Genomic DNA, 50,014 nt, shown 5'->3' with positions numbered 1-50,014 from the left:
AGTTGATGCCGGGCGGGCCGCTCGGTGCCTAGGGCCGGACGGATTACCCCACAACGGCCGCGGACACCCGTGGAGCGCGAGCCGCCCACCGGCTCGACCGGTGCGCGGCTCACCACCGCGAGTGAACCCCGCCCACCCGACTGGCGGGGGCCGGGCCCTGGCCGCCAGCCCGTCGTCAGGGTGTTCCGCTCGGTCGGACCACCATCGCGGAACCACCGCCCCTGCGCACCTTCTCGGCCGCGGCGAGCCACCGTCCGTCGGGCAGCCGCTCGATGCCGGTCGCCGCCCCGATCTCCGGGTTCTGGCGGAAGGCGTGGCCGATCTTCTCCAGGTCCGCACGGAGCGAGCTGTTCCAGAGCGCTGGCTCCAACTCGGTCGTGGTCTGGTTGCGCTGGCTGGCCCGCGGAGCGGCGATCGCCTCCACCAGTGGCAGTCCGCGATCCAGACGACCCGTCAGGGTCTGGAGCACCGTGGTGATGATGGTGGCGCCGCCGGGAGAGCCCAGTGCGAGCACCGGGCGGCCCTCATCGAGAACGATCGTCGGCGAGATGGACGACCGCGGACGCTTGCTCGGACCCGGGAGGTTCGGGTCATGGACGGCCGGGTCAGCCGGCGCGAAGGAGAAGTCCGTGAGCTCGTTGTTGAGGAGGAAGCCACGGCCCGGCACGGTGATGCCGCTGCCTCCGGTGGACTCGATCGTCAGGGTGTAGGCAACGACGTTGCCCCACTTGTCGGCGGTGGTCAGATGGGTGGTGTTCTCCCCTTCGAAGGTCGTCGGAGCGGCTTTCCCCGTGGTGGCGCAGTCCACGGGCCGCCGTGGGTCGCCGGGGGCGAGCGGGCTGGTGAGTACCGCGTCCGCCTTGATCAGGCAACCGCGCGAGTCGGCGAACCGCTGGGAGAGCAGCTCCTTGACCGGAACGTCCTCGAAGGCCGGGTCGCCGACCCAGCGGCCCCGGTCGGCGAAGGCGATCCTGCTGGCCTCGATGAAGCGGTGCAGATACTGCGCCTGGGGGGCCTTGGCGAGATCGGTGCGCTCCAGGATGTTCAGTGCCTCACCGACGCTGGTGCCGCCCGAGGAGGAGGGAGCCATGCCGTAGACGTCAAGGCCTCGGTAGGAAACCCTGGTGGGGGCGCGGTCAATGGTCTCGTACGCCCGGAGGTCCCAGGTGGTCAGATCACCGGGGCGAACCTTGCGGGTGGCACCGTCGGCGACGGGGGGTTTGCGGACGGTCCGCACGATGTCCTTGGCGATGTCGCCGCGGTACAGCGTGCTGACTCCCTTCCGTCCGATCTGCTGGTACGTACGGGCGAGATCCGGGTTCTTGAAGACGGTGCCCACCACCGGCGGCTTGCCGCCGGGCAGGAACAGCTCCGCGGAGTCGGGGAAGTCGGCGAACCGCTCCTGGTTGGCCTCGGTCTGCGATCGGAAGGTGGCGTCCACGGTGAACCCGTGCCACGCCAGCCGTTCGGCGGGCTTCAACAGTTCGCCCAGTGACCTGCTGCCCCAGCGGTCGAGGGCGGTGTCCCAGGTGGCCGGGGTGCCCGGGGTGCCGACGCCCAGACCGCTGGTCTGGCCCTCGGCGAAGGGAATCGGCTTGCCGTTCTCCTGGAAGAGTCCGGGACCAGCGGAACGGGGCGCGGTTTCCCGGCCGTCGATGGTGTGGACCGTACGGGACCTGGCGTCGTAGTGGACGAGGAAACCTCCACCGCCGATGCCCGCGGAGTAGGGCTCGGTGACACCGAGGGCGGCGGCGGTGGCGACGGCCGCGTCCACGGCGTTGCCTCCCCGCCTCAGCACCTCGATGCCGGCGGCGGACGCGTCCGGGTCAACGCTGGCCACCGCGCCGCCGTGGCCCACGGCTACCGGTGTTTTCGGCGGCGGCGCGACTAACGGCGTGGTTGCCGAGGGCGCGGCGGCACCCAGCGAAACCATGCTTGCGGCGACGGCCAGGACGGTCATGCTCCGTGCGGCGGAACGACCCATGCGGATACCTCCAGTCAACATGCGTCCGCGCACTGTAACTTCACCGGCCCCCGGTCGTCAGGATCGCCTGGCGGGAGTGCGTCGAACGGTGGTGCGATGGCCCGCTAGGCTGCGCGCCCATGAACGACGACGTACGCAATATCGTGCTCGGCGTGGCGGCCGCCGGTATCAGCGCCGCGGTCGGCTGGCTCGCCCGTACCTACATCTGGCGGCGCAGGCTGCACCGCAAGCAGACCTTCCTGGGGCTGCCGAGCAACTCGGAGTCGCTGCTGGTCGTCAACCGGGAGGCGGGGCGGGACGGCTCGGTGCACCGCTTTGATGTGTTCGCCCTGCTGGAGTTGGCGGCGCTCATCAAGGACTGCGGGGCCCAGGCCCAGATCATCTGGCACGACGTGGCCCGCCAGGGATTCGGTGAACGCACCGAGTACTGCGTGGGCGGGCCCTACTCAAATCGCCGCATGGCCGCACATCTGCACCATTTGCTACCTGGTGTCCGCATCAATGTCGACCCTGCTCCGGGGCCGGATCAAGGCGCGTTCCAGATCGGCTCGGAGCGCTACCGGCTGGAGGCAGGGGTGAGCGAGTATGTGCTGCTCGCTCGACTGACCGCGCATCAGGATGCCCGTCCGGTCTTTCTCTTCTGCGGCCAGCGGGCGATAACCAACCAGGCGGCGACCCGCTATCTCGCGCGCAACCACGAGAAGCTGGCCCGCAAGCACGGCCTGAACTCCTTCTGTCTCCTGCTGAAGGTGGTCAGTTCCCAGGCGTACGGCCCCGATGTCGTGGAGGTGGTCGCGGATGTCACCCAGGCGGCGCAGACCCCGCTCACCGCTACGGGCACCTCCCATCGGGCACCCGCGGGCTGAACGGTCCCCAGCGCGCGGCGGGAGGGCCACTGGCGGGGTTCGGGGCTCCCAGAACCAAGGAGAGCGGCACCCCGTCGTCTGTCTCGACGACGCGGGCCCGCTCGGCCTCGGCAAGCTGGTCAGCCATGCGACCACGGTCCACGGCCAGACCCCTGGCGGCCCTTCGCCGTCGACCTGGAGTGGTTCTCCACCGTCTTAGGCGCTTGACCGGTCCCGTCTCACCGTGGTCGTGGACCCTTCGACCCGCTCTACATCGGACACAACCCTCCCGGCGGGCAGCTGACCTTCTCCTCGTCCACGGCCGACCCGTTCTCGGTGGGTGCCGCTGCGCCAGAAGTGATCACCGGCTGCCGCCGGAGCCCCGCCCGGAGGCTCCGAGTCATGCCCCATGTACTGCTGCCCTGCCTCCTAGGGCGCGGGGGTACCCCCGGGCAGCAGCGTCCCTGGTTTGGCCGGGGCGATGTCCACGGCCTCCGTCTTCGGGTTGCGGCGCTGCCTCCTGGCCACCCAATTGGCGAACCAGGAGAGCAACATGCACATCCCAATGTAGATCGGCGAGATCACCATCACCACGGGGATGAACGGCAAATCGTAGTCGAGGTTCGATGCGATGAGCTTGCCCGCGTGGAGGAATTCCTCATAGGTGATCAAATAGCCGAGGGAGGTGTCCTTCAGGGCGACCACCAGCTGACTGATGATCGTCGGCAGCATGGCGCGTACCGCCTGGGGCACCAGCACATGCGCCATGACCTGGGTTTTCCGCATGCCGAGCGCATACGAGGCCTCTCGCTGACCGCGGTCCACGGAGTTGACGCCCGCACGGAACACCTCGGCGAGCACCGAGCCGTTGTAGAGGGTGAGTCCCGCCACCAGCGCGGGCAGCGGTTGCACTTTCAGCGCGACGAAGATGAAGAAGATCATCACCAGCACCGGCATGGCCCGGAAGAACTCCACCAGCAGGGTGGAGACCCATCGCACGGGTGCGTGGTCGGAAAGCCGGCCGCAGGCCAGGATGGTGCCGAGGATCAGCGAGAACACCGCGGCGAAGGCGAACGCCTTGAGGGTGTTGCCCAGGCCGCGGAGCAGTAGTTCCTGAATTCCCTTGTACTCGAAGGGCGCCCATTTGGCGGCGGTGAACTGTCCGGTGTCAAAGAGCAGATACAGAATCCAGCCGAGCAGGGCCACGATGGCGATGGTCGAGACAATCCCGTAGAGGCGGTGCCGCTGGCGGGTCTTGGGCCCGGGGATATCGTAGAGGGCGGTGGAATCGGTCATCGGGCGACTCCATAGCGCTTCTCCAGCACGTTGAACAGCGCACTGATGGTCAGGGTGATAATGAGATAGCCGACGGCGATCCAGATAAAGGTCCAGACGATGTTGTAGCCCAGTTCACTGAGCGTCTTGTAGGTACCGAGAAGTTCGGTGACGCTGAAAGCGCCCGCGATCGCCGAGTTCTTGGCGAGCGCGATGAGCGTCGAACCGATCGGTGGGATAACACTGCGAAACGCCTGTGGCAGCACCACGTTGTTCAGGGTTTCGCTGAAGCTCATGCCCAGGCTGCGGGCGGCCTCGCCCTGCCCCCTGGACACGGTGTTGATGCCCGAGCGCAGGACCTCGCAGATGAAGGCAGAGGTGTAGCAGCCCAGTGCGAGCACCGCGAAGACCTCGAAGGGCAGCACCAGACCGAATCTCGGCAACCCCAGGAGTACGGCGAAGAACAGCAGCGTGAGCGGCGTATTGCGGAGCACGGTCACCCATACCGTGCCGATGACCCGGAACGAACCGACGGGCGCGACCCGGAAGGACGCCATCAGGAAGCCGAGTACCAGGGCGAGCAGCGAGGAGTAGACCGTTAGCTCGACGGTGCCGAGGAATCCCTCGCCGTACGTGGAGAAGTTGTCGGTCAGTACGTTCACTTCGGTCCTCAGCTCGCCGGGTAGCGGTCGATCGGGGGCGGCTTGGGTGCGGGCACTCCGGAGAGGCCGAGCGTGGCGTCGTAGGCCTTCTTCCAGTTGCCGTTCTTCTCATTGGCGAGCAGGGCGTCGTCGATGGCGAAACGCAGGGCGTTGTCACTGCGCGGTACACCGATGCCGTACGGCTCCTCGGAGAAGGGTTTGCCGACGACTTTCAACTCGTCCGGCGCCTTGGCCGCGTATCCGGTGAGGATGGCGTTGTCGGTGGTGACGGCATCGACCTGGTAGGTGAGGAGATTGTCGACGCAGATCGAGTAGGTGTCGTAGGCGACAAGGTCGGCCTTGGGGTAGTCGGCCTGGATGCGCTGGTAGGGGGTCGATCCGGAGGCCGAGCAGACACGTTTGCCGGCGAGGTCTTCCGGACCCTTGATGTCTTCCTCGTCCGTGCGCACCAGGAGGTCCTGGCCGGCCATGAAGTACGGGCCAGCGAAGCCGACGAGCTTCTTCCGGTTGTCGTTGATCGTGTAGGTGCCGACGTAGTAGTCGATCTGGCCGTTCTGGAGGGCGGTTTCACGGTTGGCGGAGGCGATCGTGCGGAAGGCGATCTTCGCGGGATCGAGGCCCAGTGAGGCGGAGACCATTCTCGCGATCTCGATGTCGAAGCCGGAGTACAGGCCGCTCGCCGGGTCCTTCTCACCGAGATAGGGCTGGTCCTCCTTGGCGCCGACAACGAAGTGGCCGCGCCGCTCGGCCTTGCGCCAGGTCGGTGAGTCCTCCAACTGGAAGCCCGCGTTGACCTGGTACTTGGGCAGTTGCTCGGGCTGGGGGCCCTTGACGGGCGGACTGCCCTCCTTGCCGCAGGCCGTGGCGGCGACGGCGGTGAGCACCAGCACCGTCACGGCGCGTCTGATACGCATCTGTCCAGCCCCCGTCAGTGCTTGAGGATCTTGGAGAGAAAGTCCTTGGCGCGCTCGCTCTCCGGGTGGGTGAAGAAGTCCTCCGGGGTGCGATCCTCGATACACCGGCCGTCCGCCATGAAGATGACGCGGTTGGCGGCGGAGCGGGCGAAGCCCATCTCATGGGTGACGACGACCATGGTCATGCCGTCCCGGGCGAGTTGTTGCATCACCTCAAGGACTTCATTGATCATCTCCGGGTCAAGTGCCGAGGTCGGCTCGTCGAAGAGCATGACCTTGGGCTCCATGGCCAGCGCTCGGGCGATGGCCACGCGCTGCTGCTGACCGCCGGAGAGTTGGGCGGGGTACTTGTCGGCCTGGTCGGCGAGCCCCACCCGGTCGAGCAGGTCCCGGGAACGCCGGTTGGCGTCGTCCTTCTTCCGGCCGCGGACCTTGATGGGAGCGAGGGAGACATTGGCCAGCACGGTCTTGTGGGCGAAGAGGTTGAAGGACTGGAAGACCATGCCGACATCGGCGCGGAGCCTGGCGAGCCCCTTGCCCTCTTCCGGCAGGGGCTCACCATCGATGGTGATCGTGCCCGATTCGATGGTCTCCAGTCGGTTCATCGTCCGGCAGAGGGTCGATTTCCCCGAGCCGGAGGGCCCGATGACCACCACAACCTCCCCGCGCCCGACGGCGAGGTTGATGTCCTGAAGAACGTGCAACTGTCCGAAATGCTTATTGACGTCCCGCAGTTCGATCAACGGATCGACGACGGCCATACGCTGCCCTACCCACTCATCGCTGTGTCGAGGTCAGCGCAAACTATCCACCCCGATAAGGGACTTCACTGACGACACGCATAAATAGGGCATAAGCCGTATTTATTGAGTTAAGGACTCCGGCTACCGAGGAGGGTCCGACAGTCAACGAAAGGGGGTGCTCAGGCCTCGGCCGCCTCCGCGTAGACCTGCGCCAACTCCGGCGCACCGTTGACCGCCCAGTCCAAGCCTGCCTCAACCACGCCGATCTCACGGCCAGAGACGAGTCGCACCACCGGGTGACCGCCCGGCCAAATGTGCCAAACGGCTCCGGGGACCGTACGAACGATCACCGTACCGAGATAGAGCCCCGCGTCATTGCCCACCCACGGCAACTCCTCGGGGTCATCGCGCCAACGCGGCGGCAGCTGATCCAGAGCCGCCAGCGACGCCGGTGTGTCATCCAGTTCGAGCCCGAGCCGCTCCGCTCGCACCCGCAGGAGCTCGCACTCCGAGAGCAGTTCGGCAATGGCCGCCGCTCGCTCCGGGTCGCTCTCCGTGGCGGCGAGCTGCTCCCGCTGCTGATCAGCGCCATGGCGCTTGAGCCAATTGTCCAAGAAAGGGATGTTCATACCACTCACCCTCGCATTCCCGCCGTCGAACGCACCACAGGGCACGCGACAGCGGTCATCGATGTCGTCGGTCGACGTCAGGTACTACGGCTGGTCGATGATCAGACGGTGAGGTCCACCACGACCGGGGCATGATCCGAAGCCCCCTTGCCCTTGCGCTCCTCACGATCGACATAACTGTCCTTGACGGCTTCCTTGAACGGTCCATTGCCGTAAACAAGATCGATACGCATGCCGCGGTTCTTGGGGAAGCCCAACTGACGGTAGTCCCAGTAGGTGAACGGATGGTCGTACTTCAGCGGCCGGGGAACCACATCCGACAGACCCGTCTCCCGCAGAGCCGTCAGCGCCGCCCGCTCCGGCTCGGTGACATGGGTACTCCCCTCGAAGACCGCGCGGTCCCAGACATCGTCATCCGTGGGCGCGATGTTGAAGTCGCCGAGGACGGCGAAGGGCCGATCTCCCGCCGCGTCGTCGGCCACCGCGGTTCGCAGCGCGGCCAGCCAGTTGAGCTTGTAGGTGTAGTGGTCGTGGGAGACCTCACGGCCATTGGGTACATAGACCGACCAGACCCGAACGGGGCCGCAGGCCGCGGAGATCGCCCGGGGCTCCTTCGCTCCCCCGTACTCGGGCCCGCCGGGAAGGCCCTTGACCACATCGGTCAGACCGACCCTGGAGAGCAGCGCCACACCGTTCCACCGGCCGTCGGCGTGGATGGCGGACTCATAGCCGATCTCCCTCAGCTCGGCGGCCGGGAACTGCTCCTCGGTGCACTTGGTCTCCTGGATGCAGAGCACATCGGTACCGCTGCTCTCCAGCCAGGCGAGCAACCGCGGCAGCCGGGCGGTGATCGAGTTGACGTTCCATGTGGCGATGCGCATGGGGGGAAGCCTAATGCCGGGGTGTGACACTGCGGGCCCGGCCGGACCGTGAGCCGGCCGGGCGTTCGTCGAGCGAGTGGACGAGGGAGGTGCGCGTCACAGCGCGGCACTCTCCCCCGGGCCCAACCGGGTGTGCTCGGCGCCGCCGAGATTGCCGATGTGGGTGTCGTAGAGCGGTCGGGCCAGATCGGCGAGCAAGGCGTCGTGGACATCGATGGCGCGACGGGGCTTCACCGCGCGTACGTAGTCGATGACCTCGGCGATCTTGTTCCAAGGCGCGTGCACCGGCAGCATCAGGGTGTCGACGGGGGCGTCGGGCACGGTGAGGGCGTCACCGGGGTGGAAGACCGAGCCGTCCACGAGGTAGCCGACGTTGGTGACCCGTGGAAGATCCGGATGGATCACGGCGTGAAGCTCGCCGTGGACCTGTACGTCGAAACCGGCGGCGGTGAAGGTATCACCGTGACCGACGGTGTGGATCCGGCCGGGAAACGCCGCCGACACCTTGTCAGCGACGCTCCGCAGCGTCCACACCTCGGCCCCCGCTTCCAGCGCGGCCCGCAACCGCCCCTCCTCGAAGTGGTCGACGTGCTCATGGGTGATCAAGATGACGTCCGCCCCCACGGCCGCGTCCTGCTCACTGAAGGCACCGGGGTCGATCACCAGGACCGCGCCGTCCTTCTCCAACCGGATACACGCATGCTTCTTCTTGGTCAGCTCCATGCCCACATCCTGCTACGGACCCGGGGCTGTCTCCTGCTGAATGACCTCACGCGCAACGGCGAATGCCGAGTTCGCCGCCGGAACTCCGCAGTACACAGCGGTGTGGATCAAGATTTCCTTGATCTCTTGGGGGGTGAGGCCATTGCGCAGTGCGGCCCGGGTATGAGTCGCCAGTTCATCGCGATGGCCGCCCGCGACCAACGCGGTCAGGGTGATCACACTTCGAGTCCTCCGGTCGATGCCCTCTCGACTCCAGACCTCGCCCCAGGCATAGCGGGTGACCAGTTCCTGGAAGTCGTCGGCGAAGCCGTCGGCCCGAGCGGTGATGCCATCGACATGCGCGTCACCAAGGACCTCCCGACGCACCTTTATCCCCGGCTCATAGGGGTCGACGCGGCCCGGGTGGGTCGGTTCCACCACGGGGGCGAACTCGGCGACCGGGGTCGCGGGAGCTGACGCCTGGGGCATCAGGGGAGGTACCGGGATCGCGGACAGGGTGTCCTGGGCGACACCTGCGAAGTGGCGTACCAGCAGATCGGTGACGGCAGCGGGCTGTTCGACGGGCGCGAGATGGGAGGCTCCGGGCACCAGCGCGAGTCGGGAGTCCGGTATCCCCGCGACCAGGGTCCGCGCTTCCGCGGGTCCGGTGACCTGGTCGTCGGAGCCGACCAGGACCAGGGTGGGCACCCCGATGCGGCCCAGCTCGGCGCGGGCGTCAAACGCGGCCAGCGCCTCACAGGCGGCGATGTAGCAGCCCGGGTCGGTGGTGCGCACCATCTGGACGGCCCACTCGACGATGGCGGGCTGGGCCGCGGCGAAGCCCTGGGTGAACCAGCTCTCGGGGGCGCTGCGAGCCATCGGCTCCAGACCGTTGGTGCGGACCACCACGCCACGGCGGCGGAACTCGTCGGCGGTGCCGAACCGGGGTGAGGCCGCGACCAGGGCGAGCGAGGCGAGACGGTGCGGGTGGGCGAGCGCCAACTCGATGCCGATCGCCCCTCCTATCGAACAGCCCGCGTAGCCGAAGCGCTGGATGCCCAGTCCATCGAGGGTGGCCAGCAGCCGCGCGGCGAGCTCGCCGACGGAGGCGGCGGGTTGAGCGGGCGCACCGCCATGGCCGGGAAGGTCGTAGCGAAGGACCCGCCACTCGCGGGAGAGGTCTTCGATCTGCCGATCCCACATATGCCATGTGGTACCGAGGCTAGGACCGAGCACCAACCAAGGTGCATCTTCATGGCCATCTACCTGGTACTTCAGCGTTTCACTCTTGCTCTCACTCACGTCTCACACGCTCCCACATCTCACAATTTCTCACGTACCTCGCCCTCCGCTGCGACGAGACCACCCCAAGTCTGAGCGGCCCCCCGCAGGTCTTCAACGTCCGGCTTCACGTACCAACGCTTGGTGGTCTTGACGTTGGTGTGTCCGGCCCACCTAGCCAGGATGTGATCAAGCACCCCGTTGTTGGCGAGGTAGGTAAAGCACGATGCACGGGCGTCATAGAGACGCACCCTACGCAGTACCGCAATCTTCATGAGCAGATACGCCCGCGTCCTGAGTTGCTTGGTCGTGAGGACTTCCCCGACTTCATTTACGGCCATATAGCCGGAATCCACATAGTCCGCACCCAGCGCCAGTCTCTCGGCCGCCTGAATCGCCTTGAACCGTCGGAGAGTGGTGGTCACCATGGTGGGCAACGGGAGTGCTCTTTCGCTCGCCATTGACTTGGTGTCCTTCTCTACCACGGTCAGATTCCCCATCATGGTTCGGGTGTTGGCGATCAGGAGGGTTTCGTTCTCCAGATTGATATCCTCCCAACGCATTCCGCAGACTTCCGCCGGACGGAGACCCATGAGCGAGAGCAGCAGCGGAGCAAAGAGCCGGTCCGACTGCATTACCTCAACGAACTTCTGGACTTCCGTAACATCCCACGGCGGGACTATTTCCTTGACTTTCCGCTCCGCTTTGCGCGCCTTACGCGGGATGTACAGGTTCGCTGCCACGTTCATAGTGACAAGCCTTTTCGTGACGGCCCGATTCAAAGCCTCTTTGAGTCGAGCAAGCGTCATGTCCACGGATGTCACACCGAGCGGAGTTCCGGCACGCTTGCCACGAATGCGCCCGCTCTTGAGAGACCACAGCATCCACGCTTCTACATCTTCTTCGGTTAAGTCCTGCAACCGAATGTGACCGAGCCGCGGACGGCACCTATCGAGGCTTACCCGATAGTTGTAGATGGTGGTCGGCTCCAGATCCTGATTCTTCTTCTCAAGCCACATGTCGAGCCATTGCCCGACTGTCAGCTTGTTGGGTGCAACGAAGCTTCCCGCATTCCGCTCATTCTCGATACGGGAGATCTCCGCCTTTACTTCCTTTGACGTGTCCTTAGTGATGGTGAGTTGCTTACGATTCCCGTTCTCACCACACCCGATGTCGACTACCGCGCGATACCGGACTTTGCCGGACGCTAGGACGATCTTCTTAGGTTCGGGCATTAACCCCACCTCCCTTAGGTTCCGGGTGCTACAAAGCAGAGAGTACGGGGCGTCTCGCAGCCTCTCCAGAGCTTTACGGCTTCAAAGTCCCCTGATCTGCAGACTCATGGGCACAACCAGGTTGGACCAGACCGGACAACCAGGAGTGCTGGCAACGGATCTCACTGCTCAGCCCGCTCGCCGCCCCTGGATCTCAGAACTGGACGGCACCGAAAAATCCCGCCCTTCGCTAGGGCCCGACCCCCTTTTCATGGTTCTTCAGCCACGCCTCGACCGCGTCCAGCGGGAATAGCGGATGGGCGTCGGTTCCGCCCACGCGGGCGGAGAAGTCGGGGAATTGGCGGCGCCAATTACTGAGAGCGGCCCGGCCCACACCCGCCAGAAGCGTGATACCGGCGGGTGAGACGGTGCTCTGGTCCGCGGCCGTGCCTGAGGCAGGTGGTGGAGGCTGACCGGTCATGTACTACTCCGAGGTTGTGGCCTGTCGGGTTGATCGGCCGCCGGGGCCGTCGCGTACCTACTCACGGAGGCGGACTCCGACACGGGTCAGTGCCGCTCCGCGCCGGAGGGCAATCACCAGCCCAGTCGACGAGTCGTCTCAAAGACCGGCACCTGGCATCCAAATCTCCATACGACGCCGCACCGTTGACACTGCTGCCGGTCCGCCAATTCTATCGACCTCGGCATGGGCCTGGTGCCGATCCGCCGGACGATGAACGCCGAGCGGCGGATCGTTGCCGGAAGCAACGCCGCCGGGCGACAGCTCCCTCGTCGCTGGCGTCGACCGCGTTGGGGGCGCCTGCGGATAAGCGCTCACCGGTCACCGACTTCAGACCCAGGAGCCGTGCGGCTCCGGGGGTGTGAAGACAGGGCGGAGCGCCGGTCACCTGGATCCGCACTGGCCCCTGAACCCGGCCAACATGAGCCCGCAGCCGCCGAGAGCGGGACTGGATGTGGTGACAGCACACCCTCGGAACCGGCAGCATAAGAGACCGGACCGGGGCCAACTCCCGGGCGGCTCACAGAGGAAGAAGGGCAGCATGGGCAGCGGAAACGGAAGCGGACCCCAGCCTGCGGACCCGGAAGAACTGCCACAAACTCCAGGTCAGGAGCCGTCGCCGAACGGGCACAAGCCGGAGGACCCGGGCCCGCTCCCCCAGGAGTAACCCCGTGGGATACACGGACCACGTCGCACACCTGAAGCAATCCGGCATTTTGCCCGCACGCTGGGCCGAGGCGTTCATGGAACTGCCGCGCGCCGCGTTCCTTCCGGACACGCTCTGGACCCGGGACCGCGGACGCCCATGGGAGCAGGCCGAACGCGCGGCCGACCCGGAGCGCTGGCAGCAGCTAGCCGACAGCCCGGACTACTTGGTGACCCAACTCGACGACGGCCACCCGGGCGGGGCGGGGGAAATGACCTCCTCGCAGTCGGCACCGCGGGCGGTGGCGGAGATGCTGGCCGTGCTCGACCTGGAGCCGGGTATGAGGGTGTGCGAGGCCGGCACGGGCACCGGCTGGACGGCGGCCCTCATGGAGCGTCTGGCCGGGCCTGGTTCGGTGACCACCATCGAGATCGACCCACAGGTCGCTCTGACCGCGCAGACCCGTCTGCACGCCGTCGGCGCCCACCCGTACCTGGTCACCGGCGACGCCCGCGACGGGTGCCCGGACCGGGCGCCGTTCGACCGGTTCATCTCCACCGTCGCCGTCCGCCGCATCCCACCCGCGTGGATCGCCCAGACGCGCCCGGGCGGAGTCATCGTCACCCCGTTTCACACCCCGCTCGCCGGATACGGACTGCTCCGGCTCACCGTCGCCGACGACGAGCGTAGCGCGTCTGGTGCGTTCGTCGGCCGGGTCGCGTTCATGTGGCTGCGCGCCGAACGGCCCGGCCCCTGGCCCGACCCCGTGGAGGTTCCCCGGGCCGGGTCCTCGGCGATCGACCCGGCGCTCGTCGCCCAGGACATCGGCGCCCGCTTCGCGGTCGGACTGCGCCTGCCCGATGTGGCCCACCGCTGGAGCTTCGACGCCGGCGAGCGCCACGAAACGCTCCGCGTCAGGGTCTGGGACGACCACGGATCGAGGGCGGTCGCGTTCTGCAACGGCCCACGGACGGTGTACGAGGCGGGGCCCCGGGACCTGTGGCAGGAAATCGAGGACGCCCACACCTGGTGGACGGAGATGGGCCAACCCGACTGTGAGGACTTCCGGCTCGCCGCCGATACCGACGGCGCCCACCGCGCCTGGACCACAGGGGACCCGGACGGCTCCTGGAGTCTGACCACCCCGGTCACGCGCCCGGATCCGGTAGCGGCGTGACCGGCGGCACCGCCGTCGTAGGGCGGACCAACGGCGAACTCGACAACAACGGCTCCATCGCGGAATCCCTGGCTTCCTTGACGATTCGTTCACCGGCACACGCGGCTGGCTGGTCCAAGGCCCGGAACGGTAGAGGCCGTGAACCACTTGTGGCCGCCAACTTCCCGGCCACTGACCTCAAGCACCCTGCCCAAGGCGACTGCCACGGGTGCCCAACGCGAGGGCCATCGTCGGCACCCCAGGCATGCACGACCCCTTTCCTTCGGCTGCCGAGGTTGCGGCCTCGTGCAACGTGCGAAGGGAACACAAGGCCGCCAGCAGCCGACCTGCGGGCAACGGCTGTCACGCCGACCGTAGAGCGAGTGAGATGCCACAGCGCGTTGGTACGACCGAATGGCGTAACTGGACCTATCCACGGGCCAGCTCTATAGGACTTCCATACACGCGAGCAGGGGCCCACCTCACCGGTGAGGCCAGCAACGGCACCCCGCCGTCGGCGTCAATGGGGGAGACAGCTGCGCGCCGTCACGTCAGCGTCAAGGGCTGTGGAACTCGGCCTGGTAGTTCCGCCGACGTTGGTCACCAACGATGTCGCGCGGGCGCGCGCCTTCGCGGCCAAGCACGGGCAGGTGGTCTACAAGCCCTTCCGGGGCCTGCCTGTCTCGGACGACGGGCAGGCCGGCGCGATCTTCGCCCAGCGGATCGACCCGGAATCGCTGGACGAGTCCGTCGCCCTGATGGCGCACCTGTTCCAGGCCGAGGTGCCGAAGACGGCGGACGCTCGGATCACGGTGGTGGGGCGGCGCGTCTTCGCCCAGCGGATCCGCACCCCCGACGGGGTCCTGGACTGGCGGCGCGGCGACTGGGGCGAGCTGGACCACCAGCCACTCACCGTTCCCGCGGCGCTCGCCGAGAACCTGGTCACGTACCTGGAAGCCTTCGGGCTCGTCTTCGGCTGCTTCGACTTCGCTCTGCGGGAGGACCTTCGCCAGGACGCGCCGGAGCGGTTCACGTTCATCGAGTGCAACGCCAATGGGCAGTGGGGGTGGCTGCCGGACTCGACCGACATCGCTGTGGCCTTCGCCCGCCTCCTGATGGAAGGACCCTGATCATGACCAGCGCAGGCGAAACCGAGTACGAGCAGCGCGCGGAGCGGCTTCGGAGCGAGCTGACCGCTGCTGTGGTGCGCGATGAGCGGGCCGACGGGTGGCGGACGGCTGTGGAGGCGGTCCGCCGGGACCGGTTCACCCCCGGGTTCTACCTACCCACCGAGAAGCCCTCACCACGGGGGCTCACCTGGTGGGAGCCGGTCACCGCGGAGCTGGACCCCGAGCGGTGGCTCACCGCGACCTACACCAACCAGACCCTCGTCACCCAGTTCGACGGCGATGAGCCGGACTGGGACAAGCCCGAGCCCCGCGATGGTGGTAACCCCACCTCGTCGTCCACGCTGCCGTCCCTGGTTGTGCGGATGTGGGAGGACGCGGACCTGGCCGAGGGCCATGACATCCTGGAGATCGGTACGGGCACCGGCTACTCCACCGCGCTGGCATGCGAACGATATGGGTCCGACCGGATCACCAGCCTGGAAGTCGACAATCATCGACTCGAACAGGCGGCCACCACCTTGTACGGCCTTGGCTACGCACCCGATCTCGCGGTCGCGGACGGCTTGTACGGCTACTGGCCGTCGGCCCCGTTCGACCGGATCGTCGCCGCCTGCTCCGTCCGTACCGTCCCCCGGGTGTGGATCGCGCAGACCCGGCCCGGGGGGGGGAAGATCCTTACGACCCTCGGCGGCTGGCAGTTCGGCTTCGGCCGCGCCCTGCTCACCGTCCACGACGACGGTACCGCCAGCGGGCCGCTCCTGCCGGGCAGTGTGTCCTTCATGCTCGCCCGCCCTCACCAGGCCCCCGGCTTCGGGAACCCCACCCACTGGCTCTCGCTCCTGGCCGACACACATCCGACCACCACCGGTCACACCATCGACTGGCGCAACGGCAACGGAGAAGGCGTTCTTCACACGCTTCCTGGTCCAGTCGACCCTGCCGACCAGCCAGATCACCACGGTCGACGGTACGCCCTGCCTGATCGACATCGCCACCGGCTCGGTGGCCGCGCTCACCCCTGAAGGCGATCAGCTGGGCGTGCGGCAGGCCGGTCCGGTCGGCCTCTGGGACCGCGCCGCCGAAGTCCTCGACGCACACGCGGCGGCGGGCTGCCCCGGACCGGAGGCGTTCCGCCTCACCATCGACGCGGCCGGGCAGCACCTGCAGCATCCGGCGATGCCCACCCTCTCGCTCGAGTGATCACGACTGGCCAGCATATGGCGTGGTACTCAGGGTCACAATGGAGCGCTCTGCGGTGTGGCAGGCGGTGAACCAGCGCTCGCCGGGCTCGGTGAGGGCCTTGGGGGACTTCACCGAATGACGGGACTTCCGTCAGCCCGCGCAGGTTCCGAATAGAGATGTCGCTGTCCGAACCTCTCGTTGTCGACATGTCACCTGCGCGGCAAACCCGCAGGTCAACTGTCCGGTACATCTTTCGGCACCTCCAGTCGGGCCCTCTTGGCCGAGTATCCCGACAAGTTCGCTGGACGATTCCACCGACAAGCCTCCCGCCTGCAGCCAGATGGGAACCGGTGTTGATTCAGCCACCTCGGGAGGCGGAAACACGCCAATGCGATGATCGGGAGCATGTTCGCCAAGCTCCGCCGCAAGGGCCGCTCCGCCGCCGCTCCCACCCCGTCCGCAGCGCCCTGCATGCGGCCGGGGTCGACCTGAACACCCTCGGCCCCGAGCCCGGGTGGTTCGCCGCGGCCCGGGCCGGACGGACGGTGCCCCTCATCGACGCGGACTGGGCCGAGCTGGTCGCCCACCTGGGCAGCGCCACGACCGCCAGCGTCACCTCCGATGAGGCGTGCGGCCGGGCGGTCGCCCGGATCGAGGCGGTCACCGTTCTCCGCGAGGGCATGACCGTGCAGACCTGCGGAAAACTCCCCTCCGCGGACGCCCTGCGTGCGGTCCGGCAGGCCGTCCGCGAGGCCCAGCTCACCCACGCCAAGCAACAGCCCGGCCGACTTCCCGAAGCCCACTGACCCCGCGCGCACCCGGGCGGGCCCGACTGCTCGGGCCGGGGTAAGGCGCTACAAGGGTGCGGGACACGGCTGGTGGGGGTGGGGACCGGACGGAGTGTGCGCCGACTTCCGGGCCCCTGGAGGTGTACAGCCGTAGGTGGACGGTCTGTGCGCGCCCTGGCCAACGAGCACGAGCCCACGAGGACACGGACCGCCGGAGCACTGCGCCAAAGGGATAGGGTACGACCCGCCGCATCCCGGGGCGGCAAGGCACAGCTGTCCAGCGAGGAGAACGCCACCAGGGGCACGACGGAGGTTGGTGCCGCCGTGCGGTCCGGGCCCATGCTCGTCCTCGCGAAGTGGGACGCGATCGCACAGGGCAAGAAGCCCGCCACCGCGGGCACCGACCACCGGTTCGAGGTCACGGACCCGAGCAGGAGACTGCCATTCCTGGGTGATGCCCGTGGCGACGCCCACGGTGGACGGGACAGAGCCATCGTCAACTGCCGCAGGACCGCCCCGTGCGGAAGCGACCCCTGCCCGGGGCCGGCGCCGGACCGCGTGTCCCCCTTCCCTGCAGCCAGGCAGGAACTCTTGCTCAGGCGCCCCCCGCACCGTGGGCGCCGTCGCTGATGGTGCGGGCGTGCCTGTGGCCGGTTTTGCGCGGAGGGACGGCCCCGACTGCGGAGACCCGGGGTCAGGCCGGGCGCGCCGGTCACTTCGGGGCGCCGTTCTCCGGCGTGGGCACCAGTGCCGGTTCCGGAGGGAGGGGAAAGTGCCGGTGGGGAGCAGCTGGCCATAGGCGGGTCCGCAGGACGATCTCCAGGTGGAGGACGGTGCGGGCGTCCGGCGCGCCGGTGCCGTTCAGGATGCGCATGACGGTGGGGTGTGTGCACCGGGCTTTGTCGGCGGCGGCGCGCGCGCTGAGGCTGTGGTCGGCGAGCGCTTGTTCGAGGCGTTGGGCGAGGTGCTGGCCGAGGTGCGCGGTGGGGGGCGCGTCCGGGGTGAGTCGGCCGGTGGGCCATTCACCTTCGGCGAGGAAGGTGATGGGGGGTGGGTCTGATCTGTTTTTGCGCACGCTGGGGCCGTCCCGTAGTCAAGATCCGCAGTTGACCGGTAGCCCATTGTCCGAGACGGCACGGGCTCGGACGAGCACCACCCCGCGAGTGGTACGTTTATTTACCAGCCGGTGGGGTGTCAGAGGGTTGCTTGGGGGCGGGCGTGGCGACGATGTTCGCCGGGGTGGACTGGGCCGATCGATGGCTGGACTGCGGGATCGTCCGCCGGGACGGCCGTCGGCTCGGGCATGTGCGGATCGTCTACGCGGAGACCGAGGACCCGGTCGCGGACTACCTCGCTTTCCTGCGAAAGCACAACCGCACCAGGTGGAGAACGATCCCCACCGGGATCGAGGACCCGAATCTGCTCTTCGTCGAGGCGCTGGCCGACCGGGGCATGCCGGTCGTCCACATCGACGCCACGCTGGCCGCCCGGGCGCGCAAGGCGAGCACTCTGGACAGCATCAAGTCCGACCGGGCCGACGCCTATCTGCTGGCTGACATGCTCCGTTCCGGGAACGACTCACTCCCCCGGATCGTGCTCCCCTCCCCTCACATCCGGGCTCTGAAGGTGCTGGCCCACGCCTACGGCCACGCCGTGGCCTCCCGCGCAAGCCTCCTGCACCAGCTACGGTCCGTCCTCAAGGGCTACTTCCCCGCCGCGATCAGCGCGTGGCCGAAGCTCGGCTTACGCCACCCCCAGGCCCGTGCGGTCCTCGCGGCCGCCCCGTCCCCGCGCCGGGCCGCCGCGCTGGACCGCGCCGGATACGCCCGCGCCCTGGAGGCCGGGAACCGGTGGCGGACCGTCGACGACGAAGCACACCGCCTCCGGCTGCACTTCCGGCGGCCGGCGCTGCGGACGCACCCGGAGGTGGAAGATGCCCGCGCGGCCGAGATGCTGTCGGCGCTGGGCGCGCTTACCGCGGCGTGTGAGCGGGCCGACGACCTGAAGGCCCAGCTCGGCCGGCAGTACCGGAACCACCCGTGGTCGAGGATCGTCAGCTCTTTCCCCGGGATCGGGGACGTCATCGGCGGCCAGGTCCTCGCCGAGGTCGGCGACCGGCTCGACCGCTTCACCGACGCGCGGGCGCTGTGTGCCTACGCCGGAGTGGTACCGGTGACCTGGGCGTCCGGCACCTCGACGCGGGTGTCGATGCGGCGCTCGGCGAACAAGCCGCTCCGATCCGCCTTGTTCCAGGCGGCGTTCTGCATGACCGCCCATTCCCCCGGCGCGAAGGCGTACTACGCGGCCCGCCGCGCCCGCAGCGCGGACCACCCGACCACCATCCGCAATATGGGGATCCGGATCACCCGCTCGCTCTACCACTGCCTGCAGACCGGGGTCCTCTACGACGAGGCAGCGGCCTGGCCGCAGCAGTATCCGGGGAGCGGGGTGGCCGTACCGGTCGATCTCACCGCGTCCTGAGGACGAGCCGGGGCCGCTGGTGCCGCCCGGACGACGGTCCGGGCGGTTCTTCCGCTCCCGGCGCCAGGAGCGGCCCGCGGGCGGGCGGCCGGGACATGCCCGTAAACATCCCGGGCCTTCGAGCCCCTACGCGGGAACGGCAGCCCCATATGCCGCCCGCCCGCCACCACACCGACCACATCGATGGGAACACCCGTATGGCCGCTGTTCAGCACACCCCGACCGCAGTCCTGCACAGCAACCTGTCGCCCGGGAGCCCCCAGTGGCACGCGGTGCGGCGGTCCGGGATCGCCGCGAGCGAGATCGCCGCAATCCTCGGCCTGTCGCCGTACGAGACGTGCGAAGCGCTCCTCGCCCGCAGACGCGGCGCCCCGGCTGCACCGCTCCCGCCCCGTAACGCCGGGCTCGCCGCTCTGGGACTGCGTCTGGAGCCCGAGGTCGCGGACCTGTTCGCCGGGCTGCACCCCGAGTTCACCGTGGCGGCCACCGGTATGTGGCAGAACATCCGGCGGCACTGGCAGCTCGCCTCCCCCGACCGTCTCCTGCTCTCCCCCGCCCGCCGGATCTTGGCCCTGCTGGAGATCGAGACCGACCCCACCGGCGAGGGGTGGGGCCCGGACGGCACCGCCCAGATCCCGCCCCACTGCCGGGCTCAGGTCCAGTGGCAGATGGACACGCTCTCGGTCCCGCTCGCGTACGTCGCCTTGCGGATCGGCGACGAGGAAGGGCGCCGGGAGTACCGCGAGTACCGAATCGGCCATGTGCCGCTGGAGGCCGCCGCCGCACGCGCGGAGGCCGAAGCGTTCCTCGCTCTCGTCCGGGCCGGTGGCGGCCCGGACGGCCGTCCGGGAGCGTGAACAAGCCGTGGTCGGCGGCGATGGAGACGGCGACAGCGTCACCGTGACCCTGTACGAGGGCCCGTACGACGGGCTGGAGATCGATGTCGAGCGGGACGACCCCGACCCGTGGATCGCGATCATCACCGACGGCGCCCCCGCGGGGCGCGCTCTCTACGCCCCGGGCGACGACGGCATCTGGCGCCACCGCGGGCACATCCCCTGGGGCCACCTCTGACACCCCATTAGGAAGCCACTGCTCCGGCTAGATGTGGCGGTGATCACGTGGGCACCAACCCCCCTCGGTGGTACGTTTATTTACCAGTAGGGCGGGGTTCGGAGCCCGCAGCTCCCGGCCCCCGCCCTACCACCAGCACAGGTCGGAGTACGCCCCCGCGTTCGCGGGATAGACCCCGCAGTGGCGGGGATGGTCCAGTTGAAGGGACGGATTCCGCACAGTCCGTCTCATATTCCCCGCCGTAGCGGGGGTGACCGCATCGCGGCGGGCAGGCACCTGCTCTCCGCGACAAGAAAGCCCGTGCCCGCAGGGACCGCGCCTGTGCCGGTCAGGGCCGGAGACCACCGGGGTGGTCTCCGGCCCTGACCCTTTTCCAGCCACCGGCGACCCTCGCCGCCCAGGCTCTCGTCCGCGGCAAACCTGATGGGACCTGCCGAATTGGATCGCGGGGGCTCTCGTTGCCGCACGGATCGGCTTGAAGTAGATGAGGACGAGGTGCACCCACCACGTCGGCTCGACTCCGTCCGGGATGGTGACCTGGTGCTCGTTGGCGGTGACCAGGGAGCGGAATTCGGCCGGGCGGGCGTGGACAACCGCTTCAAGGAGATGCCGCATCCGTTCGTGCGCCACGGCGCCCGACGGGAGGGTAATGCCCAGTACGGGTGCCAGCTTGGTGACCATGCCGGAATCGACCGGGATGATGCCGCAGTGGTACCCGCGGGCGGTGAGCAGTGCACACTGGGCGACCTTGTAGGGCGCCCCCCGCACCCGCGTGGCGAAGTCAAGGACCAGGGCGTCGAGATCCGCCGACTCCGCCGTGGGATCGACGCCTTCCTTCTCCCAGCTCTGGAGCAGCTCGGCGAGGGAGCGCGCGCAGTCGATCCGTGCCTGTGGAAGGCCGATGGGGCGCACCAGCGAGGCCAACTCGGCATCCGTGCTCGCGGCGAGGCCGTCAAAGCCTCGGGCGTCCGCTGCCGCGATCACCTGGGAGTAGGTTGCCACCATGCGGTAGGAGACCCTGCTGGACCAGCCGACGGCGAGCATCCGTCGAACGCGTGAAGCCGACGGCGTTACAGGTCCGGCGTGCCCACCGCTTGGTCGCCCGAGCCGCGAGCCTGCCCATGCCGTACTCGGCGATCTCACATCGGCTCGGCGTGCCGTGGGGAACCTGATCGGCCCGTTCGCGCGGACGGAGGCGCTGGCGTCCGTGGCCGCCTATCTCGCCAGGGTTCCCGTCGACATGATTGGCACGATCGTCCCACCCGGCGCTGACTCCTTCGGGCGAGTGGTCCATGCACTGGCTCTCATGCAGACTCCCCGCAACGCGCCGGATCTTGATCAATCCGGATGCTTCCTGAGCGCAGCGCTCGCCGGCGACGGCTGGTACTTCGCTCTCCCGACCCTCGCCCACATCGCCCCTGACGCGGTGAGGGCTGCTGGGGACGTAGTCGCCCGCCAACGGTGAGGTGGCCGTCACACTTCCCGCGCGAGGTTCCGTAGCCCTGCTGAATCGCCACGGTCCTCGCCAGCAGGAGCTGCTATCCCATCACTGGCTGGCGTTTCGCTAGCGTCGCTGACCTAGCGTTCCGCCTCCACTGACCACGCAGCGGAAGCCCGTACCAGGAGCACTTTCTGCGGTGACAGCTTCTCGGCGTCTCTCCCCGAGAGGGCCGAAGGCTCTCATCAGACCCTTGGGGCCTCACGTCCCCGGCTTCACCGGGACAACACGCGCCTGGGTCGCTCCCGCCTTCCCGGCGAGTTGCTCCATGCGGTGCTCAGCGCTCGGCAAGTCGTAGCTCACCACTGATGACCTCTCCTGTCCGTCTTGGACCCAGCAGACTCGGAAACTCTCCACGCGCTCTACTCCCTCGCACAGGTATGGCTCGGATCTACCCCAGTGGGAGCCCGCATCCGCGCGTGGCCGTTGGACCCCGCATGCTTCTTGACACCCTTCTGCCATCCGGCCGAATGATCACGCCCGAGGAAAGCAGCGGAGCCAAGCAGCCTTTGGGGCGGAGCGACGGCCTGGCCACTCCCGGACTTGTAGGTACGAAAACCTACCGCGCACTTCCGCACCTTGGCACCTCCGTCCGACTCCTGGGAACCCGGTGACAGCGAGTTCCCCCGGCCTCGGGCTGTTAATCCGCCAGTCAGGGAGCCGTCCCGCTTTCGGAGTACCGTGCTCCCTCACACATCCAGCGGAGAAGGAGAGTCTCTGACTCGCTGGCTGAGCCTATGGGGGGCACATGAGGAAGATCGCGATCACGTTGCTGGTAGCCCTGTCGTTGGTCGGCTGTTCCAGCGAATCGACGAACAGCGATGGTGAACCAGAGGCGAAGGTCACCGAGGAGGCGGCAGCGAGCCCGCTGGAGGAGACGGCCGAGCCATACGTGCCCCAGGCCCCGGCCCCTGTCACGGTGGAGATCACTTGCTTGGACGAGTCCTACACGTCCCACTCCTACTACTCCCCCAAGGAGGCATGGCCGACAAAGTATGACTCGTGCGAGGGCAACGCCACCGATGGGGAGCTGACGAAGCTCGAGACGAGAGCGGTCAAGGCGGCGTACGCAGACGCGGGTGACACCCGCAACCTCGGAACCCTGTACGGCTTGTGTGCCCAGAACGGACCGGAGAGCTGGAACTATCTCGATACCGCCGGGAGTCCCGAGCAGATCGCAGAGGTCAAGGGCGCACTGGTGCTGTGCCCGGACCATCCCCAGCGGAAGAAGATCGGAAAGGCCCTCGGCGGGGCAGACCGGCGCAATGAACTTGAGTCCGAAGGGAGGGCCTTCGGGGGCGGAGTCTTTCAGGTGGGCAAGGAGATCAAGCCCGGCACCTACTACACCTCCGACGTCGAAAACTGCTACTGGGAGCGGACGGACGCCAACGGCGAGGCCATCGACAACTACTTCACCAATGCGGCAAAGCGGGTACAGGTCACGATCCGACCCAGCGACTACACGTTCAACAGTGAGAGCTGCGGGCAGTGGCAGCCAGTCGGACCGTGATGCGCCCAAGGAACAGTCCCTCATGCGTGGAGGCATCCTGGGCCGACCGAGACCGCATCGGTGGCCATGGACGACTTCACCCTCTGGGGAACGATCACTTGCCACATGGGAAAGGACCTGCATTGGTGTCTTTCGGTGCTGGTCAGACCTGCTCGTGAACACCCGCAGCAAAGTGTCCAGAGCTGGCGGCGGGTGGACGGCCGACCGGATCCGCTTGTGGTCCTTCGCCTGCGCCGTGCTACTCGCCCCGGCCGCCAGTGTCGCCTGGTTCCTGTCGTTGGCGAGTGAGAGCGCCTCCCGGTGCCTCACCTACGGTGAACAGTGCCCTACCCCGCTTCCCGACATCCTCTGCCGGAATCGCCCTCCTCGTCGTTCTCCTCCTGCCCGAGCGGCTCCAGCACGGAGGCATGGTCCGGCGGACGGCGTTCGCGGCACAGGTCATCGCAGAAACGGCTGTCGTGGTAGTGATCGTGCTGCCGGGCTGAGCGTTACCGCCGGCACGGAGTGATCTGCGGACTCACCACTTTCCATCCTGCAGGATTGGATTTGCCGTTCTACAGAATGAAGCCCCCGGCGAATTGCGTCGATCCCTCAGAAGAGGGCCCGCGCCACGCCAGCGCATCAAGGGAATCCACTCTTCACTTCGAGCACCCCCATTCGCTGGGAGCGAGTCCAGCAAGGGCACGCGCGGCGGTCCCCAACCACCCACACCCTTATACACAGTGACGCCTCAGTTCTGCCGATGGCCAACAGCGGACTTCGTGCTCGCCTGAGCCTTCTCTCGATTGGCGCTTGGAACCCAAGATCGGCCGCCATCAAGAGCGCTAACCAGCGTCTGGCCTGCACCGGTCTTCAGCCAAGCCCGCGACGACAGCTTCCCGATGACACTCACCGCCCCGCTTGAAGGGAACCAGAGACCACTCAATCGAAAAGGTCAGGCCATCCCCCGCAGCGCGCGGCCGACCTGACCGTTGCTGCATGTACTCCTCACCCAGGGTTCAGACCGACGCCAGACGCCGCCACCACTCAGGTCGTGGAGGATGTCCGGGGTGGCAGACCTGTGAGGTGCCCCTGCGTGGAGGGGCTCACCGTCGGCGAGGGCCACCGAGGTGCCGGGGGAGCACGGCAGCGACGATCTTCGTCCAGCAGGCGGCCTGGGACGCATCGAGGATTCTCCGCAGCTCCCCAAGTCGGGCGAGGCGGCGGGGTTCACACCACTGGCCACACATACCCCTGCGCTCCGCTCGCTGCCCCGCTCCTTTGACGGTGATGTTGCTGCCTGGCGCCTGAGTGGGAGTCCAATGTCGCTGCTCCACAAGACCGCTAAGGCCGCGGGACGTTCGCACCATGCAGGCGACGCTTCGGGTATCCGAGGGCTTGTGCATCTGGATCTGTTGTGGCCGATGGGTACTTGTTGGTGTCGTTTTTCAACGGTCTATATGTGGGGTGATGTTTCGGCATGAAGATGAACGTTTCTTGAAACGTGATGCTGATCACATCGCAATCAGTGGTCGCAGGTCACGCGCCGTGTCTCATGCGGATGATTGCGTTCCGTCGAGAACTTGTGTCGCAGAGTTAACTCTGGATGGGGTTCGTATCGATGAGTGGGGTGAGAGCGAACGGTTCTCACTCGGCCCGCAACGACGCGACGCCGGGGGCCATTTGAAGCAAAGGAGGAGTCAGTGGGGCCTCAATGGGCCTGGTACGCGCTGGTATTGGCCAGCGTCTACCGGATGACCGCAGCGAGCCTCGCCGTCACCGCACGGCGCACGGTCCGCGTAGCCTCGCAGACTCGCGTGGAGTACCACTCCGTACTGCGTGTCACCACATTCCGCATCGCCGTACCGGCCGAGCGCCCTACCGGGCGTTGCCCCATGGCAGCGGTCACCTACCCCCCTCCGCAGGAGAAGGCACCGTGACCGACTCGACCGAACAGGAACACAGCGTCATGGAACCCGCGGAACTCCCCGTTGACTTCGAGGCCTTCTTCGCACTCCATAAGAAAGAATTCCTGCGCGTGGCCGGCTCACGGCTGCGGAACCTCCATGATGCCGACGAAGCCCTCATGGAAGCGGCCGTGGTGATGTACGAGAAATGGCCCGACATCCTCGCCCACGCGAACCCCATTGCCTGTGCCTTCTCCATCGTCAACGCCAGGGCCATCGACTTCTACCGTCAACGCATCCGCCGCGCCTCCCGCGAACTGCCCTACGACGAAATCGCCCACACCGACCGACCGACCGTGGACGATCTCCTCATCCTGCGAGGCCACGACAGCCTCGACCGGGCCCTCGCCCGCCTGGAACAGCGCGCCCCGGTCCAGGCGAACTGCGTCAGACTTCGCTACCTCGCCGACCTCTCCTTCGAGGAAGTAGCCGCTCGCCTCGGTATCACCAAAGGAGCCGCCAAGACGAACGTCCACCTCGCCGTGAAAAAGCTACAAGCCCTCATGGACCTCCCCCCTGCGGGGAAAGGGAATTCCTGATGCCGGAACACATCCTGCGCGCCCAAGCGCAGCTCCTCCACGAACAGTTCGACGATCACGACACAGACGACTTCATGCGCCGCCTCGCGGCACGGATCGCCCGCGAAACCGCCCACGCGAACCACCCGACAGCTGACGACCACACAGCACCCGCCGCCCCGCCAGCACCACCCCCGCCGGACCAAGGCACCCCACCACCTCCAAAGACCGCCTGGCCACTGAGCCTGCGCAAGCTCCGCCGCCGCCCCGCTGTGGTCACCGTCACGGACCAAAGCAGTCAGGTCGCCGTGCTCAGACGCATCCAGCATCTTTGTGATGCTGTGCTGCGCTCCGAGGACATCGGCACCCTCAAAGACTTCGCCGACGACTACGACCAGGCCGGAGCGAGAACCTTCGCCTGCCTGCTCTACCTCACCAACCGCCGAGAAAGCGCCCTCTACTGGTGGCGATTCGCCGCAGGAGCGGGAGACCCCCTCGCAGCCCACCTCCTGGCAGCCCACCACGCTGCCGTCGGCTGCGAGACCGACGCTCGGCTCTGGCGTGCCTTCGCCCGGATGCTGGGATTCACCAAACACCACCTGCCCCAACCGCTCGGGAAACAGGCCGACATCGCCGAACACGTCGCCCGCACCGTCCCCGGCAATAGCCAGCAACGCCAGTTCATGGAGTCCGACCACCTAGCCCGAGAACTCATTCACCACTGACTCCGGCTAGCCGCGGGATGGGAGCAAGGCCACAAGCCAACGCTCCCGCCCACGGAAACGGCCTGGCCTCCACCCGCGCGGTGCCTGGTCCCCCAGACCTCCCAGGTGGAGTGCCGAGAGTCCTACGAATCGAAACCCACCCCTCGAGACGTAAACAGGTAAGAGGGGAGACCGTTGCGCGGCCGTGGCTTTGGACGGCTGGCCCCGCTGAGGTCTCCCCTCCCTTTCCGTCACTGGAATCCGCCCTATCTGAGGACAGACGAGACAACCCATGACAACGACCGACGGTACCCCAACGCCGGCCAGGCATATGTCCCGAACGCTGGGCGCCCTCACCGTGGCGGCGGGCGTCCTCGCCATCACCGCAGTGGTCGCTCTCGCCTGGACCGGCCACGACCGCGCAGCCACTGCGGTGGGCGCCATCGGCGCAGCTGTCTGCACCGCTGGCGGAATTCGTGTCACGGTGAACATCCGTCGCTAGCTGTGTTCTTCTGGACCACCGAGCTCGACGCATTCTGCCGCGCCCTCGGCGACAGCCTGGGGCGGGCGTGGGAAGGCGTCTCGCGGCCCCCGATCCAGTCGATGCCCGCCTGCCCCGTTGGCTCTCGGCACGGGGTTGGACTAGGCAACACGATGCCCCAGAAGACCTGGGTCTACGGCGGGCTGCGTGGCAGGGACGAGCATCAGCCCGGGATCAAGTGAAGGCTTATGCGGGCCGTGTCGTTCGATTCCCGCGGGTACTCAGCGTGTTCTTCGTGGGTGGCCCGGACGATTTCCTCATCCATGTGGCGTGCACTTCGAGCGCGGAGCTACGCGACTTCGTGTGATGACCCGCCGCTCGCCGTCGGAACAACACCCATCCACATCAGGAGCGACTGTTCACCACGTAGTGGCTGTCCGTCGTCGCAGATCCCGAGGGACGCGATCCTCGCAACTACCTGGCGTTCCTCGGTCTCGCCGCCGCACTGTGCCGCGACAAGCGGCTGTTCTCTCTCGCCGGATAAACATGCCCCTCAGGTCACATCGGCATCCATGACTATGGACGTGCCCGTAAACGACCTTGTGAGGTCGATTTTGGCCAGCTTTTCATTTTGCAGTGCGAACAGTCCCGCGGTCCTGTTTTCTGGTCTGAACCAGTTTGCAGCATCGAGACCATTCGAGGATTGCCGAACCGGTGCACTGGGTGTACTGCATGCCACATTTTGCTGCCCCTCGCACACGAAGGGGAATGGGTAGGAGTACACCTCTCCGACTGAGGTATTAGAACGCGCCCGTCCCTGGACCGGAGCGGATGGACATCGTCACAGCTGGCACTGATACACCCTGCAGAAGAAGAGAGGTTTGATCTCCGTGTGGCACACCGCGGAAACTCGCGTTCAGAACCAGAAGGTCAGCGAAAAGGAAGAGGCGTTCGTCCCGGATAGGCGCCGCGGAGAAGCCGCTCCGACGATTGTTTCCAAGGCTCTTGAGGAAACCTCGTGAGCCGCCAGGTCAAGGCTGCCCTGACCCTTGCCCTGTCCCTCTGTCTGGCAGGATGCGACTCCTCACCCCCGAAGCAGACGGAGCATTCGCAGCAGCGGAGCACCGCCTCCAGCAGTGCCGACGCCCCCTCGCCTCCGAATACCCGTCAACTGGCAGCCGAACAGGTCCAGCACACACTCTCACCTCAGATCGAAAGCCTGGCCCGCACCTACGGCGAAGGGACGAACTCCCCGTGCAGCTCAGCTGCTGCGGAACTCTTCACCCCATCGTGCGCCGCCATGGCTGATGCAGTCGGAAAGCTCGCACAGAACGCCCTGGCCGAGATCCAGGGGAAGAGCGTCCCTTTTACAACGATGCGCAGGGTGGCCATGTCCGCGCGCAACGCTGCTGAGCAGTATCCGAAACTATCCTGCGGGACACTCCCCTCCAGCGCTTCCGTCCAAGAGGCATGTCGCAAGCACGGCGCCGTGATCGCCCAGTCCCCCGTGGATTTCCGGGACGGCGTGAACATGGGACTCGCGGGGAAATGACCACGTTCACTGGAAGACGTGCTGGCGTGTGAGGAAAGCCCCACGGAGCGGCGTACAAAGCTGTCCCGGCGTCGCCAAGCGCTGCTGCGCCGGTCGCCGGCACCATCGGCGTCGCGGGCCGCGGGGTGGGAGCTGCGGCGCCCGCATGAGCGGGGGGCTGGGCCGGCCCGGGGGATACGACTTCCGCAATATGGGCAACAGGCCGGGTCCGAAGGCCCGTCCAACCCTGGACCCCGCGCAGCGGGGGTGGTTCGTTGCTACCGGTGCGATGCGAAAGGGGGATCGTCCGCGCTACTTGGGGGCGGAGTTCTGTCGTTGGTGGCTGGGGAGTCCGCGCCGGGTCAGGTTGGAGTCCGCGAGTCACGATGCTGTTCGACTGGTCCGCCCTCAACTCGACCGCTGTCTGCGCCTGGAGTTGGGAGACAGCCCCAGAGGGCGGCGCGCGAGGTCCGCGCTGCCAAGGGGCGGAGTCGTGGTCGAAGTCTTTGCAGGATGGGCCGTCTCCGCGGTCGCCGCCCCTAGGAGGACGACTCAGCGGCCGAAGGTGCATTCGGCGACGCTTCCGGCCGGGACCGTCTGGAGCCCTGTGGGCAGCGCAGGCCGCAGACCCACCACAGGCCGGGGTATGGCACCGCTGGAGTGGACGGTATCGAAGCGCTTCCATGTCCCTGGTCGCACGTAGCCTCTCGCCATGCAGACAACTCTGATGATCTACGACGGCACCGCACCGGCTGACTCCGACGTTCCGCGTACCGGGGGCGTGCCGCTGGCTCCTGCGGGATTCACCTGGCCCATGTGCGGCTCCTGCTGCGGGAGGCCACTACAGTTCTTCGCCCATCTCCACGTCGAGTACGGCGTCCTGTCGGTGTTCGTGTGCCAGAACGACCCCGGCGCATGTGAGTTCTGGGATGCGGCTTCTGGCGCGAATCGGGTCTACCTGTTTCCCCGGGAGGGGCTCCGGCCGGTGGTCGTGCCGGAGATGGGAGTGACGCTCCTGCCTGCCACCTCGGCCATCCGCACCCACGTCGTGACGCTCGACCCCGAGGAGGATGACCACGACGAACTCGCGCCTGACCCGTACGACCTTGCCCGCTCGGGATGGAAGCGGGAACCCGAAGAACGATTCGGGAAGCAACGCGAAGTGCTCGGGTCACTCGGAGGCAGCCCTTCCTACCTCGAAGACGACCGACTCCCCTCATGTCCCTCCTGCACCGGCGCGACGGAGTTCGCGGCACATCTGGAGGAAGGGATCTCCACACAGACCGCGATGAACCTCGGCGGCCAACTCGGCTACGTCTTCGTCTGCCGCGCCTGCCGCACAGGCGCCTTCCTCACAGACTGAGCACACCACACCACACCACGGCCGTCGCACCGTCAGCCCCGGGCTCGGAGCCCAGTACCAGGCGAACAGCGTTGTCCCACTGCCACCGACAGAGCCCTGGTCTCGATATCCGGGTCTGCGAAGCTGATGAAGTCCTCGGAGCCGAGCACTTGTGTTTCTGTGCTGCGGGATCGGTGCGGATCGCGGTATGGGTGGGGGATGCGTCTGTCGCCTCCGGTCCATCCGATGCTCGCCCGCTCCGTGAACGAACTGCCCCGCGCGAGGGCGGCTGACCGAAGCGTGTTCGAGCAGAAAGTAGACGGGTACCGCGTTGTGGTGTTCGCCCGTCCGGGCGCCGGGTTCGTCCAGTCTCGCCGTGGGGCGGACTTGAGTGGAGCCTTCCCCGAGATCGCGCGAGCCGCAGCCGGGTTGGGCGTTGAGGTAGTTCTCGACGCCGAGCTGGTGGTGTTCAACCAGCAGAGACTTGACTTTCCGGCCCTTCAGCAGCGGGCGCGGCGCAGAGGAGCCTCGGCCGAGTTGGCGGCTCGGGACCAGCCGGCGCACCTGGTGATGTTCGATGTGCTGGAGCTCTCCGGCACCGTGCTGCTGGATCGGCCTCTCCACGAGCGTCGAACCGTGTTGGAAAACCTCTTTGTTGCTCGGGAGCTCGGCGCGCCGTGGGCTTTGTGCCCGCAGACCGCTGATCGGGAGGTGGCGCGGGGTTGGTTGGATCCGGCTTGGGGTGCGGTGGGGGTGGAGGGAGTGATGATCAAAAATGTGATGCAGCGCTACCTGCCGGGTGAGCGGGGGTGGTTGAAATTGCGTGCTCGGATGAGTGCGGAGGGTGTCATTGGTGGGGTGACCGGCGAGGTGGGCGCTCCGCATGCGGTCTTGCTGGGACGCTTCGATACCGGCGGTGGTCTGCGTCTGATCGCCCGCTCGACGCCGCTGTCGTCGTCTGCGGTGGTCGAGTTGGGTGCCGTGTTGCGTCCGGCGGGAGCCGAGCACCCGTGGTCCGAACGCCGTTTCGCCGCGGCGTGGGGTAGTCGCGAGCCTCTCGACTTTCAGGTTGTGGTGCCCGAGTTGGTGGCGGAGTTCGCCGCCGACACTGCGGTGGATCGCGGGCGGTACCGGCACCCGGTGCGCTACCTGCGCCTGCGTGACGACATGTCGGTGCAGGATCTGTCCGGACCGTGAAGAGGACGCTGCGGGCTTGCCTGAAAGTTCGAGCGAGAGTGTCAGTGTGGCATCGTCGTTCGGGTCAGGCGCAGGGGAATGCTCCCGACCGTCAGCGGGTCGGGAGCTTGTAGTTCGCGAATCCCGGCCCGGGCAGCTACTGCCGCTCCGGACCGGGCCCGGCGCACATCACATCCCCGTCGAATGTCCGCAGGGCTGAGGCGATCGGTGCGGCTTCGAGTGCCCTGCTCAGGCGTCGGCTGTGGCCGTTTCCGTGGCGACACCGTTGTCGGTGACGGGAGCGGGCTCGACGATTGAGTACCAGACGGCTCCCTGCCTCTTGTCCCGCTCCACCGCGCCCTTGGCCACCAGCGCGCCCAGTGCGTCCCGGACGACACCACCGGTGGGAGTGAGGTGCGGGTAAACCCGCCTTACCTCCTCCCCCACTTCCTTCACCGTCCGAGGCTCGCGATGCTCACGCAGCAGATGCAGCACCGCTGTTCGCAAGTTGGGCTTGTCGGCCTGACCATCTGCCACCGCCTTGCCACCCGCGGGCGCGCCGCTCGCGGAGTCCGCACTGACCTTTGCTTCCGTCCCTGCACGGACCGCGCCGCTCTTGGACGAGCGCCTCTTGCGGGGCCGGGGGACCGCGGTGTCGGACTGCGGCTCGGAAATAGTGTCCGCGTCAGCGCCGGTTGCCTCAGAAGCTCCTGAATCCTCGGACGTCTTCTGCTCTTCCGCGGAAGCAGGCGATGGCGACACCCGATCGCTCAGGTCCGCGAGCAGGACCTCTTCCCCCTGCAGCAGGTTCAGGCGCTCGGTCAGCACTGACACCTGATCACGGATCCGGCCCTGTTCAGCCCGGTTCCGGTCCAGATCGGCCCTGATCTGGACCGCGTACCGCTCTCTCACATCAACAGCACTGACATCCGATTGATTGGGCATTCGTCACTCGCTCTCCGTCGTGTTTGTCATGAGATCCCCAGCCAAGAGTGCTGCACCCAGAGCCTCAGGCGCGACATGCCAGGCCAGTACGGCCCCAGCCCCACGATGGGCTCTCCGCAGCCGGCGCCACGCAAAGCCTGCGGCCCGTCTGCTTCTCTCCGGGCAAGTTCCAGGGATACTCACCGCGCTGAGGGTAACGGTCAGGCGCCCCCGCTCGCTCTAGCCGTAGGGGCTCCCCCGTCTCCGCTCTATGCCGTTCGGGAACTCCCCGTGGTGGAGACACGCCCGAGGGGACTGATGTAGAGCGTCAGCACGGCCGAACCCTGGCCCAGCGCCACCCCTACGTCGCAAGGAGACCGCAACCTGTAAGCGGCCGTGTCCAGCAGCGGTCGGCACTCGTTGTCCAGGTCGGTAGGTCGACCACCAGGCGTGCCAAAGACGGGTACGCCGGCATGGTGTCCTGTAGAGCGCCCCGCAGTCGCGTACTTGGACCTGGCCCAGCGGGTGCGGGCTGCTGAGTTGATGATGGTGTCCTGACCGCACAGTGATCGTTGCGAGGGGTGCTGCGCTACGACCTGCCTGCCCGAAGGTGCGGTGATGTTCCTCGGTAGGTGTCGTTCTGGGCTGACTTCCAATGCCCGCGTTCTGGCCGTGCCACGGGTGCCGCAGCCTTTCGCGTAGGAGGAGCGGGTCTGGAGGGTTGCCGCTTCGTCTCCTGGTTGAGCTCCGCATACCCATCGGGGAGAACAGAGCTCAGGATCCGCGCGGTTGTCACGAGAGCCGGGGGGAGATTGCCGCCAAGCCCTATCTCCGCCTTGACTGTTGATGACCGGGCCGTGGTGCAGATGGTGAGTATCGCTCCGATCCGCATCCGCTCCGAAGCAATCAATACACCCAGTCTCAGAGGGTTCAGCCGAGGGCCTAGGCGAAGGTGGTGAGGAGAGAGGCCAGGACGGTGACTACGGCCAAGGCAACCATGACAGTCCGTGCTGCTGTTCGGCGCGAGGCTGCACGGCGGGTGTCCCCGAGGCGGCAGCACACCGTCTGGGATACCTCTGCGGTTTGGTCTGATGGTGGGAAGGGGGTGCCGGTCAGGTTCAGGAGGCGGGCGACGATGAGGGGTGGTCGTCCGGTCAGGGTGAAGGGGATGCCCTCGTCGGCGGCTTGATGCTGGGCGGTTCGCAAGACGGTGAGTCCGCTCCGGTCGAGGAGTGTGAGGCGGGTGAGGTCGACGGTGATGTGGGCGGGCCGGGTGGTGATGCACAGGGCAAGCACGGCTTGGGCGTCGGTGCGCGAGTCCTGATCGAGCTCTCCCGCTAGGTGCACGATCGCCTGAGTCTGCCCGTGGCCCAGGTTGGTGATGAAGCGGGTGTGATGGGAGAAGCGCGCCATCACGTCGCCCGCTTGGGCGGCCCGGGCGCTTCGCGACCGGCTGATGGAGTCCGCCGCGCACAGCCGTGCTCGATGGCAGGGGTGCGTCTGTCCCGTCTCGGTGCGCGGCGACATTCGCCGCGGACGACAGTGGTCACAGTATCTCCTGGCGAGGAGTTTCGTGGGTGCGTGGCCCCGCGGGCCCGTGAGGTGGCGTGTGCCCTGTGCGGGCTGGTCCACACCCCGGCGACCAAGGTCAGCGACGCCCCCAACAAGCCACTACTGAGCGCGGGTTGGGGCAGCCACCCGGTTCAGTGTCTCGCGGGCACGGGAACCGGGCGGACGTGGCAGACGACTATCCGGACCCGATGCCCGCGAGGAGGGACGCGGCACGCGTCACCTCTTCCAACGCCCAACCCCGCCCTGGCGTGACGGACCGGCTGACCCCATCACCCGAACGGACCCACCCGCAGCCGAGGGACCCTGCTACGGCAGACGGCGGGGCGGGCAGTTGCGGAGCGCCCAGACCTGGTGGCCCTCAGGCGCGATTCCCGTGCCGCCGTTGACAGCATGGGATCCAGGAGGCGGGGTAGGAGCGAAGACTCCGGGGCTGACGGCGCTGGGCTAGCACTCTCGGCGATGGCCGTCCGTTGGTGTCGGCCCGTGCCAGCACTTTTTCGGGTCCGTGGCCGGCGAGAGCGCTGAGCCCCAGGTGCTTGCGCATCAACGTCGGCGCCGCCCTGCCTACAGAGCTGGAGCAGTTCGTCGGCGGGCGCTCTACAGACCACGCCCCGGCGAGCCGTAAAAATGGGACTGGGACGGCGACGCTCTCTGACCCGCAACGCGGTCAGAGCGAAGCCGGCCACGTATCGGACAGCGGTCCGCGTTCCAGCTCACGCCGACGGTGCAGTCACAGGCGTCCTCGCCGTTCCCCTGTAGCTTCCCGGATGCGGTCCGCGAGCCCCAGCAGGCCATCCGGGAGGATCTGCTGATGACGAGGAATGACAGCTCGCCTCAGCGCGGGAATGACGATCGACTCATTCGAGGGCAGGGCCGTCGGCACGGGGGTGGTCTCGTGCGCGTCATCTGCTGACTCGCGCTTCGCCGGGCGGGGCGGCGGTTCTCACCGAGACGTCGAACCGCGGACCGGTGAACTTCTTGGGGTAGAGGCTGGCCTATGTGCAGTGTTCGGGCAACTGGCAAGAAGAGCGCGTGCCGTCTGGTGAGAATTCCCTGTTCAGCGGCGTGAGAATCCCCACCGAATCGAGCCTGGAGATGGCCTGTGAGTGCTGGGGTTCGGCGTCAGCGCTCCGCAGGCGTTGCAAGCTGGTGGTTGGCGGGATGCGGGGCATTTCTGCCGGTTCGCTTGAGCGGACGGACGGTGTGTTGCTGCCCTATCGGGAGAGCGGGTAGGGGCGTACCGTCAGTCTCCTGCCGCACCTAGTGTGAGATTGGCTCCGCCGTCTGAGACGGCGGAGCCAATTTTCCTGTTGTGGGGGGTTGTTCAGCGCCCGCCCCGCCGGGGCGGGCCGAGGGCAGGCGCTGATGTGCGGCCCGTTCAGTGGCCGCTGCGTCCTGCGTAGTCCCCCTGGGGCCACCTGGGGGACGGTCCAAAACACAGGACGGTGGGCGCGTGCCGGACCTGGAGGTAACGGCTGCGCCTGGGGAAAGTCTTGCACCACTGAACGGGTTTGCGCCCTGTCGTGCACGCACCATCTTACGCATTTCGGCCTTGGGGGGTGACCGTATTCCGGCCAGGGGACTACGCCGATGGCTCCGATTGCATTTTGCGTGCTCTGGCGCAACTACAAGGCCGCTGTGCCCATGGGGACGCGTGCGGCCGTTCGGCGTGTCGAGCGCGAGCGGATGTGGACCGGTGCCGTTGCTGAAGTACTCGCCCCATTCGACGACCGCCGTCGACACGCCGGGTGGAGCCCCCGTCCAGCGCAGCGCCCACAGGGCAGCATGCTGGTCGTGGCCCTACAGCGGCAGATGATTAAGGTGCCCTCGGTCCGAAGCGTGGAAGAGTAGTTCGAATACGGTGTTCCGCTCATCGGTCGCGGGGTGACGGACCGCGCCGCCGCCGATGCCGCCACCGAGTGAGTCTGCGTAGAGGGCACCCTCCGCGCTGATCAGAATGCGCGACCGAGGGAGAAACAGCGTGCGGCGCACCACGCAAGGTGCTGCGGGCATCTCGGTGGCGTCGTCTGGCAGTGGACGGCCGACGTCGGCACTCCATCCGAACAACCTCGCCGCCTCCCCGCAGGCATGGCGAACTTCCTGCAACGCGGCCCGCTCTCGGGCGCTGAGTCCAGGGGTTCGTGAGCACCGCCTGGTGCTTTCACTCTAGCGCCAGGGCTGCTGTACACGGCCTGGTCCTCGACGCGCGGCAGTGGCAGGCCTCCCGACGGCAGCGGCCACAGGACCGTTGGTGTGCGTGGAGCCCCACGACAGGAATCCTCTGCACCGCCTGCGGAACAGCACCTTGACTGCACTTGGCGTCAACGACGCCATTCCGCCCTGCCTACCCGGCAGAATGACACGGCGCCCCATACCAGCAAGACGTTCACAACCGCGTCAAGCGTGGACCAGATCAACGAGCCGAAGGGTTCTGCGATCACCTTGTCGAAATGCCCGAATGCGGCGGTGAGGGGCATGGCAACGAAAACGTACAACAGCACCGATCCAGGCAGGGACACGTACAGCACCCAGGAGTTTCTGTCCGCATCCCCTGTGATATCAGAGACTAGTCCGAAGACCATCATCAGTCCGACGTAGACGGCGGCCAGAGTCCAGGCCGCGGGGCGGGTGCAAGCCCAACTCATCATGTCTGCGCTCTCCGGTGCGGTTGGGCGCGAAGGACGGGCCCGCATCCCGGGCGCGGACCACCACGTGACTCCATTATTGAACACGTTCATAATGGAGTTGAACATGGGGCTAGAACTTGTCCAGAACGACCCTCTTCAGGTTCGCGCCCAGCTTTCCCAGTACGGCTTGGCTAGTGCTTTGTTGCTGTTGCGGTTGAGGACCGGAGCTACGCCACCTAGGCTCCGCTGCGCAGCAGGCCGCCGGTGTAGTACGCCGGGGACAGACCAGAACACCTGACCCCCTGTCACCCATACCGAACTGGGACCATGAGGCGACATCAGCCCTGTAATCAGCAGGAGCCTGCCGTGACGAGCACGCCGCCACACCCTGATCAGCACCGTCCTCCTCGCCACCTGTCTCACAGCCTGCAACCCCGGCGCCACGAGTGGCGAACCTGATAGCAAACCCAGGCGAGGAGCCGACGCGAGGGCGGAGAGCGAGTGATGACAGGCGGCCGAGGAGCCGTGTGCTGCGTTGATGACAGGGACGGGGACAAGCCGTAAGGGTGGCGTCCCCGTCCGTGCTCTGGCCAACAGTGCCCCGTACAGGGGAAGATATGAACCGCCCCCTGCTGCAGGATGCAAGGGGGCCGCATGCGCGGTGTACCGCCACATGTCCGGACGCGCGCGACCGTGGTCCGCGCGGGAGATCGCACCACGCTGGTGTCGCTGGCCGCCTGGTACGGCGGGCAGGTCCTGGTCCCGGTGGAGACGTGGGTCATCACCGTGGCGACCGACAAGAGGCTGCGCGACCTGCCCGGCACCGAACTGTCCGTCCGGGCCCGGCTCAGCGCACGAACCGAGGCAGGACTCGCCCTTGAGGACTGGGCCCTGTACACGCCGCCATCGGGCTCGCCCGGCAGGAGCAGGAGGAATCCCGGTCGGTGAGGCGCGCAGATCGGGGTACGTGGCCGCAGGGCGGGCGGCTGTGATTGAGGACGTGGCACCGGAGTGCACCGTGTACCAGTGCGCGACCGGGGACAGGCAGTATCAGGGTCGCCCTCCGCCGCGTAACGATCGCCCACGCCTATCATTTCAGCCATGGCTGATTTCGCATTCCCTCGGGACCTCCGTGACGCGCAGCTGCGGCTCCACCAGGAGCGTGCGGCCTATACGGCGCTGTGCCGGGAGCTGCCCTGGTCGGTGGAGCCGGCGCCGGGGTGGGAGGGGGACAAGCAGCTCCACAGCGACCGCATCGGCGGTATGCCGGACAGCCCCGGCTACTCGGAAACCCAGAAAGGCGAGGAAGCCAGGCTCAGAAACCTGCTCGTGGATCTGTCGATCGTCGTCTCCACGCACCCGTACTGGTCGGACGTCGACCAGGGTGAGGTGGTGTGTGAGCGCATGGCCCTGAAACGCACCCCCAGCGCGCTGAGCAAGCCCCTCGGGGACGGGGCGTCCGGCCGTGCTCGGCCCGGCGATGCGGCATCCGCCCTCACCACCGCTGCCTGACCTCTGCCCCGGCTGTCCCTGTACGGAACCCGGCTCACGGCTCCCGTTGAGGCCGTCGCGGGCGGGCGGACCTCGGGCCGTCGGCGCGGCCGGGGGGGCTTGTGCACGGAGAAGCCCCCGGGCCCTGGCCGGGGTGGGATACGGGGGGCTTCTCCGTGGGTCTGGGGCTGGGTCAGCAGCGTGCGTCGGCGGAGCTGGTTCTGTCATTGTCGGCGGGGGCGAGGTTGCCCTGCCAGTTACTGGGGACGCCGCCCATGAATCCGGTGAAGTTACCGTGGAGGTAGATGTCGATGGTGGTGGGGGTGCGGTTCCAGGCAGAGGTGAGGCTGTCGTTGAAGGCCGCCGGTACGACGTGCCGGCCGCAGCTGGGCACCCGCCACATGGCGCCCCCGCCGTCGTACTCGGTGAAGAAGCAGGTCCAGCCGTCCCGGCAGTCGGCCCACGCCCGGGCCCGGACATCACTCCCGGTGTAGTGGTACACACCCTGAGCCCCGGTCACCCGGGAATCCGGTGCGGTCTCGGCCGCCGTCGCGGCGGTGGCCGCGCGGGCATGACAAGTGCCGCGGCAGCCGCGAGCACGGTGATCAGATTCCTGCGCATGTCGAACTCCTCGCCCAAAAAGCGGAAAAGGGACCGTGGCAGAACCACCGCGCGGTGCCGGTCATCCCGCCCGCGAGGCAGCCCACTCACCGGTTGCGCATGTTCGGACACGCCGCGCAACCGGCTCCGCCAGGACATCACGCAGGCACGCCCCGCCGCCCGTGGCCGCGCCCGGCGCCGGCCGGGGCGAAGAGGTGAATCAGCGGAGCTCAGAAGCAGTTACGGACAGCCGCACGCGAACGCGCGCCTGTCCGTGGCCGGTACGCCCCGGCGCACCAGGGGGTCACGCGACCGGGGCGGGAAGTGCCGTAGGACTGCCGGTGGTCCTCGACTCCGTGGTGGCGAGCTGCCAGGATGCGCGGGACTCCCGCGATCTGAACGGGTACTGGGGTTGTCTGTGGACACCGCTACCACTGCCGCAGCATTGAACGCCGATCTGGTCAAAGCCTTGCGGGACGGCGGCAGGATCACCAGACCGCTGGTCGCGGCGGCGTTCGAGGCGGTGCCGCGGCATCTGTTCGCTCCGGGTGTGCCGCTGGAAGCCTCGTATCGCGACGATATGGTGTTCACCAAGCGTGACGCGGACGGAACTCAGTTCGGTCTCGGCTCCGTGGCTGGTGGCCACGATGCTGGAGCGCCTGGACGTGCGGCCGGACGACCGGGTGCTGGAAGTGGGCTCCGGCGGATACAACGCGGCCCTGCTGCGGCATCTGGTCGGCGCGGAGGGTTCAGTCACCAGCCAGAACATCGATCCCGAGGTGATCGAGCGTGCCAGGCGTTGTCTGGCGGCGGCCGGGTACGGGGATGTCCGGCTGGTCACCGGCGACGGGACCGTCGGGGTTCCCGACGGTGCCCCTTACGACCGCCTGATGGTGACCGTGCAGGCCACATCGGTCGCCCGGGCGTGGCTGGAGCGGCTGGCCGACGACGGGCGTCTGGTGGTCCCGCTCCGGTTGCGGGGGCTGGGGCGTCTGCTCACCTTCACCCGGGAGGCGGATCACTGGCGCGGGGACGGTTGGGACCAGTGCGGTTTCGTGCGGATGCGCGGGCCGGACGCGCGTAATCCCGTGACGACGACGCGGCTGGCCGACGGGGTCCGGCTGAGGTGGGACGGCGGCCCGCCGCCCGATGGCACCGCTCTGGCGACGGCTCTGGCGGGCGAGCGGCGTGAGGTGTGGACCGGGGTGACGGTCGGTGTCACCGAGGGCACCCGGCCGGTCGTGGACTTGTGGCTGGCGGCGGTGCTGGAGGTGTTCGGACGGCTGCACGCGGACCGGGATGCCCCGGACGGCCTTCAGGTGCTGCCGGGCGGCAGTCCCGCCTCCTGGAATGCGGACAGCCTCGCCTATCTGACGATGCGCCCGGCGGACTCGGTCGGCGCCTGGTTCGAGTACGGCGTCGCGTGGCACGGCCGGGACGGCACTGTGGCCGAGGAGTTCGCGCAACAGCTGCGGGTGTGGGACCGCGACCACCGCGGCGACTCCGCACCGGTGCTCCGCGTGTATCCCCAGGGTGTCCCGGAACACCAGCCGGATATCGGGCGGGTACTGGAGTGCCCCGGTCCTGCCATGGTGCTCGCCTGGTCGTGAACACGGCCGGCCCCTCGATCTCTTGGGGCACCATAGGGATCGGCTGCGCTCGGCAACCCGCGCCGTCAGCACAGCACACAGTCCTCCTCGCCTCCTCACGGCGTCCCCGGTCGGCCGGGCGCCAAGAGGCGAAGCGGGGAGAGTGCGGAGGCAACGGGACCGGTCTCCGCCCCCGGCCCCGGGCCCTGCGGCCCAGACCTTGGCCAGGGGCCGGGCCCGGTCCCCTGGCCCGCCCTGACCGTCTCGCTTTCGGCGCGCGCCGTCGTGGTGGAGCTCCGGGTTGGATAGTGTCGCCGTATGACGACCGGCCAGCATCAAATCCCTTCCGACTATGCCCAGTTACTCGATGAGATGATCGCGGAGCTGCGTCGGCTCGACGCGCTGCGCACGCCCGGGGTGGAGGCGGCGATCCGCGCTGTTCCCCGGCATGTGTTCCTGCCCGAGGTGACGCCGGAGAAGGCGTATGCGGCGGAGTACGCGCTGGTCACCAAGCGGGATGCGCAGGGGGTTTCGCTCAGCTCGGTCAGCGCGTCGCGGATTCAGGCGTTCATGCTGGAGCAGGCCGATATCCGGCCCGGGATGCGGGTGCTGGAGATCGGGTCGGGAGGGTACAACGCGGCGTTGATCGCGGAGCTGGTGGGCGGGTCCGGTGAGGTGACCACGGTCGATATCGACCCGGAGGTCGTCGACCGCGCCCGTGGGCTGCTGTCCGCGGCCGGGTACGGGCGGGTGCGGACTGTGGTCGCAGACGGGGCCGGGGGCGTGCCGGAGCACGGGCCGTACGACCGGATCGTGGTCACGGTGGAGGCGGCGGATCTCGCGCCGGCGTGGGTGGATCAGCTGGCCGGGTCGGGGCGGATCGTGGCGCCGTTGCGGATGCGGGGGCTGACCCGGTCGGTCGCTTTTCAGCGTGACGGCGACCGGCTCGTGTCCACGGACTACGAGGTCTGCGGCTTTGTGCCCATGCAGGGCAGCGGCGAGCTGCGGCAGGACCTGGTCGTCCTGCACAACGTGCCAGGCGAGGAGGTAGGGCTGCGGCTGGACGGGACGCGGGCGGACGGGGCGAAGCTCCGGGAGGCCCTGTCCGGGCTGCGGGTGGAGGCGTGGTCGGGGGTGACCCTGGGCCGGGGGCTGTCGTATGAGGGCCTGGATCTGTGGCTGATGTCCGCCCTGCCCGACTACGCGCTGATGGCCGCCACCCGGCAGGCCCGGGACCGCGGTGTGGTGGCCTCCTGGTCACGTATGGGCGTGTCCACCCTCCTCGAAGGGGACGCGTCCTTCGCCTATCTGACGATGCGGCCCACCAGCGAAGAAAGGACCGAGTTCGAGTTCGGCGCGGTGGGACACGGGCCCGAAGCGGGAAAGGCGGCGTCCCGGCTGGTGGAGGAGATCAAGACCTGGCACCGCAGCCACCTCAACGACCGCGCGGAGATCGCCGCATACCGGTCCGGTACATCGGACGAGGAGCTTCCCCCCGGGCGGGTGATTGAGCGCCCGGCGTTCCGTTTCACGATCTCCTGGCCCGAGGGGCGCTAAGCCCCGCGGTCAGGTGTTCTGGCACATCTCTCTACAGAAGGGGATCTGGTGGACAACGAGACACCGTTCGTCCAGGGCGACTTCGACCTGGACGTGAGTTTCGCCGAGAGGGGTTCGCTGGCCGGGGTGCTGATGAACAGCACCAGTGACAACTGCGGCAGCACGGATGAGAGCGCCTGCGCTGGGTGCGTCATCGACTGAGCGGCAGGCCGTTGCGGCCCCGGTGCCGGGGCCCCTGCCCAGGGGGCCCGGCACCGGGTGCGGGTGCCCAGGAGGGGAATGGGGGCGGGAATGTACCGGCAGGTGGAAGCGGCCTTGGTACGTGCCACCGCCTACCCGGATGGCCTCGCCCTGCCGCCGTTCCCGGAGGAGTCGGGATGCGTGGAGGCGGATTGCGGTAGCTGGCGGCGGTGGATCGGGCAGGTGTGGGCGATCGAGGCGGTGGTGGAAGCCGTTGGGCTGGCCAGTCCCGGGCTGGCCGAACAGGTGGGCCGCATCGTCGCGGGCGGGATGGAGAGTTCCCGGCGTGTTCGGCGAGCGGCGGTGTCGCTGCACCGCTACCTGGTGCGCTGGGCGCACCGGTCCACTCCGTTCGGGCTGTTCGCCGGCGTCGCACCCGCCCGGATCGGATCCCGTCTGGAGATCCGGTGGGGTCGGGAGCACACGGCGGTGGCGGGGGCGGATGCCGTGTGGCTTGCGGACGTGATCCGTCGGCTGGAGTCGTTCCCGGAGCTGCTGGGCCGGTTGTCCGTCGCGGCCGATCCCACCTGTGTGGTGCGCGACGGGCGCCTGCTGATTCCCTGTCGGCGCCCGGCCCGCGACGAGGAGCGCGGGCCTGGTGAGATCGGGATCCGGCATACCCGGGCCGTCGCGACGGTGATGTCCGCCGCCGCGTCGTCACCCGTCCCGGTCGCCCGGCTGATCGGTAGGCTCCGAGCCGCCTATCCCAGCACTCCTTTACCTGCTTTATCGGGTCTGGTGGCGGAGCTGGTGGCCCACGGGTTCCTGCTCACGAGCCTGCGGCCCGCGATGACGGCGGTCGACGGCCTGGGTCATGTGCTCGGCGAACTGGCCGCCGCTGGCGCCGGGAGCGTTCCCGCCGTCGCGTCTCTCGTCCACGCGTTACGGGAGGTAGAGGCAGGGCTCGCCGCCCACAACACGGCTGCGCCCATGGCTCGCCGGGCGCTGCGAACCTGTGTCGCCGGCCGGATGCAGGCCCTGACCGAGGTGGCGGGCCAGCCGCTGCGGGTTGATCTGCGGCTGGACTGCTCGCTGACGCTGCCCGAGGCGGTCGCGCGGGAGGCGGAGAACGCCGCCGGGGTTCTGGCCCGACTCACTCCTGCTCCGGCCGGGTCACGGTCGTGGCGCGATTATCATCGGCGGTTCCTCGACCGGTACGGGCCCGGCGGCACCGTCCCGGTCATCCAGCTCACCGCCCCCGTCACCGGTCTCGGACTCCCGGCCGGATACCGGGGCTCGCTCGCTCCCCGGCCGGCGCCGGAGTTCACGGCACGCGACGAGCAGGTCCTGGCGCTGGCCCAGCGGGCAGCCCTCGACGGTGTCCGGGAAGTCGTGCTCACCGACGAGGTGGTCGACGCCCTGTCCGCCGGAGCGGCAGGGGCGCCGCTGCCGCACATCGACCTGCGGTTCCGCATCCACGCACGGACGCCTGCCGCACTGGACCGGGGTGACTTCACGCTGGTTGTCACCGGGCTGAGCCCGGCGGCCGGTGCCACGACGGGGCGATTCCTCGCTCTCCTGGATGCCGTCGACCGCGATCGTATGCAGGCCGCGTACCAGCAGCTGCCAACCCTGACACGGGGTGCGGTGCGGGCCCAGGTGTCCAGTCCGCCGCTGAACGTGCGGACGGAGAACGTCAGCCGTTCCCCCGCCCTGTTGCCCCGGGTCATATCCGTCGCCGACTACCCCTCCCCCGCGCAGGTGCGGCTGGAGGACCTGGCGGTCACCGCAGACCCGGAGGGGATGTATCTGATCGCGGGGGCGACCGGGGAGGTCGTGGAGCCCGCGCTGCTGAACGCGGTGGAACTGGCGCACCAGACGCATCCGCTGGCCCGGCTGCTGTGCGAGGTGCCGCGCGCCCGCGCCGCAGCCTTCGGCCCATTCGCCTGGGGAGCGGCGCAGAAGCTGCCGTTCCTGCCCCGCATCCGCCACGGCCGTACGGTCCTCGCCCCGGCCACCTGGCGCATCACCGCCTGCGAGCTCCCCGGACCGTCCGCCTCCCCCGCCCAGTGGCATCAGGCCCTGATGGATCTGGGACGGCGCCTGCGACTGCCCGCCGCCGTGGACGCCGGCGACAGTGACCGTCGGCTACGCCTGCGGCTGGACCATGCCGCCGACGCCGGCCTGCTGCGCGCCGAGCTCGATCGCCCTGGGCACGCCACAGTGCGGGAAGCGCCGGAGGAGTCGGAGTACGGCTGGTTCGGACGGGCCCACGACATCACCCTGGCGCTCGCCTCCACCCGAACCCCCGCGCCGCCACCGCTGCGACGGGCCGGGAACACGGTGCCGGTCCCCCGCGACCACGGCCACCTCCCAGGCGCCTCGGGCTGGGTCTTCGTGAAGCTGTACGCGCCAGCGGACCTGCACCCGCCGATCCTCCTGGAGCATCTGCCGCGCCTGTGGGCTGGCTTCGGCGAGCAGGGCGAGTGGTGGTTCGTGCGCTTCCGTGATCCGTCCGACCACATCCGCCTGCGCATCCGACTGTCCTGGCCGGACGGGTTCGGGAACGCCGCCGCCTCGGTCGGCGGTTGGGCGGCGGATCTGCGGCGCCGGGGGCTGATCGGCCGCGTCCAGTTCGACACCTACTACCCCGAGACCGGCCGCTACGGCACCGGGCAGACCCTGAGCGCCGCCGAAACGGTCTTCGCCGCCGACTCCGCCGCCGCCCTCACCCAGCTGGCACTCACCACCGGCGACCGCGGAAGCGCAGTACAGGCCGTGGTCGCTGCGGGTCTCGTCGACCTGACGGTCTCCTTCACCGGTGACACCGCCACCGCGATGCGCTGGCTGACCGGCCACATCACCACCACGGCGGCTCCGCATCCGGCCCGCTCACTCCATCAGGAAGCCATGCGGCTGGCCGTCCCCGGGGACGGGTTCGCCGCTGTTCGGGCGCTGCCGGGAGGAGAGCGGACAGTCGAGGCGTGGGCGATTCGCCGTGAGGCGCTCACCGCCTACCGCGAACGCCTCATCGGCGACGGCGAGGACCCGAGGAGCGTGCTGTCCTCCCTGCTGCACCTGCACCACCTGCGCACCGCAGGGATCGACGAGGCGGGCGAGCAGACCTGCTTCCGGCTCGCCCGCTCCGCCGCACTCGCCTGGATAGCCAGCCAGAAAGGAACCACGCGATGACCACGGCGTCCACCGAAGGCGCTGCCGCCGTGCGGGCGCAGTCCCTCGCCCGGGGCGCGGCCGGTGCCGCCCTGCTGGCGGTCGAGCACGCACGGCGGGGTTCCGGCTCCTGGCAGGAGGTACACGCCGCCCTCGCCGCCTGCACCACGGACCTGGTCGCCGACGAGAGCGCCGGTCTGTATACGGGGGCGCCCGCCGTCGCGTTCGCCCTGCACACCGCGGCCGGGGACAGCGACCGCTACGCCCGGGCCCTTCACCAGCTTGACGCCCGGATCATCCACCTCACCACCCGGCGCCTCGAACAGGCCCACGCACGCATCGACTGCGGACAGCGGCCCCTGCCGCGGGAGTTCGACCTCTTCTACGGTCTCACCGGCCTCGGCGCCTACCTCCTCGGCCGCAACCCGAACGCTCCGGTGCTGCGGGAGGTGCTCGACTATCTCGTCCGGCTGACCCGCCCGCTGGACCGGGACACCGACCGGCTCCCCGGCTGGTGGACTCCGGCCGCCCCGGCCGCCGGCACAGGACCGGAGTTCGGCGATGGTCACGCCAACCTGGGCATGGCGCACGGCATCGCCGGCGTCCTCGCCCTGCTGTCCCTCACCGCCCTGCGCGGCACCGCGGTGGACGGCCAGCTGCAGGCGATCCGGTACATCTGTGCCTGGCTGGACCAGTGGCGCCAGACCGGCAGTTCCGGGCCGTGGTGGCCGCAGTGGATCACCCTTACCGAGCACCGCACCGGCAGTGTCGCCCGGCCCGGTCCCCGGCGTCCGAGCTGGTGCTACGGGACCCCCGGCCTGGTCCGCGCCCAGCAGCTCGCCGCCCGCGCTCTGGGCGACACCGCCCGCCAGAACGCCGCCGAGGGCGCTCTCCTGTCCTGCCTCGCCGACCCCGCGCAGCTCGCCCGTGTCCAGGACGCCGGGATCTGCCACGGCGCCGCCGGCCTCCTCCACACCGCCCACCAGGTCGCCCGGGACGCCCTGACCGACGCGTTCGCCGCGCACCTTCCCCGGCTCCGCACCCTGCTCCACGACCAGGTCCACCCGCAGGAGACGGGGTTCCTCGAAGGATCCACCGGCCCCGCCCTCGCCGTGCTGGCCGACCGGTCGTGCGGGCGAACAGCATCCGGCTGGGACCTCTGCCTCCTGACCGGACCACAGTGAACAGCATGCCGACGTCCGCGCGGCCCGTCACCGAGGAACCTGTGCTGGCCGTCCTCACCGGAACCCCGCTCGACCAGGCCGCCGCCCGGCATGGCCTGGACCCGGCAGACCTCGCCGAGGCGGTCGACACCTACCGGGCTGCCGGACAAGCCGCCCTGGACCACCACAACCGCGACTGGGTACAGGTCCGCATCGCCTTCCCTGAATGGACCGGTGCCGAGGAGACCGCCGCCGTCCACCTCGGCCCCCGCCTGCGGCAAGCGGAGGAGGCCGGGCGGATCCGCGCCTGGTGGTTCCTGCGCAAACACCCGTACTGGCGCATGCGCTGCCACCCAGGCAGTCCGGACACCACTGCCGAACTGCGGGAGAACGTCAGCGACATTCTGGACGATCTTGTGTGCGCCGGCCAGATTGTCAGGTGGCGGGAATCGCTCTACGAGCCGGAAGTCCTGGCCTTCGGCGGCCCGGACGGCATGAACATCGCCCACGCCCTCTTCCACGCCGACAGCCACCACGTCCTCACCTACCTCCGGCACCACCACCGCACCACGAACTCCGCAGGAGCGGTCGGCCGAAAGGAGCTGTCCGTTCTGCTGTGCACGGCGCTGCTGCGCGGCGCGCGGCAGGACGAACACGAGCAGGCCGACGTCTGGGACCGCGTCGTCCGCATGCGCCCCCTCACCACGGAACCACCGCCCGACCGGCTGCGCGGCATGAAACCCGCTCTCCAGCGGCTCCTGACCCTCGACACCACCCCCACCAGCAGCCTCTACCAGGCCGGCGGACCGCTGCCCACCGCGGCCCCGTGGGCAGTCGCTTTCACCGGAGCCGGCCGGAGCCTGGCGGACGCCGCCCGCGACGGCACCCTCGAGCGCGGCCTGCGGGACGTCCTCGCGAAACTGGTGATCTTCCACTGGAACCGTCTCGGAATCCCCGCAGCGGCGCAGGCGGTCCTCGCCCGGGCCGCCCGCGAAACCCTCATGAACCCGCCCCTGAGGGAAGCGGACTGATGCACCCCCCGCCAGAGGATGCCCAGACCGCTCAGCGGATGCGCACCGCCCACCGCAGGGCCCGCTCCGCCCTGGGCGTTCGCCTCGCCCCGGCCGCCCGGGAGGCCTGGGGGTGGCGCGGCCGAACCCTCAGCCGGCCCGTCTCCGCACCAGGCGGACCCGCATGGCTCCGCCTGGCCGGCATCCCCGCGAACCAGGCCGATCTCACCTTCTGGGACGGCCCCCTGACCGCCGAAGAATGTGTTCCCACCGCCGTCCCCCGGCCGCGGCTGCGCGCCCACCACGACTGGGACGACCCGCACGGCAGGTACCGCGCCGAGCTCTACGACCACACCACGGCGCCCACCATCAGCAGCGCCTCCGTCCTGATCGCCGACCCGGACCTCCCGGGACACTGGTGGACAGCGCTGCGCACCGCTCTGGAGGCTGTCGCCGCCGTCCCCACAAGCCGCCACACGATCACCCAGCGCTACCTCGACTGGGCCATGCCCCGCTTCCTCGGCGTCCCCCTCGACACCGGCGTTCGATCCTGGCGCACGGCTCATGGCGACCTGCACTGGGCCAACCTCTGCGCACCCAGCCTTCAGATCGTGGACTGGGAAGGCTGGGGACTCGCCCCGGCCGGCTACGACGCCGCCATGCTCCACACCTGCAGCCTCCTCGTCCCGTCCACCGCCGAACGCATCCGCAGCGAGTTCGGACGTCTCCTCGACACCCCGGCCGGACGCTTCGCCGAACTCGTCACCATCACCGAACTCCTGCACCACGTCGCCCGCGGCGACCACCTCCCCCTCACAGCACCGCTCCACCAGCGGGCCGCACACCTGCTGCACCGCGCCGACCGGTGATGCAAGCCGGTACAAGCCCATCCATCCCCGCACAGGACCAGCACAACCGGCACGGCCCTCGCCCCCGCCGCCCCCGGCCGTGACGAAGCCCGGAACCGCATCCTGGGTGACTGGGGCGGCTGCGCTGACCGGTCGAGTCCGCGCGTCCTGCGGCTGGGGCTCGTACGCTGGGTGCAGATCCCAGGGGAGGTCTGGAGGTTTCTGGTGCCGACGTCCCTGCTCACCACCGCGGTCAGCTTCGGGCTGGTGACCATATCGGTGTCCGTGCTGCCGGCCACGGAATCCCACAGCGTCACCTTCCGACAGATGCACCTGGCGGATCTCGGCCGGGTGCGGAACCGGACGACGTGCGAAGTGTGCGGGCAGCAGCTTCGCCATGACCAGATCGGCCGTGGGTGGGAGACGCTGGACGGTTCCCTGGTCGAGATCACCGATCAGGATCTCGACAGTCTCCCGCTGGAGCATGTCCGCGCCATCGAGGTCCTGGGGTTCAACCCGGCCACCTCGGTCAACCCGATCAGCCTGGGCCGCTCCTACTACCTCGCAGCCCGGGGCGACATCGCCGCCAAACCGTATGCGCTGATCACCCGGGCGTTGCAGCGCACTGATCGGGTCGCGGTGGCCCGGTACTCGCTCCGTGACCGGACCCGGCTCGGCCTGCTGCGGGTGACGGACGGAGTGCTGGTGCTGCAGCAGCTCCTAGCTTCGGACGAGGTCCGCTCCCCCACCCTGATATCCGTGCCCCGTACAGACGAGCCTGCCCCCGCGGAGGAGGAAGTGGCCAATGCGCTCGCACTCGCCGACGCACTCTCCGCGGAGGACCTGAGCGGCTTCACCGACGCCTACACCGAGGCCCTGACCTCCGTCATCAACGCCAAAACCGAAGGCCGCCAACCGACTGGCGCCGGGACGAGGGAGGAGGCGCCGAGTGCCCCGGTGGTGGACCTGATGGCGGCGCTGACCGAGTCCGTCACGGCCGCCCGCGCCGCGCGCGGCGAGGACGCGACCGTCCACCAGATGCCACCGCAGAAACGGACCGCCAAGAAGACGGCAGCGAAGAAGGCACCACCCGGGAAGACGGGCGGGCGCAAGCCCCGCATCGCCTGACCGGCCCGCCCAGTCCCGCGTCGGCACGGGGACAGTGGCACGGTGCCCGGCCCCCGTGGCTGTCCGCGGACACCGCGGCGGGTGGCAGAGCGGGCCGGGAGTCAGCTCTCCCTACCTTGTTGAACGGGCTGAGCGAGCCATTCGTAGGGTTGGCTCACCCAGGGGGTCCGGGTGTGGCTTTCAGAGCATGTGTCGAGTACGAGATACAAGGCGAGGTGCGCCACCCGCGCCCGGCAGGGAGCCGTCCTCCGGGGTGGCTTTGTCATGTGCTGGGGGCCCTGCGCGCTGCCCCGCTCCGGGATCAAGGCCGTGGAGGGAAAGGTGTCGATTACCGGCCAGGGGCCCTGTTTCGCGCCAGCGGTACCCGAATCGGTGCAGCTCCGGGGGCGGGCGCTGTAGGAAGGGGTCTCCCGCCTATCCGCGACAAACCTGGGGGCAGCACATGAGCGGACACACGCCACGGGTCTACTACGAGGGCCGCACCATCGGCCGCACATTCGACGGGTCAGTCCACACCAAACACGCCGAGGTCGATGACGACGGCTACATCATCGACTGCGACGAGGACACCGACCCCCAGCTCGACCTGAGCGCACTGATGGAGAATGTCGATCTGCTCCTGTACTGGCACGGCTCCGGCCGGCTGTCACTGCTGTTCCGGACCACCCTGCCCTCGGTGGATGCGTTGCGCCCCTACCTGGTCGGCGACGACTTCCACGGTGTCAGCGTCCAGGTGAGGCGGGACGACGCCGTGGTGACGCTGGCCCGGTACGAGGAGGACGGAGAGCTGACCTATTGGCTGGACGAGCCCGAAGAGTGGCTCGATCTCCTGCTCCCGCTCCACGCCGACCTGTCGGCCGGAGACCTCAGCATCCTCTACCTCGGCTGGCGCATGGCCACCTCCCACCTGTACGAACTGCAGAGCGAACGGAAGAACGCGCCGCCCATCCCGCCGCGGATCACGGCGACGGAAGAACACGGCTGGCCGGAGTACGACCCGCCGCTCGCCGCCCTGGACAGGATCCTGCGTCCGCATGACAGCCCCACGCCGGAGGGGTGGCCCATGCTCGACAAACCACCCAAGACGGGCAAGCGCAAGGGCAAGGGCAAGGACCGACGGCACTGACCGGCCCCGGCAGGCGCGAGGGCCGGTATGCCCGGAGCTGAGTGCAGCGACCGGCCACGGCCGCCCCTCTCCCGCCACCCCGGGGAGGGGGGCGGCCGTGTCAGTCCGACTTCGGTCGCCGGGCTGCCTGCGATTCCCCGGCCCTGAGCAGCGAGCGGCGCTCGCCGTGTACGGCCCGATGTTCGCCCGGTACCGGCCGGCTGGCACCTGACGCC

General features: G+C 68.4%; 48 protein-coding genes and 1 pseudogene. 32 read left to right on the top strand and 17 right to left on the bottom strand.

Annotated features, from left to right (window positions below; genetic code table 11):
- Positions 1-175 precede the first annotated feature (175 nt).
- Positions 176-1,984, bottom strand: coding sequence for a gamma-glutamyltransferase (gene ggt / locus NBG84_RS37690; protein WP_250924229.1), 1,809 nt, complete (start codon positions 1,982-1,984; stop codon positions 176-178).
- Positions 1,985-2,103: 119 nt separating this feature from the next.
- On the opposite strand from ggt, the gene NBG84_RS37685 reads away from it, so the two are divergent.
- Positions 2,104-2,850, top strand: coding sequence for a hypothetical protein (locus NBG84_RS37685; RefSeq protein WP_250924228.1), 747 nt, complete (start codon positions 2,104-2,106; stop codon positions 2,848-2,850).
- A 53-nt stretch (positions 2,851-2,903) separates the two neighbouring features.
- A pseudogene (locus tag NBG84_RS37680) lies at positions 2,904-3,190 on the top strand (acyl esterase); the annotation flags it as partial.
- Between the two features lie 68 nt (positions 3,191-3,258).
- Here NBG84_RS37680 and NBG84_RS37675 read toward each other — a convergent pair.
- The 9 genes from NBG84_RS37675 to NBG84_RS37635 form a co-directional block, all read right to left on the bottom strand.
- Positions 3,259-4,125: an amino acid ABC transporter permease gene (locus tag NBG84_RS37675; protein WP_250924227.1), complete on the bottom strand. Its 867-nt coding sequence runs from the start codon at positions 4,123-4,125 to the stop codon at positions 3,259-3,261.
- Positions 4,122-4,766 (bottom strand): amino acid ABC transporter permease, encoded by a 645-nt coding sequence (locus tag NBG84_RS37670; protein ID WP_250924226.1) that lies wholly within the window; start codon positions 4,764-4,766, stop codon positions 4,122-4,124. The genes NBG84_RS37675 and NBG84_RS37670 overlap by 4 nt, the downstream gene beginning before the upstream one ends.
- Before the next feature lie 8 nt (positions 4,767-4,774).
- Positions 4,775-5,680 carry a glutamate ABC transporter substrate-binding protein gene (locus NBG84_RS37665; RefSeq protein WP_250924225.1) on the bottom strand — a complete coding sequence of 302 codons (906 nt, stop codon included), beginning with the start codon at positions 5,678-5,680 and terminating at the stop codon, positions 4,775-4,777.
- Positions 5,681-5,694: 14 nt separating this feature from the next.
- Entirely contained in the window at positions 5,695-6,441 is a 747-nt protein-coding gene (locus tag NBG84_RS37660) for an amino acid ABC transporter ATP-binding protein (RefSeq protein WP_285368835.1), read from the bottom strand.
- A gap of 161 nt (positions 6,442-6,602) precedes the next feature.
- The gene (locus NBG84_RS37655; RefSeq protein ID WP_250924224.1) at positions 6,603-7,052 is read right to left on the bottom strand and encodes a DUF6278 family protein; all 450 of its coding nucleotides are present in this window, start codon (positions 7,050-7,052) and stop codon (positions 6,603-6,605) included.
- Between the two features lie 101 nt (positions 7,053-7,153).
- Positions 7,154-7,933, bottom strand: a complete 780-nt coding sequence (locus NBG84_RS37650; RefSeq protein ID WP_250924223.1) for an exodeoxyribonuclease III — start codon at positions 7,931-7,933, stop codon at positions 7,154-7,156.
- A gap of 96 nt (positions 7,934-8,029) precedes the next feature.
- Complete coding sequence (locus tag NBG84_RS37645; protein ID WP_250924222.1) at positions 8,030-8,656, bottom strand: MBL fold metallo-hydrolase; 627 nt, start codon at positions 8,654-8,656, stop codon at positions 8,030-8,032.
- Between the two features lie 12 nt (positions 8,657-8,668).
- Positions 8,669-9,937 carry a bifunctional 3-oxoadipate enol-lactonase/4-carboxymuconolactone decarboxylase PcaDC gene (gene pcaDC, locus NBG84_RS37640; RefSeq protein WP_308312157.1) on the bottom strand — a complete coding sequence of 423 codons (1,269 nt, stop codon included), beginning with the start codon at positions 9,935-9,937 and terminating at the stop codon, positions 8,669-8,671.
- A 20-nt stretch (positions 9,938-9,957) separates the two neighbouring features.
- Entirely contained in the window at positions 9,958-11,151 is a 1,194-nt protein-coding gene (locus NBG84_RS37635) for a site-specific integrase (protein ID WP_250924220.1), read from the bottom strand.
- Positions 11,152-12,321: 1,170 nt separating this feature from the next.
- Here NBG84_RS37635 and NBG84_RS37630 point away from each other — a divergent pair.
- The 5 genes from NBG84_RS37630 to NBG84_RS37610 all read left to right on the top strand — a co-directional run bounded on the left by NBG84_RS37630 (position 12,322) and on the right by NBG84_RS37610 (position 16,570).
- Positions 12,322-13,473, top strand: a complete 1,152-nt coding sequence (locus NBG84_RS37630; RefSeq protein ID WP_250924219.1) for a protein-L-isoaspartate O-methyltransferase family protein — start codon at positions 12,322-12,324, stop codon at positions 13,471-13,473.
- A 545-nt stretch (positions 13,474-14,018) separates the two neighbouring features.
- On the top strand, positions 14,019-14,582 hold the full coding sequence (locus tag NBG84_RS37625) for an MvdC/MvdD family ATP grasp protein (protein WP_250924218.1): 564 nt from the start codon (positions 14,019-14,021) through the stop codon (positions 14,580-14,582).
- Between the two features lie 2 nt (positions 14,583-14,584).
- Positions 14,585-15,604, top strand: a complete 1,020-nt coding sequence (locus NBG84_RS37620; RefSeq protein WP_250924217.1) for a methyltransferase domain-containing protein — start codon at positions 14,585-14,587, stop codon at positions 15,602-15,604.
- On the top strand, positions 15,585-15,782 hold the full coding sequence (locus NBG84_RS37615) for a hypothetical protein (RefSeq protein WP_250924216.1): 198 nt from the start codon (positions 15,585-15,587) through the stop codon (positions 15,780-15,782). Before NBG84_RS37620 ends, NBG84_RS37615 begins: the two co-directional genes overlap by 20 nt.
- A 332-nt stretch (positions 15,783-16,114) precedes the next feature.
- Positions 16,115-16,570 (top strand): hypothetical protein, encoded by a 456-nt coding sequence (locus NBG84_RS37610; RefSeq protein ID WP_250924215.1) that lies wholly within the window; start codon positions 16,115-16,117, stop codon positions 16,568-16,570.
- A gap of 694 nt (positions 16,571-17,264) precedes the next feature.
- Here NBG84_RS37610 and NBG84_RS37605 read toward each other — a convergent pair.
- Positions 17,265-17,627, bottom strand: a complete 363-nt coding sequence (locus NBG84_RS37605; RefSeq protein WP_250924214.1) for a hypothetical protein — start codon at positions 17,625-17,627, stop codon at positions 17,265-17,267.
- A gap of 152 nt (positions 17,628-17,779) precedes the next feature.
- Between NBG84_RS37605 and NBG84_RS37600 the strand changes: the two genes are divergently transcribed.
- The 3 genes from NBG84_RS37600 (at position 17,780) to NBG84_RS37590 (ending at position 20,107) form a co-directional block, all read left to right on the top strand.
- The gene (locus NBG84_RS37600) at positions 17,780-19,033 is read left to right on the top strand and encodes an IS110 family transposase (RefSeq protein WP_250924230.1); all 1,254 of its coding nucleotides are present in this window, start codon (positions 17,780-17,782) and stop codon (positions 19,031-19,033) included.
- 95 nt (positions 19,034-19,128) lie between these two features.
- Positions 19,129-19,890, top strand: a complete 762-nt coding sequence (locus NBG84_RS37595; protein WP_250924213.1) for a YqaJ viral recombinase family protein — start codon at positions 19,129-19,131, stop codon at positions 19,888-19,890.
- A complete protein-coding gene (locus tag NBG84_RS37590; RefSeq protein WP_250924212.1) occupies positions 19,859-20,107 on the top strand; it encodes a hypothetical protein in 249 nt (82 codons plus the stop codon). Before NBG84_RS37595 ends, NBG84_RS37590 begins: the two co-directional genes overlap by 32 nt.
- A gap of 126 nt (positions 20,108-20,233) precedes the next feature.
- Here NBG84_RS37590 and NBG84_RS37585 read toward each other — a convergent pair whose 3' ends face one another.
- Positions 20,234-21,151: a hypothetical protein gene (locus tag NBG84_RS37585; RefSeq protein ID WP_250924211.1), complete on the bottom strand. Its 918-nt coding sequence runs from the start codon at positions 21,149-21,151 to the stop codon at positions 20,234-20,236.
- Positions 21,152-21,266: 115 nt separating this feature from the next.
- Here NBG84_RS37585 and NBG84_RS37580 point away from each other — a divergent pair, with 115 nt between their 5' ends.
- The 11 genes from NBG84_RS37580 to NBG84_RS37535 all read left to right on the top strand — a co-directional run bounded on the left by NBG84_RS37580 (position 21,267) and on the right by NBG84_RS37535 (position 30,834).
- Positions 21,267-21,572 (top strand): hypothetical protein, encoded by a 306-nt coding sequence (locus tag NBG84_RS37580; protein WP_250924210.1) that lies wholly within the window; start codon positions 21,267-21,269, stop codon positions 21,570-21,572.
- Between the two features lie 781 nt (positions 21,573-22,353).
- On the top strand, positions 22,354-23,115 hold the full coding sequence (locus tag NBG84_RS37575) for an Rv1352/Rv1906c domain-containing protein (protein WP_250924209.1): 762 nt from the start codon (positions 22,354-22,356) through the stop codon (positions 23,113-23,115).
- Between the two features lie 314 nt (positions 23,116-23,429).
- Entirely contained in the window at positions 23,430-23,600 is a 171-nt protein-coding gene (locus NBG84_RS37570) for a hypothetical protein (protein ID WP_250924208.1), read from the top strand.
- Between the two features lie 1,248 nt (positions 23,601-24,848).
- Positions 24,849-25,034, top strand: a complete 186-nt coding sequence (locus NBG84_RS37565; RefSeq protein WP_250924207.1) for a hypothetical protein — start codon at positions 24,849-24,851, stop codon at positions 25,032-25,034.
- A complete protein-coding gene (locus NBG84_RS37560; RefSeq protein ID WP_250924206.1) occupies positions 25,031-25,600 on the top strand; it encodes an RNA polymerase sigma factor in 570 nt (189 codons plus the stop codon). Before NBG84_RS37565 ends, NBG84_RS37560 begins: the two co-directional genes overlap by 4 nt.
- Entirely contained in the window at positions 25,600-26,304 is a 705-nt protein-coding gene (locus NBG84_RS37555) for a hypothetical protein (RefSeq protein WP_250924205.1), read from the top strand. The genes NBG84_RS37560 and NBG84_RS37555 overlap by 1 nt, the downstream gene beginning before the upstream one ends.
- A gap of 271 nt (positions 26,305-26,575) precedes the next feature.
- On the top strand, positions 26,576-26,785 hold the full coding sequence (locus tag NBG84_RS37550) for a hypothetical protein (protein ID WP_250924204.1): 210 nt from the start codon (positions 26,576-26,578) through the stop codon (positions 26,783-26,785).
- 67 nt (positions 26,786-26,852) lie between these two features.
- Positions 26,853-27,131: an Lrp/AsnC ligand binding domain-containing protein gene (locus NBG84_RS41725; RefSeq protein ID WP_425608771.1), complete on the top strand. Its 279-nt coding sequence runs from the start codon at positions 26,853-26,855 to the stop codon at positions 27,129-27,131.
- A gap of 651 nt (positions 27,132-27,782) precedes the next feature.
- Positions 27,783-28,316 (top strand): hypothetical protein, encoded by a 534-nt coding sequence (locus NBG84_RS37545; RefSeq protein WP_250924203.1) that lies wholly within the window; start codon positions 27,783-27,785, stop codon positions 28,314-28,316.
- A gap of 691 nt (positions 28,317-29,007) precedes the next feature.
- On the top strand, positions 29,008-29,658 hold the full coding sequence (locus NBG84_RS37540; protein WP_250924202.1) for a YwqG family protein: 651 nt from the start codon (positions 29,008-29,010) through the stop codon (positions 29,656-29,658).
- 198 nt (positions 29,659-29,856) lie between these two features.
- Positions 29,857-30,834 (top strand): ATP-dependent DNA ligase, encoded by a 978-nt coding sequence (locus tag NBG84_RS37535; RefSeq protein ID WP_250924201.1) that lies wholly within the window; start codon positions 29,857-29,859, stop codon positions 30,832-30,834.
- Positions 30,835-31,062: 228 nt separating this feature from the next.
- On the opposite strand, the gene NBG84_RS37530 is transcribed toward NBG84_RS37535, so the two are convergent.
- From NBG84_RS37530 to NBG84_RS37515, 4 genes are all read right to left on the bottom strand, one after another.
- A complete protein-coding gene (locus NBG84_RS37530; protein ID WP_250924200.1) occupies positions 31,063-31,758 on the bottom strand; it encodes a hypothetical protein in 696 nt (231 codons plus the stop codon).
- Between the two features lie 921 nt (positions 31,759-32,679).
- Positions 32,680-33,264, bottom strand: coding sequence for an STAS domain-containing protein (locus NBG84_RS37525; protein ID WP_250924199.1), 585 nt, complete (start codon positions 33,262-33,264; stop codon positions 32,680-32,682).
- Positions 33,265-35,109: 1,845 nt separating this feature from the next.
- Positions 35,110-35,322, bottom strand: a complete 213-nt coding sequence (locus NBG84_RS37520) for a hypothetical protein (RefSeq protein ID WP_250924198.1) — start codon at positions 35,320-35,322, stop codon at positions 35,110-35,112.
- Between the two features lie 308 nt (positions 35,323-35,630).
- Positions 35,631-36,062 (bottom strand): hypothetical protein, encoded by a 432-nt coding sequence (locus NBG84_RS37515; protein ID WP_250924197.1) that lies wholly within the window; start codon positions 36,060-36,062, stop codon positions 35,631-35,633.
- Between the two features lie 528 nt (positions 36,063-36,590).
- Here NBG84_RS37515 and NBG84_RS37510 point away from each other — a divergent pair.
- Entirely contained in the window at positions 36,591-36,884 is a 294-nt protein-coding gene (locus NBG84_RS37510; RefSeq protein ID WP_250924196.1) for a hypothetical protein, read from the top strand.
- Between the two features lie 153 nt (positions 36,885-37,037).
- Positions 37,038-37,448, top strand: a complete 411-nt coding sequence (locus NBG84_RS37505; protein ID WP_250924195.1) for a hypothetical protein — start codon at positions 37,038-37,040, stop codon at positions 37,446-37,448.
- 172 nt (positions 37,449-37,620) lie between these two features.
- Here the strand turns inward: NBG84_RS37505 and NBG84_RS37500 are convergent, their stop codons facing one another.
- Positions 37,621-37,947 (bottom strand): peptidase inhibitor family I36 protein, encoded by a 327-nt coding sequence (locus tag NBG84_RS37500; protein WP_250924194.1) that lies wholly within the window; start codon positions 37,945-37,947, stop codon positions 37,621-37,623.
- A gap of 676 nt (positions 37,948-38,623) precedes the next feature.
- Between NBG84_RS37500 and fxlM (NBG84_RS37495) the strand changes: the two genes are divergently transcribed.
- From fxlM (NBG84_RS37495) to NBG84_RS37455, 9 genes are all read left to right on the top strand, one after another.
- Positions 38,624-39,637: a methyltransferase, FxLD system gene (gene fxlM, locus NBG84_RS37495; protein ID WP_250924193.1), complete on the top strand. Its 1,014-nt coding sequence runs from the start codon at positions 38,624-38,626 to the stop codon at positions 39,635-39,637.
- Positions 39,638-39,934: 297 nt separating this feature from the next.
- Entirely contained in the window at positions 39,935-41,173 is a 1,239-nt protein-coding gene (fxlM, locus tag NBG84_RS37490) for a methyltransferase, FxLD system (protein WP_250924192.1), read from the top strand.
- 48 nt (positions 41,174-41,221) lie between these two features.
- The gene (locus NBG84_RS37485; protein ID WP_250924191.1) at positions 41,222-41,374 is read left to right on the top strand and encodes an FxLD family lanthipeptide; all 153 of its coding nucleotides are present in this window, start codon (positions 41,222-41,224) and stop codon (positions 41,372-41,374) included.
- Positions 41,375-41,464: 90 nt separating this feature from the next.
- Positions 41,465-44,545 carry a thiopeptide-type bacteriocin biosynthesis protein gene (locus NBG84_RS37480; RefSeq protein WP_250924190.1) on the top strand — a complete coding sequence of 1,027 codons (3,081 nt, stop codon included), beginning with the start codon at positions 41,465-41,467 and terminating at the stop codon, positions 44,543-44,545.
- Positions 44,542-45,708, top strand: a complete 1,167-nt coding sequence (locus tag NBG84_RS37475; protein WP_250924189.1) for a lanthionine synthetase C family protein — start codon at positions 44,542-44,544, stop codon at positions 45,706-45,708. The genes NBG84_RS37480 and NBG84_RS37475 overlap by 4 nt, the downstream gene beginning before the upstream one ends.
- Before the next feature lie 5 nt (positions 45,709-45,713).
- Positions 45,714-46,718 (top strand): thiopeptide-type bacteriocin biosynthesis protein, encoded by a 1,005-nt coding sequence (locus NBG84_RS37470; protein ID WP_250924188.1) that lies wholly within the window; start codon positions 45,714-45,716, stop codon positions 46,716-46,718.
- Entirely contained in the window at positions 46,718-47,566 is an 849-nt protein-coding gene (locus tag NBG84_RS37465) for a hypothetical protein (protein WP_250924187.1), read from the top strand. Before NBG84_RS37470 ends, NBG84_RS37465 begins: the two co-directional genes overlap by 1 nt.
- A 204-nt stretch (positions 47,567-47,770) precedes the next feature.
- Positions 47,771-48,673 carry a non-homologous end joining protein Ku gene (gene ku / locus NBG84_RS37460; RefSeq protein ID WP_250924186.1) on the top strand — a complete coding sequence of 301 codons (903 nt, stop codon included), beginning with the start codon at positions 47,771-47,773 and terminating at the stop codon, positions 48,671-48,673.
- A 442-nt stretch (positions 48,674-49,115) separates the two neighbouring features.
- Positions 49,116-49,799, top strand: a complete 684-nt coding sequence (locus NBG84_RS37455; RefSeq protein WP_250924185.1) for a hypothetical protein — start codon at positions 49,116-49,118, stop codon at positions 49,797-49,799.
- Positions 49,800-50,014: the final 215 nt, after the last annotated feature.

This window comes from Streptomyces albipurpureus, assembly GCF_023701525.1.
Classification (GTDB): domain Bacteria; phylum Actinomycetota; class Actinomycetes; order Streptomycetales; family Streptomycetaceae; genus Streptomyces; species Streptomyces albipurpureus.
The sequence above is the reverse complement of the archived record's forward strand: the minus strand, read 5'-3'. Positions and strand labels throughout refer to the sequence as shown.

Bases quoted from the DNA above. Each gene is read 5' to 3' on its own strand.
- ggt (WP_250924229.1), bottom strand. From the start codon at position 1,984: ATGGGTCGTTCCGCCGCACGGAGCATGACCGTCCTGGCCGTCGCCGCA.
- NBG84_RS37685 (WP_250924228.1), top strand. From the start codon at position 2,104: ATGAACGACGACGTACGCAATATCGTGCTCGGCGTGGCGGCCGCCGGT.
- NBG84_RS37675 (WP_250924227.1), bottom strand. From the start codon at position 4,125: ATGACCGATTCCACCGCCCTCTACGATATCCCCGGGCCCAAGACCCGC.
- NBG84_RS37665 (WP_250924225.1), bottom strand. From the start codon at position 5,680: ATGCGTATCAGACGCGCCGTGACGGTGCTGGTGCTCACCGCCGTCGCC.
- NBG84_RS37660 (WP_285368835.1), bottom strand. From the start codon at position 6,441: ATGGCCGTCGTCGATCCGTTGATCGAACTGCGGGACGTCAATAAGCAT.
- NBG84_RS37655 (WP_250924224.1), bottom strand. From the start codon at position 7,052: ATGAACATCCCTTTCTTGGACAATTGGCTCAAGCGCCATGGCGCTGAT.
- NBG84_RS37650 (WP_250924223.1), bottom strand. From the start codon at position 7,933: ATGCGCATCGCCACATGGAACGTCAACTCGATCACCGCCCGGCTGCCG.
- NBG84_RS37645 (WP_250924222.1), bottom strand. From the start codon at position 8,656: ATGGAGCTGACCAAGAAGAAGCATGCGTGTATCCGGTTGGAGAAGGAC.
- NBG84_RS37635 (WP_250924220.1), bottom strand. From the start codon at position 11,151: ATGCCCGAACCTAAGAAGATCGTCCTAGCGTCCGGCAAAGTCCGGTAT.
- NBG84_RS37620 (WP_250924217.1), top strand. From the start codon at position 14,585: ATGACCAGCGCAGGCGAAACCGAGTACGAGCAGCGCGCGGAGCGGCTT.
- NBG84_RS37600 (WP_250924230.1), top strand. From the start codon at position 17,780: ATGTTCGCCGGGGTGGACTGGGCCGATCGATGGCTGGACTGCGGGATC.
- NBG84_RS37595 (WP_250924213.1), top strand. From the start codon at position 19,129: ATGCCCGTAAACATCCCGGGCCTTCGAGCCCCTACGCGGGAACGGCAG.
- NBG84_RS37585 (WP_250924211.1), bottom strand. From the start codon at position 21,151: ATGCTCGCCGTCGGCTGGTCCAGCAGGGTCTCCTACCGCATGGTGGCA.
- NBG84_RS37575 (WP_250924209.1), top strand. From the start codon at position 22,354: ATGAGGAAGATCGCGATCACGTTGCTGGTAGCCCTGTCGTTGGTCGGC.
- NBG84_RS37565 (WP_250924207.1), top strand. From the start codon at position 24,849: ATGACCGCAGCGAGCCTCGCCGTCACCGCACGGCGCACGGTCCGCGTA.
- NBG84_RS37555 (WP_250924205.1), top strand. From the start codon at position 25,600: ATGCCGGAACACATCCTGCGCGCCCAAGCGCAGCTCCTCCACGAACAG.
- NBG84_RS37550 (WP_250924204.1), top strand. From the start codon at position 26,576: ATGACAACGACCGACGGTACCCCAACGCCGGCCAGGCATATGTCCCGA.
- NBG84_RS37540 (WP_250924202.1), top strand. From the start codon at position 29,008: ATGCAGACAACTCTGATGATCTACGACGGCACCGCACCGGCTGACTCC.
- NBG84_RS37535 (WP_250924201.1), top strand. From the start codon at position 29,857: ATGCGTCTGTCGCCTCCGGTCCATCCGATGCTCGCCCGCTCCGTGAAC.
- NBG84_RS37530 (WP_250924200.1), bottom strand. From the start codon at position 31,758: ATGCCCAATCAATCGGATGTCAGTGCTGTTGATGTGAGAGAGCGGTAC.
- NBG84_RS37525 (WP_250924199.1), bottom strand. From the start codon at position 33,264: ATGTCGCCGCGCACCGAGACGGGACAGACGCACCCCTGCCATCGAGCA.
- NBG84_RS37520 (WP_250924198.1), bottom strand. From the start codon at position 35,322: ATGCCCGCAGCACCTTGCGTGGTGCGCCGCACGCTGTTTCTCCCTCGG.
- NBG84_RS37515 (WP_250924197.1), bottom strand. From the start codon at position 36,062: ATGTTCAACTCCATTATGAACGTGTTCAATAATGGAGTCACGTGGTGG.
- NBG84_RS37510 (WP_250924196.1), top strand. From the start codon at position 36,591: ATGCGCGGTGTACCGCCACATGTCCGGACGCGCGCGACCGTGGTCCGC.
- NBG84_RS37505 (WP_250924195.1), top strand. From the start codon at position 37,038: ATGGCTGATTTCGCATTCCCTCGGGACCTCCGTGACGCGCAGCTGCGG.
- fxlM (WP_250924192.1), top strand. From the start codon at position 39,935: ATGACGACCGGCCAGCATCAAATCCCTTCCGACTATGCCCAGTTACTC.
- NBG84_RS37480 (WP_250924190.1), top strand. From the start codon at position 41,465: ATGTACCGGCAGGTGGAAGCGGCCTTGGTACGTGCCACCGCCTACCCG.
- NBG84_RS37475 (WP_250924189.1), top strand. From the start codon at position 44,542: ATGACCACGGCGTCCACCGAAGGCGCTGCCGCCGTGCGGGCGCAGTCC.
- NBG84_RS37470 (WP_250924188.1), top strand. From the start codon at position 45,714: ATGCCGACGTCCGCGCGGCCCGTCACCGAGGAACCTGTGCTGGCCGTC.
- NBG84_RS37465 (WP_250924187.1), top strand. From the start codon at position 46,718: ATGCACCCCCCGCCAGAGGATGCCCAGACCGCTCAGCGGATGCGCACC.
- NBG84_RS37455 (WP_250924185.1), top strand. From the start codon at position 49,116: ATGAGCGGACACACGCCACGGGTCTACTACGAGGGCCGCACCATCGGC.